This is a genomic window from Gordonia metallireducens (assembly GCF_021245825.1).
GTDB classification, from domain to species: Bacteria; Actinomycetota; Actinomycetes; order Mycobacteriales; family Mycobacteriaceae; genus Gordonia; species Gordonia namibiensis.
In genome coordinates this window covers 230686-288356 of sequence record NZ_JAJQJP010000002.1, presented here as the reverse complement: position 1 = coordinate 288356, position 57671 = coordinate 230686, and the positions used below count along the sequence as shown (strand labels likewise).

General features: G+C 66.8%; 51 protein-coding genes (2 of these 51 only partly in view). 15 read left to right on the top strand and 36 right to left on the bottom strand.

Annotated elements, in window-relative coordinates:
• Positions 1 to 196: the beginning of a helix-turn-helix transcriptional regulator gene (locus LQD00_RS01275; protein ID WP_232715297.1), read on the bottom strand. The gene continues 656 nt to the left of window position 1, outside the view; the window shows 196 of its 852 coding nt (coding positions 1-196); it begins with the start codon at positions 194 to 196; its stop codon lies off the left edge, out of view.
• A 100-nt stretch (positions 197 to 296) separates the two neighbouring features.
• On the opposite strand from LQD00_RS01275, the gene LQD00_RS01270 reads away from it, so the two are divergent.
• Complete coding sequence (locus tag LQD00_RS01270; RefSeq protein WP_232715296.1) at positions 297 to 1055, top strand: SDR family oxidoreductase; 759 nt, start codon at positions 297 to 299, stop codon at positions 1053 to 1055.
• Between the two features lie 11 nt (positions 1056 to 1066).
• On the opposite strand, the gene LQD00_RS01265 is transcribed toward LQD00_RS01270, so the two are convergent.
• The 4 genes from LQD00_RS01265 to LQD00_RS01250 all read right to left on the bottom strand — a co-directional run bounded on the left by LQD00_RS01265 (position 1067) and on the right by LQD00_RS01250 (position 9772).
• Complete coding sequence (locus LQD00_RS01265) at positions 1067 to 4531, bottom strand: serine/threonine-protein kinase (protein WP_232715295.1); 3465 nt, start codon at positions 4529 to 4531, stop codon at positions 1067 to 1069.
• A gap of 165 nt (positions 4532 to 4696) precedes the next feature.
• On the bottom strand, positions 4697 to 5710 hold the full coding sequence (locus LQD00_RS01260) for a nitronate monooxygenase (RefSeq protein ID WP_232715294.1): 1014 nt from the start codon (positions 5708 to 5710) through the stop codon (positions 4697 to 4699).
• 18 nt (positions 5711 to 5728) lie between these two features.
• Complete coding sequence (locus tag LQD00_RS01255; protein ID WP_232715425.1) at positions 5729 to 7198, bottom strand: sugar porter family MFS transporter; 1470 nt, start codon at positions 7196 to 7198, stop codon at positions 5729 to 5731.
• Positions 7199 to 7375: 177 nt separating this feature from the next.
• Positions 7376 to 9772: a sensor domain-containing protein gene (locus tag LQD00_RS01250; protein WP_232715293.1), complete on the bottom strand. Its 2397-nt coding sequence runs from the start codon at positions 9770 to 9772 to the stop codon at positions 7376 to 7378.
• Between the two features lie 293 nt (positions 9773 to 10065).
• Between LQD00_RS01250 and LQD00_RS01245 the strand changes: the two genes are divergently transcribed.
• From LQD00_RS01245 to LQD00_RS01235, 3 genes are all read left to right on the top strand, one after another.
• Positions 10066 to 11223 (top strand): beta-ketoacyl synthase N-terminal-like domain-containing protein, encoded by a 1158-nt coding sequence (locus LQD00_RS01245; RefSeq protein ID WP_232715292.1) that lies wholly within the window; start codon positions 10066 to 10068, stop codon positions 11221 to 11223.
• A gap of 97 nt (positions 11224 to 11320) precedes the next feature.
• Positions 11321 to 12211: a hypothetical protein gene (locus LQD00_RS01240; RefSeq protein ID WP_232715291.1), complete on the top strand. Its 891-nt coding sequence runs from the start codon at positions 11321 to 11323 to the stop codon at positions 12209 to 12211.
• Between the two features lie 48 nt (positions 12212 to 12259).
• Positions 12260 to 13126, top strand: a complete 867-nt coding sequence (locus tag LQD00_RS01235) for an LLM class F420-dependent oxidoreductase (RefSeq protein ID WP_232715290.1) — start codon at positions 12260 to 12262, stop codon at positions 13124 to 13126.
• A gap of 125 nt (positions 13127 to 13251) precedes the next feature.
• On the opposite strand, the gene LQD00_RS01230 is transcribed toward LQD00_RS01235, so the two are convergent.
• From LQD00_RS01230 to LQD00_RS01215, 4 genes are all read right to left on the bottom strand, one after another.
• A complete protein-coding gene (locus tag LQD00_RS01230; RefSeq protein ID WP_232715289.1) occupies positions 13252 to 14844 on the bottom strand; it encodes an ABC transporter permease in 1593 nt (530 codons plus the stop codon).
• Between the two features lies 1 nt (position 14845).
• Positions 14846 to 15787 (bottom strand): ABC transporter ATP-binding protein, encoded by a 942-nt coding sequence (locus LQD00_RS01225; protein WP_232715288.1) that lies wholly within the window; start codon positions 15785 to 15787, stop codon positions 14846 to 14848.
• An 80-nt stretch (positions 15788 to 15867) separates the two neighbouring features.
• Complete coding sequence (locus LQD00_RS01220) at positions 15868 to 16704, bottom strand: alpha/beta fold hydrolase (RefSeq protein ID WP_232715287.1); 837 nt, start codon at positions 16702 to 16704, stop codon at positions 15868 to 15870.
• A 95-nt stretch (positions 16705 to 16799) separates the two neighbouring features.
• Complete coding sequence (locus LQD00_RS01215) at positions 16800 to 17003, bottom strand: hypervirulence associated TUDOR domain-containing protein (RefSeq protein WP_232715424.1); 204 nt, start codon at positions 17001 to 17003, stop codon at positions 16800 to 16802.
• Positions 17004 to 17084: 81 nt separating this feature from the next.
• On the opposite strand from LQD00_RS01215, the gene LQD00_RS01210 reads away from it, so the two are divergent.
• From LQD00_RS01210 to LQD00_RS01185, 6 genes are all read left to right on the top strand, one after another.
• Positions 17085 to 17681 (top strand): sulfite oxidase-like oxidoreductase, encoded by a 597-nt coding sequence (locus tag LQD00_RS01210; protein WP_232715286.1) that lies wholly within the window; start codon positions 17085 to 17087, stop codon positions 17679 to 17681.
• Positions 17678 to 18394, top strand: a complete 717-nt coding sequence (locus tag LQD00_RS01205; RefSeq protein ID WP_232715285.1) for a ferredoxin reductase — start codon at positions 17678 to 17680, stop codon at positions 18392 to 18394. The genes LQD00_RS01210 and LQD00_RS01205 overlap by 4 nt, the downstream gene beginning before the upstream one ends.
• Positions 18395 to 18460: 66 nt before the next feature.
• The gene (locus LQD00_RS01200; RefSeq protein ID WP_232715284.1) at positions 18461 to 18937 is read left to right on the top strand and encodes a glutathione peroxidase; all 477 of its coding nucleotides are present in this window, start codon (positions 18461 to 18463) and stop codon (positions 18935 to 18937) included.
• A gap of 26 nt (positions 18938 to 18963) precedes the next feature.
• Positions 18964 to 19869, top strand: a complete 906-nt coding sequence (locus LQD00_RS01195) for a DUF1295 domain-containing protein (protein WP_232715283.1) — start codon at positions 18964 to 18966, stop codon at positions 19867 to 19869.
• Positions 19866 to 21023 carry an FAD-dependent oxidoreductase gene (locus LQD00_RS01190; RefSeq protein ID WP_232715282.1) on the top strand — a complete coding sequence of 386 codons (1158 nt, stop codon included), beginning with the start codon at positions 19866 to 19868 and terminating at the stop codon, positions 21021 to 21023. The genes LQD00_RS01195 and LQD00_RS01190 overlap by 4 nt, the downstream gene beginning before the upstream one ends.
• A gap of 31 nt (positions 21024 to 21054) precedes the next feature.
• The gene (locus LQD00_RS01185; RefSeq protein WP_232715281.1) at positions 21055 to 21750 is read left to right on the top strand and encodes a hypothetical protein; all 696 of its coding nucleotides are present in this window, start codon (positions 21055 to 21057) and stop codon (positions 21748 to 21750) included.
• 84 nt (positions 21751 to 21834) lie between these two features.
• Here the strand turns inward: LQD00_RS01185 and fadD5 (LQD00_RS01180) are convergent, their stop codons facing one another.
• The 5 genes from fadD5 (LQD00_RS01180) to LQD00_RS01160 all read right to left on the bottom strand — a co-directional run bounded on the left by fadD5 (LQD00_RS01180) (position 21835) and on the right by LQD00_RS01160 (position 27618).
• Positions 21835 to 23442, bottom strand: coding sequence for a fatty-acid--CoA ligase FadD5 (gene fadD5, locus LQD00_RS01180; protein ID WP_232715280.1), 1608 nt, complete (start codon positions 23440 to 23442; stop codon positions 21835 to 21837).
• 110 nt (positions 23443 to 23552) lie between these two features.
• Positions 23553 to 25157 carry a fatty-acid--CoA ligase FadD5 gene (gene fadD5 / locus LQD00_RS01175; protein ID WP_232715279.1) on the bottom strand — a complete coding sequence of 535 codons (1605 nt, stop codon included), beginning with the start codon at positions 25155 to 25157 and terminating at the stop codon, positions 23553 to 23555.
• 183 nt (positions 25158 to 25340) lie between these two features.
• Positions 25341 to 26603, bottom strand: coding sequence for an RNA polymerase sigma factor (locus tag LQD00_RS01170; protein ID WP_232715278.1), 1263 nt, complete (start codon positions 26601 to 26603; stop codon positions 25341 to 25343).
• 38 nt (positions 26604 to 26641) lie between these two features.
• Positions 26642 to 27019 carry a YciI family protein gene (locus LQD00_RS01165; protein WP_232715277.1) on the bottom strand — a complete coding sequence of 126 codons (378 nt, stop codon included), beginning with the start codon at positions 27017 to 27019 and terminating at the stop codon, positions 26642 to 26644.
• A 92-nt stretch (positions 27020 to 27111) separates the two neighbouring features.
• The gene (locus LQD00_RS01160) at positions 27112 to 27618 is read right to left on the bottom strand and encodes a M15 family metallopeptidase (RefSeq protein ID WP_232715276.1); all 507 of its coding nucleotides are present in this window, start codon (positions 27616 to 27618) and stop codon (positions 27112 to 27114) included.
• An 86-nt stretch (positions 27619 to 27704) separates the two neighbouring features.
• Here LQD00_RS01160 and LQD00_RS01155 point away from each other — a divergent pair, with 86 nt between their 5' ends.
• Complete coding sequence (locus tag LQD00_RS01155; RefSeq protein WP_006864846.1) at positions 27705 to 28055, top strand: VOC family protein; 351 nt, start codon at positions 27705 to 27707, stop codon at positions 28053 to 28055.
• A gap of 13 nt (positions 28056 to 28068) precedes the next feature.
• Here the strand turns inward: LQD00_RS01155 and LQD00_RS01150 are convergent, their stop codons facing one another.
• The 17 genes from LQD00_RS01150 to LQD00_RS01070 form a co-directional block, all read right to left on the bottom strand.
• The gene (locus tag LQD00_RS01150; protein ID WP_232715275.1) at positions 28069 to 28464 is read right to left on the bottom strand and encodes a VOC family protein; all 396 of its coding nucleotides are present in this window, start codon (positions 28462 to 28464) and stop codon (positions 28069 to 28071) included.
• 1 nt (position 28465) lies between these two features.
• Entirely contained in the window at positions 28466 to 28774 is a 309-nt protein-coding gene (locus LQD00_RS01145) for an ArsR/SmtB family transcription factor (protein WP_232715274.1), read from the bottom strand.
• 76 nt (positions 28775 to 28850) lie between these two features.
• Positions 28851 to 29837, bottom strand: coding sequence for an oxygenase MpaB family protein (locus tag LQD00_RS01140; RefSeq protein ID WP_232715273.1), 987 nt, complete (start codon positions 29835 to 29837; stop codon positions 28851 to 28853).
• 252 nt (positions 29838 to 30089) lie between these two features.
• Positions 30090 to 31238 carry an ecdysteroid 22-kinase family protein gene (locus LQD00_RS01135; protein ID WP_232715272.1) on the bottom strand — a complete coding sequence of 383 codons (1149 nt, stop codon included), beginning with the start codon at positions 31236 to 31238 and terminating at the stop codon, positions 30090 to 30092.
• Between the two features lie 99 nt (positions 31239 to 31337).
• Positions 31338 to 32087, bottom strand: a complete 750-nt coding sequence (locus LQD00_RS01130; RefSeq protein ID WP_232715271.1) for a hypothetical protein — start codon at positions 32085 to 32087, stop codon at positions 31338 to 31340.
• A 54-nt stretch (positions 32088 to 32141) separates the two neighbouring features.
• Positions 32142 to 33413 carry an MlaD family protein gene (locus LQD00_RS01125; protein ID WP_232715270.1) on the bottom strand — a complete coding sequence of 424 codons (1272 nt, stop codon included), beginning with the start codon at positions 33411 to 33413 and terminating at the stop codon, positions 32142 to 32144.
• Positions 33413 to 34531 (bottom strand): MlaD family protein, encoded by a 1119-nt coding sequence (locus LQD00_RS01120; RefSeq protein ID WP_232715269.1) that lies wholly within the window; start codon positions 34529 to 34531, stop codon positions 33413 to 33415. The genes LQD00_RS01125 and LQD00_RS01120 overlap by 1 nt, the downstream gene beginning before the upstream one ends.
• The gene (locus LQD00_RS01115) at positions 34528 to 35637 is read right to left on the bottom strand and encodes an MlaD family protein (RefSeq protein WP_232715268.1); all 1110 of its coding nucleotides are present in this window, start codon (positions 35635 to 35637) and stop codon (positions 34528 to 34530) included. The genes LQD00_RS01120 and LQD00_RS01115 overlap by 4 nt, the downstream gene beginning before the upstream one ends.
• Positions 35637 to 36695 carry an MCE family protein gene (locus LQD00_RS01110; RefSeq protein WP_232715267.1) on the bottom strand — a complete coding sequence of 353 codons (1059 nt, stop codon included), beginning with the start codon at positions 36693 to 36695 and terminating at the stop codon, positions 35637 to 35639. The genes LQD00_RS01115 and LQD00_RS01110 overlap by 1 nt, the downstream gene beginning before the upstream one ends.
• Positions 36696 to 36718: 23 nt before the next feature.
• Positions 36719 to 37762: an MCE family protein gene (locus LQD00_RS01105; RefSeq protein ID WP_232715266.1), complete on the bottom strand. Its 1044-nt coding sequence runs from the start codon at positions 37760 to 37762 to the stop codon at positions 36719 to 36721.
• Positions 37759 to 39135, bottom strand: a complete 1377-nt coding sequence (locus tag LQD00_RS01100) for an MlaD family protein (RefSeq protein ID WP_232715265.1) — start codon at positions 39133 to 39135, stop codon at positions 37759 to 37761. The genes LQD00_RS01105 and LQD00_RS01100 overlap by 4 nt, the downstream gene beginning before the upstream one ends.
• 1 nt (position 39136) lies before the next feature.
• Entirely contained in the window at positions 39137 to 39994 is an 858-nt protein-coding gene (locus LQD00_RS01095; protein WP_232715264.1) for an ABC transporter permease, read from the bottom strand.
• A complete protein-coding gene (locus LQD00_RS01090; protein ID WP_006864833.1) occupies positions 39994 to 40890 on the bottom strand; it encodes an MlaE family ABC transporter permease in 897 nt (298 codons plus the stop codon). Before LQD00_RS01090 ends, LQD00_RS01095 begins: the two co-directional genes overlap by 1 nt.
• 125 nt (positions 40891 to 41015) lie before the next feature.
• Positions 41016 to 41576 carry a TetR/AcrR family transcriptional regulator gene (locus tag LQD00_RS01085; RefSeq protein WP_006864832.1) on the bottom strand — a complete coding sequence of 187 codons (561 nt, stop codon included), beginning with the start codon at positions 41574 to 41576 and terminating at the stop codon, positions 41016 to 41018.
• 90 nt (positions 41577 to 41666) lie between these two features.
• Positions 41667 to 42962, bottom strand: coding sequence for an FAS1-like dehydratase domain-containing protein (locus tag LQD00_RS01080; RefSeq protein ID WP_232715263.1), 1296 nt, complete (start codon positions 42960 to 42962; stop codon positions 41667 to 41669).
• Positions 42962 to 43855: a mycofactocin-coupled SDR family oxidoreductase gene (locus tag LQD00_RS01075; protein WP_232715262.1), complete on the bottom strand. Its 894-nt coding sequence runs from the start codon at positions 43853 to 43855 to the stop codon at positions 42962 to 42964. Before LQD00_RS01075 ends, LQD00_RS01080 begins: the two co-directional genes overlap by 1 nt.
• 3 nt (positions 43856 to 43858) lie before the next feature.
• The gene (locus LQD00_RS01070; RefSeq protein WP_232715261.1) at positions 43859 to 45448 is read right to left on the bottom strand and encodes a class I adenylate-forming enzyme family protein; all 1590 of its coding nucleotides are present in this window, start codon (positions 45446 to 45448) and stop codon (positions 43859 to 43861) included.
• Between the two features lie 261 nt (positions 45449 to 45709).
• Here LQD00_RS01070 and LQD00_RS01065 point away from each other — a divergent pair, with 261 nt between their 5' ends.
• The gene (locus LQD00_RS01065) at positions 45710 to 46714 is read left to right on the top strand and encodes an LLM class flavin-dependent oxidoreductase (RefSeq protein WP_232715260.1); all 1005 of its coding nucleotides are present in this window, start codon (positions 45710 to 45712) and stop codon (positions 46712 to 46714) included.
• Positions 46715 to 46834: 120 nt separating this feature from the next.
• The gene (locus tag LQD00_RS01060; RefSeq protein ID WP_006864827.1) at positions 46835 to 47617 is read left to right on the top strand and encodes a FadR/GntR family transcriptional regulator; all 783 of its coding nucleotides are present in this window, start codon (positions 46835 to 46837) and stop codon (positions 47615 to 47617) included.
• A 261-nt stretch (positions 47618 to 47878) separates the two neighbouring features.
• Here LQD00_RS01060 and LQD00_RS01055 read toward each other — a convergent pair whose 3' ends face one another.
• From LQD00_RS01055 to LQD00_RS01040, 4 genes are all read right to left on the bottom strand, one after another.
• Positions 47879 to 48508 carry an HAD family hydrolase gene (locus tag LQD00_RS01055; protein ID WP_232715259.1) on the bottom strand — a complete coding sequence of 210 codons (630 nt, stop codon included), beginning with the start codon at positions 48506 to 48508 and terminating at the stop codon, positions 47879 to 47881.
• Positions 48505 to 51177, bottom strand: a complete 2673-nt coding sequence (locus LQD00_RS01050; RefSeq protein ID WP_232715258.1) for an NAD-dependent epimerase/dehydratase family protein — start codon at positions 51175 to 51177, stop codon at positions 48505 to 48507. The genes LQD00_RS01055 and LQD00_RS01050 overlap by 4 nt, the downstream gene beginning before the upstream one ends.
• 72 nt (positions 51178 to 51249) lie before the next feature.
• Positions 51250 to 53550: an acyl-CoA dehydrogenase family protein gene (locus LQD00_RS01045; protein ID WP_232715257.1), complete on the bottom strand. Its 2301-nt coding sequence runs from the start codon at positions 53548 to 53550 to the stop codon at positions 51250 to 51252.
• Positions 53547 to 53744 carry a ferredoxin gene (locus tag LQD00_RS01040; protein WP_232715256.1) on the bottom strand — a complete coding sequence of 66 codons (198 nt, stop codon included), beginning with the start codon at positions 53742 to 53744 and terminating at the stop codon, positions 53547 to 53549. The genes LQD00_RS01045 and LQD00_RS01040 overlap by 4 nt, the downstream gene beginning before the upstream one ends.
• Before the next feature lie 135 nt (positions 53745 to 53879).
• On the opposite strand from LQD00_RS01040, the gene LQD00_RS01035 reads away from it, so the two are divergent.
• A complete protein-coding gene (locus tag LQD00_RS01035; protein ID WP_232715255.1) occupies positions 53880 to 55106 on the top strand; it encodes a cytochrome P450 in 1227 nt (408 codons plus the stop codon).
• A gap of 206 nt (positions 55107 to 55312) precedes the next feature.
• On the opposite strand, the gene LQD00_RS01030 is transcribed toward LQD00_RS01035, so the two are convergent.
• The gene (locus LQD00_RS01030) at positions 55313 to 56791 is read right to left on the bottom strand and encodes an aldehyde dehydrogenase family protein (protein WP_232715254.1); all 1479 of its coding nucleotides are present in this window, start codon (positions 56789 to 56791) and stop codon (positions 55313 to 55315) included.
• A 135-nt stretch (positions 56792 to 56926) separates the two neighbouring features.
• On the opposite strand from LQD00_RS01030, the gene LQD00_RS01025 reads away from it, so the two are divergent.
• Positions 56927 to 57671 carry the 5' end (the start) of a pyruvate, phosphate dikinase gene (locus LQD00_RS01025; RefSeq protein ID WP_232715253.1) on the top strand. It continues 755 nt past the right edge of the window, so only the first 745 of its 1500 coding nucleotides appear in the window; it begins with the start codon at positions 56927 to 56929; its stop codon lies beyond the right edge, outside the window.

Here is a 57671-nt window from a genome sequence, read left to right as displayed (position 1 = left end):
TCTGCGTACTCGGTTGCGGTCCGCGCTTCTGTTCGAGTCGGGTGTAGTAGTCGGTGGACATCGTCGCGAGCTGTGCAACCTCTTCCCGTCGCAGACCGGCGGTCCGGCGACGCGCGCCGGTCACCAGTCCGACATCCGACGGCTGGAGACTGTTGCGCCGGCTGACGAGGAAGCCGGCGAGCTCATCACGATCCATCTGTGCAGTATCGCGCGCACGCCGACGCTCAGCCAGGGATCACCGATCCCCCGATGACCGCTCTCTGGATGTCTCGCGGCCACGGGCGAACACTGAGTTCATGAACATCACCGGAAACACCATCTTCATCCCAGGCGCCACCAGCGGCATCGGCCTCGCACTGGCCCTCCGCTTCCAGCAGAAGGGCAACACCGTCATCGTCGGTGGTCGGCGCACCGAACTCCTCGAACAGATCCGCACCGAACACCCCGACATCCACACCGTCGCCATCGACACCACCGACCCCGACAGCATCGACGCCGCGGCGGCATCGGTGATCGCCGACCATCCTGATCTGAACGTGCTCGTCACGATGGCCGGCATCATGCGCACCGAGGACTGGTCCTCTCCGGCCGGATTCCTCGCCACCGCCGAGGCGACCGTCACGACCAACCTGCTCGGACCGATCCGCTTGATCGGGGCGTTCATCGAACACCTGCAGACACGTCCGCACGCCACGATCATGACCGTGTCGTCGGGTCTGGCCTTCACCCCGCTGAGGGTGACGCCGACGTACAACGCCACCAAGGCGGCCATCCACATGCTCGGCGAGTCTCTCCGCCTGCAACTCGACGGAACGTCGGTCGAGGTCGTCGAACTGGTACCTCCGGCGGTCCGCACCGACCTGATGCCGGGACAGCGGGACAGCGAATTCGCCATGCCCCTCGACGATTTCGTGACCGAGGTGGTCGAGCTGATCGATTCGCAGCCGGACGCCACCGAGATCCAGGTGGAACGGGTCAAGTTCCTCCGTCATGCCGAGTCCCGAGGGGACTACGCCGAGGTCGTCGCGACGTTGAACCAGCTCGACCGGCACTGACCTCGTCGCCGTCACTCGGCCCGCGGCGCCGAGTGCAACCTGTCCAGGTACGGGACCACCGCCGGATCCACGTCTCCACGACCGGTCGTTCCGAGCCTCCGGACCAGTTGTCGCACAGCGGGCCCCGCGTCGAGTACGGGCTGTACCAGGCCCAGGCGAGCGCAGCGGTCGAGGATCGGGAGCAGCAGTTCCTCCGCCTCGGTGGTCGATCCGTTCGCGGCGACGCATTCGGTCAGCAACAGCCGGGCGTTGAGCGCTGCTCGCGGTCGGGCCTGCCCGTCGATCGATGCGGTGAGGGCGCGTGCGCGACGGCACGCCTCGTGGTGGGCGTCATCGTCGCCGATGGCCAGCAGCGCCCGGATGGCCGCTTCCTCGGTCTTCTCGGCGGTGACCTGGACGATGCCGTCGGATAGGTCGTGTGGCATCGCGGCGGGGAACGACTTCGCGGTCAGGGCCGCCGCGCCGATTCCCGAGCGGAGACGTTCGGCGGTGATGTGCGCCGCCATTCGCGGCAGATGGAGAGCCTGCGCCAGCCGCTCCCCGGTGTCCAGGCGTTCGGCGGCCTGACCATCCTGTCCGAGAGCATGTTTCGCGCGTGCTCCGACGACATGGGTGGCAAGCATGATCTCCACGATGCCGCCCTCCGCGCCCAGGTTGTAGGTGTCGTCGAGGAGCCGCACCGCCTCGGCGACCTGACCCTTTTCGTACAGCAACTCCCCCAGCAACGCGCCACTGAGGCGCGACCCGTAGGACCGGTCCTCGTCAGACGCGCGCGCGAGGGTCATCGCGTGACGGAACGCTGCTTCGGCCGCGTCGAAATCGAGTTGTTCTCGAGATGCCACCCCGCTGAGGATGTACCCGTAGATCACGCTGAACGGCCCGTTCGTCCGCCGATGGTGTGGCCGCGCCCAACGCTGCCAGTCCCGCGCCTCGTCGTAGGCGAACCGCTGCACCTCACGGAACGACGCGATCGCGGCGACACCGGACAGGACCCATGGGCGGAGGTTGTCGGCACGTAGGACACACGCCTCGACCGCCTCGTCGAGGCCGTCGAGCTGGTCGTCGAGAACGGTCATCGCGGCACGGATGAGCGCCGTCTCCGCGCGGATGTCGGCGACATCGCCGTCGGCATCGGACCCGGCCGGGAGTGCGGCGTCGATGTAGGCCAGCGCCGTGTTCGCCGGAGCCCGGTGGTGCAGCAGCGCGTGCGCCCAGGCGATCACCAGCTGCAGGTCGGGCCGTTTCCGGCGCGTCGTGAGCGGGAGCTTGGTGGCGAGGCCGAGCACGGTGGTCATCTTGGACTGCTCGAGCATGTCGTAGCCCTCGCGCTCGACCAGGTCGATTGCGTCGGAGTCGTCGCCTGCGGCGAGGTAGTGGTCGACGGCTGCGCTGAACATGCGCCGGTCGGCGAACCACGTGGCGGCCCGCCGATGGAGCTCGTCGCAACGGTCGGGCTCCTGCCTCTCGAGTCGGCGACGCAGGAAGTCGGCGAACAGATGGTGATAGCGGAACCACTGTCCTTCGGGATCGAGCCGGGTGAGGAACAGGTCGCGTTCCTCGATGTCCTCGAGCATGCTCTGCGCGCGTCGCCGACCGGTCAACGCGGTCGCGAGGGACGCGCAGATCCGCTCCGCCACCGACGTCGACAGCAGGAAGTCGAGCAGATCGGGGTCGAGACTGTCGAGGACGTTCTCGGCCAGGTAGTCGCCGAGTTCCCGGTGGTTCGCCGAGAACCGTCGTATCGCCGACCGCGGATCGGAGTGCTCGCGCAGCGCCAACGACGCCAGCTGCAGGGCGGCCACCCAACCGTCGGTCGTCTCCTCGAGTTCGGCGACATCGGTGTCGTCGATCGACAACCCGGTGCCGCCGACGAGCAGCTCACGCGACTCGTCCATGTCGAAACGCAAAGCGGTGGCGTCGATTTCGATCAGTTCGTTCTTCACGCGGAGGCGACTGAGCGGCAGATTCAGGCGGGTACGGCTGGTGACGACCAGCTGAAGGTGATGGCAGCCGTTGTCGATGAGGAACAGTGCGATCGCCCGGCTCTCGGGGTTGGTGACCCGATGCCAGTCGTCGAGCACGACGCGGATGTGCTCGTCGGTCGTGTGGGCGCGATTGATCAACGTGGTCAACACGTACCGCTCGGCACCCTCGCCGTATTCCTCCAGCGTTCGGGTGAGCTCGGTTCCGAGGCCCGGGAGCGTCACGCTGACGGCGTCGACGAGATGGGACAGGAACCAGGCGGGGGTGTTGTCGTCCTCGTCGATCGCCATCCATGCGGTCTTGCCCCCGGAGGCTTCGGTCGCATGGACGTACTGGATCGCCAGAACGGTCTTGCCGTACCCGGCGGGTCCGTGGATCAGGATCAGACGGGCTCGATTGTCGGTGGCGAGCCGCTCGAGCAACCGGGTGCGCGGAACCGTCGCGTGCGCCATGACCGGTGGCCGGTACTTGGTGGCGACGACCGGTGGACGCCCGGACTCCGACCCGCTGCCCGGGCTGCCGAGGTGGAGGTACCCCGACGTGTCCATGGACGAGTCCGTGTCGATGCGCGTGGGGCCGTCGAGGTCGGTGAGGAGCGGGACGGGCACGTCGGCTACGGGGAGGCCGAGTTCGAGGCCGGCCTGTCGCAGTGCCTCGCCGAACTCGAGTGCGGTCGCACAGCGATCCGCCGGTGTCCGCGCCACCGACCGCGCGATGACCGTCCACACCGGCTCCGGCACACCCTGCGCCCGCAGGTCCGGGAGCTCGTCGGTGGTGATCCGCAGGAGTTGGGCGACCAGGTCCTCGTTCTTGCGGCGTCCGTACGCCGGTCGCCCGGCGAGCGCGGCGTAGAGAGTTGCACCTAGCCCGTACACGTCCGAAGCCACCGACGGAGAGTCGCCGCGCAGGACCTCCGGTGCGGTGTAGGCGGGGGTTCCGAGGACCAGGCCACGGCTGGTGTCGTCCCGATCGGCGAGGCGGGCGATGCCGAAATCCGTCAGCTGTGGCTGCCCGTACTCGGTGAGGAGGATGTTCGACGGTTTGAGATCGCGGTGCAGGACGCTGGCACGATGCGAGGTCTCCAACGCCCCGGCCATCTTGATACCCAGGTCGATGACGTCGGCGACATCGCAGCGTCCTTGTCGCCGGAGACGGGTGTCGAGCGAACCGCGGACGTGAAAAGGCATGACGATGAACGGGAATCCCGACCGCGTCACGCCGGCCTCGAGGATGTGGACGATGTTCGGGTGACCGGACAGGCGCCCCATCGCCTGCTGTTCGCGGAGGAACCGCACCCGGTCGGTCTCATCGCCACCGGTCCGCAGCACCTTGACCGCCACTTCCCGATCGAGCGAAGGCTGGCGGCACCGGTAGACGACGCCGAAACCGCCACGTCCCGTGACCCGGGCGTCGGTGAAACCGGCTGCGCTCAGATCCTCCGCGATCTCCCGGGAGGGGGGATCGGCGGGCTTCGTGACTGTTCGACGGGCCATCGAGCGTCCTAGGGATCGGATCGTGGCGTCGTCGATCGCGGCCGGTCGGATGGACTCACGGTGTCCGGTTCCGCCGACTGCTGCATCTCATGCATGGTCATGGCGTCCCCTCGTGTCGTGCTCCCGAGTCTAGGCGCCGAGACGCGGCGACGGCCGCGACATCAATCAGCCGAGACGACGGATCGTATCCGTCGCGGACTCGACGACCGCCTCGCGGAAACCGGTCCCGGCCCAGAGGTTGATGCCGTCGGGATCGGTGGCGGCGGCGCGTCGGACGCCACCCGTGAGCTTGTTGACCGCCGGATACTCGGCGACCGCGGCCTCGGAGAACTCGTCGGTGAAGCGGTTGTGCAGCGCCCGCGCGGGGCGTCCGCTGAACGCGCGGGTCACCACCGTCTCGGTGCGCGCCGGATCGGCCAGGGCATCCGCATGAGCCGGTTTCGTGCCGGCCTCCCGAGTACGCAACAGAAGGGTGCCCACCTGGACGGCGACCGCCCCGGAAGACCGCAGCCGGTCGGCTCGATCGCGGGTCGCGACGCCCCCGGCCGCCACCAGCGGGAGTGCGACGCGGGCACGCACCGCTTCCAGGAGGTCGTCGAGTGACTGGGTGGGCGGTTCGGTGCGGCGGTCGAAGACAGAGCGATGTCCGCCTGCGTCGGGTCCCTGTACGCAGAGCCAGTCGGCCCCGGCATCCGCGGCGACGACCGCATCGTCCGCGGTGGTGACCGTGACCCCGACGGTGCAACCGTGTCGTCGTAGCTCGGCGACCGCGTCCGCCGGTGGGCAGCCGAAGGCGAAGGAGACGACCGGGATCCGCTCGTCGCACATCAACGCGATCTTGGCGTCGAAGTGGTCGTCGTCATCCCCGAGCTCCGCGACGGCGGGCAACTCCACGCCGAGCGACGTGGCGTAGTCGAGCAGCCGGTCGCGGTAACGGGCCACGGCGTCCCGATCCACCGGCTCGGCCTCGGGGACGAAGATGTTGACACCGAAGGTGTCGACGCCGCCGGCGCGTACGGCAGCGATGTCGGCCGCGACGCGTTCGGGCGACAGGTATCCGGCGGCCAACTGGCCGAGTCCCCCGGCAGCGCCGACGGCGACCACCAACTCGGGCGTCGTCGGGCCGCCGGCCATCGGTGCCCCGACGACCGGCACGGCGAGGTCTCGAAGGTCAACCATGCGCCGATACTCCTCTGGTCATGCCTTGTCGTGCGTTCCGCGGGCGGTGGCCGATCGGGACAACCGCGATTCTGCGACCGAATCCATGTCCTCGAGTTCCAGGCCCTTGGTCTCCTCGACCTTCCTGAAGACGTAGAGGAAGGACGCTGCGGCGCAGAAGGCGAAGAAGCCGTAGATGATTCCCAGTCCGACCGCCTCGGTCATCGGCGGGAACAGCATCGAGATGGTGAAGTTGGCCAGCCAGTTGACCGCGGTACACACGCCGAGTGCGACGCCACGGATGCGGTTCGGGAACATCTCCCCCAGCATCACCCACATCACCGGACCCCAGGTGGCGGCGAAGGCGACGACGAACAGATTGGCGCCGATCAACGCGATCACGCCCCACGGATCGGGCAACGACACGTTCTCGCCCTCGCCGATCTGTTGGGTGAACGCCACACTCGCCATGAGGAGTCCGATGAACATTCCCACCGAACCGGCCAGCAGCAGCTTCCGCCGACCGATGCGGTCGACGAACAGGATCGCCACGAACGTCATGCCCACGTTGATGACCGCGGTGATCACCGACGTCTTGAACGAGTCGCTCTCGGAGAAGCCGACCGACTGCCAGAGCGTCGTCGAGTAGTAGAAGATCGCGTTGATGCCGACGAATTGCTGGAAGACCGCGAGCCAGATGCCGACCCACACCAGTGGATGAAGCCCGAACGACGGGCCGGCGATGTCCTTGATCGAGGTCTTGGACTCGCGCTTGACCGTCAGTTTGATCTCCTTGACGCGGTCGAGCGGGTCGCTCTCTCCGGTCACCGTCTGGAGAATGCGTGCGGCTTCTTCGTCCCGGTTGCGGCCCACCAGGTAGCGCGGCGATTCCGGGATCAACAGCGCGAGAACGCCGTAGACGACGGCGGGGATGACGCCGACGAGGAACATCCAGCGCCAGGCCTCCAAACCCCACCAGAGGTTGTTCGACGCGCTTCCGGCGCTGTTGGCCAGGACGGCATCCGACAGCAGTGCCGCGAAGATGCCCATGGTGATGGCCAGCTGCTGCATCGAGGCGAGTGCGCCGCGATACCGGGCCGGTGCGATCTCGGAGATGTAGGCGGGCGCGATGACCGAAGCGATGCCGATGCCGATACCGCCGAGAACGCGCCAGAGCAACAGATCCGGGATCGTCTGTGTGTAGGCGGTACCGATCGCCGAGATGATGAACAGCGCCGAGCCGAACAGCATCACGCGCTTGCGGCCCCAGACGTCGGCGAGTCGCCCGGCGAACCAGGCGCCGAGCGCGCAACCGAGCAGCGCGATCGCAACAGCGAAGCCCGTCATCAGTTTGCCGAGACCGAAATTCGATTCGATCGAGTCGACGGCGCCGTTGACCACCGAACTGTCGAAGCCGAAGAGGAAACCACCGACGGCTGCGGCGACTGTGACGCCGATGACCTTCGCGGTGTGTTGTTCGGCGATCTCTCGCTGCTGCGGGTCGGCCATCACATGGCCCCGATCGCCGGTGTGGTGCAGCACGAATCCTGGGACATGTCCGTGACCTCGCTGTCCGGTTGCATGGTCGTCGTCTCCGACGTTTTCGCGCTCAATCTACTCGGGCAGCGAGGCCGGGCGGCGCACATCCGAGCACGCGTCGGTATCGATCTGGTCTGGACCGCCAGGTCAGGACTCGTCCGGGGCGCCGGGCGGGGTCGAGATCACCGGTGTCCCGGACAGTATCTCGGCGAGCGGCTTCGGGCGTCCGTAGTGGTATCCCTGCGCGAGGTCGCAGCCGACGGCTGCGGTCGTGGCTGCCTGGTCAGCGGTCTCGATTCCCTCGGCGATCACACGGACCCCCATCGCGTGGGCGACGTCGACGATGCCGGCGAGAATCGTGCGTGCACTCGGATTCTCCCCGAGCGCATCGACGAATGCCTTGGCGGTCTTCAGGATGCCGACCGGCAGCCGGTACAGCTCGCTGAGCGAGGAAGCGCCGGTGCCGAAATCGTCGAGCGAGATGCTGATGCCGAGAGCCCGGATGTCGCGCAGCAGGTTCAGCAGGCCGCTCTCGAGCGGCGCGAGTGCGCTCTCGGTGATCTCGAGGCACAGGGATCGGGGATTCATGCCGGTCTGTGCACACGTCTCACGGAGACGGCGGAGGAAATCCTCGTTGGTTAGTTCACGCCGGGATGCGTTCACGCACAGCATCACCTGTTGCAATTGTGGCGTCCCCGCCACCTCGGCGCAGGCCGTGGCGAGGACATGGGCGCCGACCTTGTCGATGAGTGTGGACTGCTCTGCCAAAGGGATGAACTCGGTGGGCGGGATCGAGCCGAGTTCGGGATGGTTCCACCGCAGGAGGGCCTCGAGTGCGACGAGCTGCCCGCTCTCGGTGGAGACGATCGGTTGGTAGTGGATCTCCAGCTGCGAGGGATCGGAGACCAGCGCGCGACGGAGTTCCTCTCCGATCCGTTGACGGCGCTGGAGCTCCTCCCGGTGATGCGTCCGGAATTGGACATAGGGCTCCCGAGATGCCTTGCGCGCCTGGTACAGAGCGATGTCGGCGTCCCGGAGGAGATCCTCGGGGGTGGAGTTGTCGCCGGCGGCCACGGTGGCGACGCCGATGCTCACGCGCACCGTCAGGGGTTCGCTGCGGTCGGTCACGCTCACCGGCGGTCTGATCGCGGCGCGGATCGACTCGATCTGGTGCTCGATCTCCGCCGGCGTGTTGGTCTTCGGGTGAGTGGTGACCAGAACGAACTCGTCTCCCCCGATCCGCCCCACCGCACCCTCCCGGGGCGTCGCGCCCGCAAGCCGTTGGGCAACGGTGTGCAAGACCTCGTCGCCGACGGCGTGACCGAGTGAGTCGTTGACGAGTTTGAAGTTGTCGAGATCGATGTAATAGATTGCGACGCAATTAGTGTCGTGACCGGCGAGTGCCTCCATGTGCGACTCGAGTTCGTTGAGGATCCCGGCCCGGTTGTACAGCCGGGTCAGCGGATCGTGGACGGCATCCCATGCCAGCCGGGTGCGCTCGCGGTAGCGCTCGGTGATGTCGGCGAAAGACACCAGCACGACCGCCTCCGCGGTGTCGTCGTCGATCGGGCGGCAGCTGCAGGACAACCATCGCTCGCCACCCGGCGTGTTGATCGTCGCCGTGGCATCGGTGATCGCAGTCCGCGTCCGCAGGCAGCGGATGATCGGCGACTCACCGTCGACGAAGTCGAGCGGCAGGTCGTGGACGGACGAACCGGGAACGCCCTGCGGGCCGAGCATGGTCGCGGCCGCGGGATTCGCGAGCTCGATTCCGCCGTCGGCCCGCACCACGATGACCGCCTGGTGCAGGGCGGCGAGGATGGTGCCCAGGCGCTCGATCAGCGGTCTGCGGGTGGGCTCGGCGACGATCAGGAAGCCGTCGTCCATCGACGTGACCGAGATATGGGCGAGGAAGGTCCGGTTGTTGTCCGCGCGGCGGTGGAGCTGGTCGACCGTGCCGCCCAGGGCCACCGCGGCCCGGACGTCGAGGTTGCCGCCCGTGACCGAACCCAGCTCGCGACCCACGGCGTCGTCGGCGGTGATGCCGTACATCTGCTCCGCCGCGGGATTCCACGACCGCACCGTCATGTTCCGGTCGACGGCGATCACAGCGTTGCTGACATGATCGAGCAGCGCCGCCTGACGTCGCAGTGCCGCTTCGATGGCCTTTTGCGCGGTGATGTCGCGCAGTATCACCTGATACGCCGGTTTGTCGTGCCAGACGGTGCGCACCGAGGTGACCTCCATCGGACGCGACACGCCATGGGCGTCGACCATCACGACTTCCTCCGGATACGTCGCCGCGCCGGCTTCGTCGCCCATGCTGACGATCCGCTCGATCATGTGCGGGAGTTCGTCGGGGTGGACGAAGTCGGTGATCGGGCGGCCGAGCATCTCCTCCCGGTCGGCGACCCGGGCGAAGTCGAGCGCCGCGGAGTTCACGTACACGATGACACCGTCCTGGTGTACGGCGATCGCGTCCGGGCTCAGTTCGAGGAGAAGGCGATAGCGTTCGGCCACCGCGGCATCGTTGGATCGGGTCATGGGCTCGGCATGGGGTGCGACGAGATCACTGTGGCCACCGTCCGTAGGCATCGATTCCGGCACTGCGTCAGTCCCTCCCCCCGGCCCTGCTCCAACCCCGCCGTCCATGTTCCCCCAAAAAGGGGGTGTCGGGTGGGCTAAAACGACGCAGAGTCGTGCGAAAGTCGAGTGGAAACCCCGTCCGTCGCGAAATGAGTCGATTGCCGCTCTCTGGGGGATTCTTGAGGTGGCGTTCGGTCAGATGACCTCGCAGAACTGCCGACAATTCAAAAATCCATGAAGAGGGTTCACCAATGACGAATCATCGATCGACCATTTCGGGTGTGGGGGCCGTGACCGGATACGGCTGGGGTAGAGAGGCCTTGTGGAACGGCCTGGTCTCCGGGAAGTCCGCAGCCGCGTTGCACGAGGGCTTCGGTTCCGGGGACGACGGTGGCCCGGGATGGATAGTGCGCGTGCCGGAGGGCGGCGACCAGGCCGACGGGAACACCCGCTTCGCCCGCGCAATGCGAAGTGCGGCGCGGGAAGCCATCGAGGACGCGATCGCACACGGTTGGCGCGCCGGTTCGCGGGTCGGTTTGGTGCACGCCTGCGTGCTCGGCGATCTCGACATGTATCCGATGGTGACCTCCGGTGCAGGGCAGTACACCGGCCGGCAGTATCTGTCGGTGACACCGTCCACGCCGGTGTCGCTGCTCATGCAGGAGTACGGCTTTCACGGTCCGGCAATGAACGTGTCGGCGATGTGCACCTCGGGTTCGGCGGCGATCGTGACGGCAAAGTCATGGCTCGACGCCGATCTCGTCGACGACGTCCTGGTGGTCGCCACAGATCTGTCGGCCAAGCCGGAAGTGGTCGGCATGTTCGTCCAACTCGGCGTCGCCATCACCGATACCGACGCACTCGACGCCTGTCGTCCGTTCCAGGAAGGCAGCCGGGGCTTCACCTTCGGCGAAGCGGCCATCGCTTTCACGATGACCAACCGCGAGACCGAAGGTTACGCAGATGTGTTGGGCGGGGCCATGTCCCACGACGCCTACCACGTCACCTCGATCGATCCGCAGCTCACGAACGTCGTCGGTTGTGTGGAACAGGCGCTGTCGACCGCCGGTCTCTCCGGGGACGAGATCCGGTACCTGAACGCGCATGGTCCCGGAACCCGGCAATGTGACCGCGCCGAGGCGACCATCGCCGAGACGATGCTGCCCAACAGTGAGGTCTTCTCCGTCAAACCCCTTGCCGGGCACTGCCAGGGCGCAGCGGGTGCGGTTGAGCTGGCCGCGTCGCTGCTCGGATACGACCGGGGCGAGATCCCGGCGCCGCCGAGTGTTTCCGACGGAATCCCACAACTTCTCGACGGACTGACGCATCGGGATGCGGGCCCCACACTGAAGACCTCCCTGGGCATGGGCGGCCACAACTCGGCGGTGGTGATCGCACCCCAGGTCTGACCCGGGATCGCCGCGATCAGGCGCCTATCGGCACTTTTTTGCGAACGTATTTCGCCAGATCGGTGCGGAACCACCAGGAAAGCCCCACAATTCAGACATGTCGAACGCGCCGGAGAACTCGGCGGCTGACCGACCGGCTTCGGGAACCGGGCCGGAGTCGGGAGCGCGTCGTGTACTGACAGCTTTTCTGAACTCCCCCTTCGCGGGAATGTCGCCGTGGATCGTGATGGCACTGGTGACGGGCCCGGGCCGCTTCGAAGAAGCAGCGGCCTCGGCATTGGCCCTGTCGTTGCTTCTCGTCGTGGGGACTCACCGCCGCGGCAGCAGCTTCAAACTGCTCGAGTTGTTCGACGTCGCCTACTTCGCGGCGATGGCCGGTCTCGCTCTGTTCGCCTCGGCCGGGGTCATCGGCTGGCTGGAGAAATGGGGCGGCGAGATGACCAACATCGCGTTGGTCGCCTTCGCCCTCGGCTCGATCATCGTGCGCCGGCCGTTCACCCTGCAGTACGCCCGAGAAACCACCGAGAAGGAACTCTGGACGAGTCCGCTGTTCCTGCGGATCAACTACGTCATCACGTGGGCGTGGGTCGTCGGGTTCGCGGTCGGAGCGATCTCGGGTGCCGTCGGGGATCTGGTGCTCGACGATTCGAACAACTTCTGGACGGGCTGGATCATCCAGATCGGCGGCATCATCTTCGCGGTGTCGTTCACGGAGTTCTACCCCGATTACGCCACCTATCACGCTGCTCTCCGCGAAGGATGGCTCACGGACGAGACGCCGCAGAGCATGCTCCACCTGTTCGACTGGGTGCCCGGCTATGTGCTTGCCATCGGCATCGCCGGCTTGCTGACCGAGGAGTTGAGCACGGTTGTCGGGATCATCGTGATCGTCGTCGGCGCGGTCGGTATCAAGGTGTTCCGACAGCTGACGACCGCTTTCGACGCCCGCCTGGCCCAGACGGCACCGGGAACATCGACCAACGCCTGAACCGGTGCTCGTACCCCGACGCCGGATGTCGTCGGTAGGGTCGAGAACATGAATCTCGACGGGGTTGGAATCTGGAGTTCGCCACTACGCTATGGAGACGCCGGGGAGGCCGCGGAAGCCGCAGCCGAGCTCGACGAGTTGGGCTTCACCGCCCTGTGGATCCCCGACGTCGGTGGCCCTGTTCTCGACTCGGTGCGCAACCTCCTCGGTGCCACCAAGAAGGCCGTGATCGCCACCGGCATCCTCAACATGTGGATGCATGAACCACACGATGTCGCTGCGGCGCACGCGAGTTTCGCCGACGAGTTCGGTCCCCGGTTCCTTCTCGGCCTGGGTATCAGCCACGCACCGCTGATCGACGCGAAGGAGGCGGGTCGCTACCAGAAGCCGCTGGCCACCACCCGTGCGTTCCTCGACGGACTCGATTCCGCGCCGACGCCGGTACCGGCGGACAGCCGGGTTCTTGCGGCCCTCGGACCGAAAATGCTCCGACTCGCCGCAGACCGCACGCTCGGTGCACACCCGTACCTGGTGACACCGGACCACACCGCGACCGCACGTGAAACCCTCGGCGCCGGGCCGCTGCTCGCACCCGAGCAGACCGCCATCTTCGCCGCAGACCGCGACGAGGCACGTTCGATCGGCACCAAGTGGCTCACGAGCTACCTCGCCATGCCGAACTACGCCAACAACCTCCGCCGCCTCGGTTTCACCGACGAGGACCTCGACACGGTCAGCGATCGGCTGTTCGACGCCCTGATCGTCTGGGGTGACGAGTCGGCGATCCTGGGCCGCATCGACGAGCACCGCTCCGCCGGTGCCGACCACGTCTGCGTCCAGGTCCTCCAGGAGGACCACCGCGGATTCCCGCGGGAGCAGTGGCGTCGCCTCGCGGAGGCTCTCGGCCAGAACTGATCACGTTGCGTCTTGTCCCGGTGTCCGGGACAAAACGCAACCTGTCTTCGGGGCCACCGCCCGAAACTCCGTATGACGTCGAGCCCGGAACCCGGGCTCGACGTCATACGCATCTTTCGGGCCTCTCACGGGATGTCGCGTCGTCGGAACCCGGCGAAGCCGATCAGCAGGAACCCGACGGTCACGAGGCCGATCCACAACAGGCCCCACCAGTTCGTATCGATGGCGGCCACGTCCGGGTCGTGGTGGAACGGGCTGAAACCCAGTGCCCAACCGGGCAGTTTGAAGCTCGGTCCCAGGATCGTCATCACGAAGGACACCAGCACGCCGAGCCAGATCACCGGCCGGGCCACGGGGCGGGCACCGATCACCGTGACCGCAAAGGCGATGACCGTCCACGTTGCCGGGACCGTCACGACCGCCTGCAGCAGCGCGTTGCCGAAGCCGATGCCGATGTCGGCGGTCGACGCGAAGACACCGACCACCACCCCCGCGATCAACAAGAACACCGCCGACGCCAGGAACGCCACCAGCACGCTCGCGGCGAAGTAGCGGACGCGGGCAACCGAAGTGGCGAGAACCGCTTCGGTCCGGTCCTCGAGTTCCTCGGTGCGCACACGGTTGACGATCTGTACCCCCGCCACCGCGGCGATGATCCCGACCAGGCTCAGGATCGTCGTGACGAACGCCGCGATCAGATCGGCCGGCGACGCTGCACCGGACGCGAAGACCATCGCCAGTGCCGGATTCGTCTCCAGCAGACTCTTGACCGATCGGGTGAAGTAACCGAATACGACGCCGAGTCCGATGAAGGCCACCGACCAGGATGCGATGGATGCTCTGTTGAGTCGGATGGCGAGGGCCGTCGGCGATCCTGTACGGCCCCTCGGCGGGCCCGGTTTCGAGGGGATCAGTCCCTGCCCGAAGTCGCGCGAGACCTGTAGAGCGAAACCCACTCCGGCCACCACGACCGCGAAGGCGAGCCCGAGCCCCAGCGGCCACCAGTGGTCGCCGGTCGCCGGCCGCGTCTCCTGGATCCAGCCGAGTGGGTTGGCCCAGGTCGCCCAGGTCGGTGCGCTGACCGAGTACAAAAACCCTCGGAGGATGAACAGCACACCGAGCAGTGACACCGAGATCGTCGTCGCCGCACGGGCATCGGCGCCGACTTGCGCACTGACCACGGCGACGGCAGCGAACATCCAACCGGTGACGGTGAATCCGGCACCGAGCAACATCGACGAGCCCCAGGCGCCGCCGCACAGCCCGGTGGTCACGCCGGCCACGACGCCGATCGCCACCGAGCACGTCATCGCCATGACCAGCGCGGCCAGCAGTCGCGACGACCTACCGAGAACACCCGAGGCCAGTAGTTCGGCCTGTCCCGAGTCCTCTTGTCCGCGACTGGCCTTGACGACGATGAAGATCGCACCGAGCGCCGCGATGAACCCGCCGAGGGCGAGGCTGCGCCACGCGGTGAAACCGTCGGTTGTCGCCAGGTCGTAGGCAGGACCGAAGATCAACCCCAGCGCCGGGTTGGCCCCGACCGTCGCCGCGAACGCCTTTCGTTCCAGCGCATCGGGAAACAGCCACGGGTACACGAGGACCGACGACACCGCCAACGCGGTCGGCAGCACGATCCACGGGGCGAAGGTTCTCCCCTCGTGGTGCAGGGACGCCTTCAGCAGCGGTCGTGTACCGGCGATGGAGGCGACGATCATCTCACCGCTCCCCCGGCGCCGCACCTTCGGCTTCATAGAGCCGAAGGAACAGGCTCTCCAGCGACGGCGGCTCGACGGTCAGCGACCGTAGGCCGCACGACGTCAGCATCGCCATCGCATCGCCGATCCGGTCCGAATCGACTGTGGCACCGAGACGGTGCCCGTCCACGGTGACATCGTGAAGTTCCGCGAGCTGTTCATCGGAGGGGATGGTGTCGAGGTCGGCGCGGACCGACGTTCGGGTGTGACCACGGAGGTCGGACAGGCTGCCCGTGGCGACGATCGCGCCGTCGCGGATGATGCTGAGTCGATCGGCGAGGGTCTCGGCCTCGGCGAGGATATGGCTCGACAACAGCACCGTCGTACCACGGGATTTCGCTTCGCCGACCACGTCCTGGAAGACGCTCTCCATCAACGGATCCAGGCCCGAGGTCGGCTCGTCGAGGATCAGCAGCTCGACGTCGGAGGCCAGCGCGGCGACGATCGCCACCTTCTGGCGGTTGCCCTTCGAATACTGGCGACCCCGTTTGGTGGTGTCGAGTTCGAAACGTCGGACGAGGTCGGCACGACGCTCTTCGTCGAGCCCGCCGCGCATCGCGCCGAGGAGATCGATCATCTCGCCGCCGGTCATCGACGGCCACAGGGAGACGTCGCCGGGGACGTAGGCGAGCCGGCGATGAAGCTCGACGACGTCGCGCCACGGATCGCCGCCCAGCAGGCGGACCTCGCCCGCGTCGGCGCGCAACAGACCGAGCAACACCCGGATCGTCGTCGACTTGCCGGCTCCGTTGGGGCCGAGGAAACCGTGGACCTCGCCGCGTCGAACAGTCAGGTCGAGTCCTCGCAGCGCCTCGAACCTGCCGAAGGACTTGCGTAGATCGCGGACGTCGATGGCGAGATCGACAGGTGGCCGCCGGGCGGCGTCGGATACTCCGGTGGGCATGGGGAACCTCCAGGATCGACGATCGCCGTGATCCTTGCACAGCCGCCGACGGAGAGGCCCGAAACGAGACCGAGTTGCCGCTAAGCGGTGGCGGCCTTCTCGATCACCGCGGCCACCACGGCCGGGTGCGACACCATGGACACGTGTGAGGCGTCGATCTCCGAGATGCGGCCAGACGCGGCACGCGCCGCCATGAAGCGCTGGAGTGCAGGCGGAATCACGCGGTCCTGTCGCGACACCAGGTACCAACTCGGCACCCGCGCCCACGATGCCGGACCTGAGGGTTCGAGATTGGCGACGAGCGCCGCGGACTTCTGATGCGCGAACATGTCGGCAGCAGTCGCGACGCTCACGTCCTGGGCGAAGACCTCCCGGAAGTACGGCTTCGCTATGAAACCGTCGACGTTCCGTCCCGCCACGCCCGTGGGGTCGTCGACCACCTTGACCTGCAACGCCGGTGGCAGGAGTCGGCTGCCGGGATACACGATCGGATTGAGCAACCCCTGCACGAACTCGCCCTGCGCCGGCGCGAACGCGGCGATGTACACGTTGGCAACGACATCCGGGTCGTCGACATTCGTGATGACCATGCCTCCGTAAGAATGACCGACGAGCACTATCGGACCGCTGATCGTGGCGAGTTTCTTCTCCAGTAGCGCCGAGTCGTGGGCAGGCCCGCGGAGCGGATTGTCGAACCGCTGGACCGGATAACCCTTTGAGGAGAGCCGTGATGCGACGCCATCCCAGCCGGTCGAGTCCGCGAAGGCGCCGTGCACCAGCACGATCGTCGGGGTCGGCGCGGCGGAGGCGGACGAAATGGACACCGTTGTCGCCAGGAGGGCGGCGAGAACAGAGAGCAACGCCAGTACGTTCCGGCGCAGCGCTTTTCGATCGGGATGGGGTGAGTCGGCGGCCATGGGACAACCCTTCGTGCGCGACGGACTCGGCCCCGACGGTTTCCGACGATACGCGGTTCGCCGTGGTTATTCGAGGTCTCGCGGCCTGGCGGCGCCTACTTCTTGGAGAGCGAGGATTCCTTGTGCGCCGCCTTGGCACCGGTCTTCGACGACTTCACGATCCAATACGGTTCGTCTTCACTGGCTTTGAACTTCTGCCCTTCGAAAGTGAACTCCTTGGTCCGCTTCTCCTCCGCGGTCCCCTCGGTCTCACCCTGCGAGGTGTTCCATCGGACGGTGTCGTTCTTGCTGATCGCCATCATCCGGAATGCCCACATGTGGCGTTTCGCCAAACCTCATCGTTCGGCCGGCGGGTACGCCTGCGCGTAGACTCCGCGACCATGGCGATCGTCAACCGAGGCTTCGTGGGCCGCCGCGACCGCGATGCCCGCCGCCTACCCCCGGGCCAGTACACGACCCTCGACTTCCCGGTGCTGTCGGCCGAGCCCACGCCATCGGTGCCCCTCGAGAAGTGGTCACTCGCCGTCCAGTCCGCCGAGCACCGCGCCTCGACGTTCACCTGGGAGCAGTTCCAGGCGCTGCCCCACGACGAGATCACCACCGACATCCATTGCGTCACACGGTGGTCGAAGTTCGCCACGCGCTGGCGAGGGGTCTCCTTCGACACCCTGCTCGCAGCACTACCGTTCGAACCGGCACCGTACGTCATGGCGCACTGCTACGGCGGGTACACCACCAACGTTCCGCTCGCCGACCTGACCGGCGGACAGGGCTGGATCGCCGACACCTACGACGGCGAGCCACTGGCACCCGAGCACGGCGGACCCGCCCGGCTCCTCGTCCCCCACCTCTATTTCTGGAAGAGCGCCAAATGGGTTCGGCGCCTTCGGTTCATGCCCGAGGACACCCCGGGTTTCTGGGAGGAGCGCGGGTACCACATGTACGGCGACCCCTGGCGTGAGCAGCGGTACTCGTGACCGACTGGCTGCTGACGACGGTCACCTCCGTCGTCGACATCACCCCGTCCGCGCGCACCCTGCGGTTGGCACTCCCCGAACCCGTCCATGTGTTGCCCGGCCAGCATGTCGACATCCGGCTCACCGCCGAGGACGGCTACTCGACTGCCCGCGCCTACTCGGTGTCGGACGCCCGGGAGACCCGATCGATCGAGGTCACCGTGGAACGTCTCGACGACGGGGAGGTGTCGCCATATCTGGTCGACGTGGTGGAGGTCGGCGACCCGCTGGAGATCAGCGGACCACACGGTTGGTACTTCACGTGGGCTTCCGGCGACGACCGTCCGGTGCAACTGATCGGCGGCGGGTCCGGGGTCGCGCCGCTCATGTCGATGATCCGGAGCCGCGAGGTCGACGCACCACTGACGCCCTTCTCCCTGATCTACTCGGTGCGCAGCCCCGAACGCGTCTACTACCGCGACGAGATCCGGCAACTCATCGAGCACCACCGCATGGACCTTCACCTGGTCCACACACGCGTCGCACCCGCGGGATCGCCGAGACCGCCGGGGCGCCTCGACTCGGCGGAGCTGGCCGCGCTCACCATGGATCCGTCGCGCTCGCCGACCGTCTACATCTGCGGACCGAACCGATTCGTCGAGGACTGTGCGAAGTGGATGGTCGATGCCGGCCACGAACCGTCCCGGATCCGCACCGAGCGATTCGGCGACTGACACCGACGCAGCGCGGTTTCGGTCCAATGCGTGCTGCTGTGCGCCGACCGGAAGTAGCGTGGCGACATGACTTCCGCGTATGACTTCACCGCGACCGGGATCGACGGCAAGCCGGTCGACCTCTCGACGTTCCAGGGCGACCCACTGCTGATCGTGAACACCGCGTCGAAGTGCGGCTTCACACCGCAATACCAGGGGTTGGAGACGCTGCATCGCGACTACCACAACCAGGGTCTGCGAGTCCTCGGCTTCCCGTGCGATCAGTTCGCACACCAGGAGCCCGGCAATGAGGAAGAGATCAAGAACTTCTGCTCGCTGACCTACGACGTCACCTTCCCGATGTTCGCCAAGGTCGACGTGAACGGACCGGACGCCCACCCCCTCTTCGAATGGCTGCGCACGCAGAAGTCGGGAGTCTTCGGCGGCCGGATCAAGTGGAATTTCACCAAGTTCCTGGTGAATCGCGACGGTGTGGTCGTCGAACGCTTCGCACCGGCAACCAAACCCGAGAAACTGGTCGGGTCCATCGAGAAACAACTCTGACCCGCCGACGGCAGGGACGTGACATCGTGAGCCGGACAACGTCGTTCGTGCATGTGATCATCGCCTACGTGGTCGCCCTCGGGGTCGCCGCCGCGTGGTTGTGGCTGGGGCCCGACACCGGCCACCTGTGGCTCGACACCCTCGTCGCCGATCTCTGGGCGACGCTGGTGATCTTCGGCTTCAGCCGCTGGTATGCGAACTCGAGCATGTACGACGCATATTGGAGCGTCATCCCACCAGTGCTGCTGGTGTACTGGTGGGCTGCAGGCGATGTCGGTGCCGGTGCTGTGCACTGCTGGGTCATCGCCGTCGTCGTCGGGGTCTGGGCGATCCGGCTGACCGCCAACTGGGCGACCGGGTGGCCGGGTCTGGATCACGAGGACTGGCGCTACGGGATGCTCAAGGAGCGTGCCGGGGGTGCCGCGATCGTCGTCGACCTGTTCGCCATCCACGTCATCCCCACCACGCAGGTGTTCCTGGGCATGGTGCCGGTGTACGTCGCGGTGACCCATCAGGGTTCGACGATCGCCTGGCTGACGGTACTGGCTGCGGTCGTGGGCCTCGCCGCGATCGCCCTCGAGTACGTGGCGGACGCGCAGTTGCGTCGTTTCGCGGCGCATCGCACGCAGGGAGCGGTCCTGGACACCGGCGTGTGGTCGTGGTCCCGGCACCCGAACTACTTCGGCGAGTTCTCTTTCTGGGTGGCGATGGCGCTGTTCGGGATCGCCGCCTCACCCTCGGACTGGTGGTGGTTGCTCGTGGGTGTCGTGGTGATGCTGGCGATGTTCCTCGGCGCGAGTATCCCGATGATGGAGCAGCGCAGCCTCTCCCGGCGTCCCGGTTACGCCGATGTCGCCGACCGGGTGTCGCTGTTCGTACCCCGGCCGCCGCGCGGTGCCCGACCTCCGCAAACCGAACACGTCCCCGGATGACCCGATCCCGCGTCGTCATCGCCGGCCTCGGTGACACGGGAGTACTGACCGCGATCCATCTGTCCGGGCACGCCGACATCGTCGGGATCTCGTCGAAGCCCGGGCTGGTCAGTGGTCAGGAACTCGGGCTACGTCTCAGCCGGCCCGAGGCCTGGGCCCGCGACTACCGGATCGCGTTCGATCGGTTCCGCAAGCTGGACGGTGTCCGCACGGTCCACGGATCGTTGACCGCGGCCGACCTCCACGGACGAAAGGTGACGGTCACCGGTACCGACGGAACCGAACACGTCGAACCGTTCGACGCCCTGGTCATCGCAACCGGTGTCCGCAACGGCTTCTGGCGGCGTCCCGGTCTCCAGTCCCCGACCGACGTCGACCGGGACCTCGCCGCGGCGCATTCCCGGCTGGCGGAGGCGGATTCGATCGCGGTGATCGGGGGTGGTGCCGCGGCGGTGAGTGCGGTCGCGAACCTGGCCGCGACGTGGCCGGACAAGCACATCGACCTCTACCACCCCGGCGACCGCGCGCTCCCTCGTCACCACCATCGGACCTGGCAGAACGTGTCGGCGCGCCTGCGCAGCCTCGGCGTCGGAGTGCATGGCGGCCACCGCGCGCGGGTGCCCGACGACTTCGCCTGCGACGAGATCACCACCGGACCCGTGCAATGGTCCACCGGGCAACAACCCGTGCACGCCGACGCGGTGCTCTGGGCGATCGGCCGGGTCACCCCGAACTCCGACTGGCTGCCCGCGGATATCCTCGATGATCACGGGTTCGTCCGTGTGACACCGGAACTGCGGGTCCCCGGCCACGAGCTCGTCTACGCCGTCGGGGACATCGCCGCGACCGATGCTCTTCGAAGCTCGGCACGCAACCGCGCCGACCGGTTGCTCGCCCACAACATCCGCGCGGACCTGTCGGGTCGGCCCGGCCGCGCACGAAGCTATGTGCCACCCCGACGACGATGGGGGTCGGTCCTCGGCGCGCAGCACGACGGCCTGCAGGTGTTCGCACCGAACGGCCGGTCATTCCGTTTCCCCGCATGGTCGGTGGACGCGGTACTGCAGCCGTGGATCGTGCGGCGGGGAATCTACGGCGGGATTCGAGATGACGATTCTCTGCCGTCTGCAGATGGTCGGCGGCGTCGCACCTGAAAGCTCATCTTCCGCGCTTACACTCGGCCTCATGAGTAACGAGCAGTTCTCGGGCCATTCGCCAGACCCGGTCGATCCGCCGCCCGGGTCGCACACCACGCCGCTCCCGCCCACGTCGGCACCGGCGGGCGACATGCCGCCGGGCACCGCCGGCTCGACACCACCGACAGCGCCGACGACGACCGAGGCGCCGCTGAAGCCGACGGCCGCCGAACGTGCGAACACGATCGTCAAGAAGGTCGTCATCGGCCTGATCATCGCGGCCCTCCTGGTGATCACGTACTTCATCCTCGAGGCGTTCCTACCCCGCTGGTGGGCCGGGCAGATCGGTCGCCGGGTCGACGGGTCGATGGCCAGCGGAGTCTGGACCGGCCTCGTGCTGGGTGTCGTCTGCACGTTCGTCCCGCTGTTGCTCTTCGTGTTCGCGTTCCTGAGCCGCAGCCGGATGAGAAACGTCCCTGCGATCGGCTTCGCGGTGCTCGGCGTCATCGTGGCGATCCCGAACCTGCTGACGCTGGCGGTCGTCGCGGGCGGCGGTAACGGGGCGCACGCGGGTGAACGCATCTTCGACGTCGACGCACCCGGATTCCGCGCCGCAACATTGTGGGGCGTGATCATCGGCATCGTCCTGGCGATCGCCGTCGGCTGGTTCATCTGGCGCTACCGCCGGCGTGGCCGGGAACTCGCGGCCACCCGCCCGGCGAAGGACAAGAAGAAAAAGAAGTGACGGTCGGACAGACCCACCACTGAGAAGATCAACCCGCCACCTCGATGAGGTGGCGGGTTGATTCGTTCGTGCTCGCGGGAGCGGTCAGTCGGCCAGCCCGGCATCCTTGCTGCCGTAGGTCTCGCGCAGCTTCGGCTTGACGACCTTGCCGCCCGCGTTGCGCGGCAGCTCGTCGATGATGACCAGGTCCTTGGGATGCTTGAAACGGGCCAGGTTCTCGTTGAGGTGGGGTTCCAGTTCGGCCAGCGTCAGGTCGGTGACACCCTCGGCGAGGACGACGACAGCGACCGGCACCTCGCCCCATTTCTCGTGGGCGCGACCGATGATGGCTGCTTCCATGATCGCCGGGTGGCTGTAGAGGACGTTCTCGACCTCGGCGCAGTAGATGTTCTCGCCGCCGGAGATGATCATGTCCTTGGCGCGGTCGACGACGAAGAGGAAACCGTCCTCGTCCTCACGGACGAGGTCGCCGGAGTGGAACCACCCGCCGCGGAAAGCTTCTGCGGTCGCTTCGGGCTTGTTCCAATAGCCCTTCATCAGATTGGGTCCGCGATAGACGATCTCCCCCACCTCGCCGGGCTTCACGTCGTTCATCAGCGGGTCGACGATGCGCGCGGTCACGGCCGGCACCACCTTGCCGATCGAACCCTTCTTACGCAGTGCGTCTTTTCCCTCGAGGATCGTCGTCACCGGGGACATCTCGGTCTGCCCGAACGCGGTCATGTTGAGCGCCTCGGGGAAGGCCTCCCCCATGGCGTTGAGCACGGTGTCCGACGCCGGGGCGGCACCCCAGCTGATGTTGCGCAGACGAAGCTTTCGCGGACGGGCCTTCTGGGCCGCACACACCGCCTGCCACTGCGCGGGCACCATGAACACCGACGTGGTGCCTTCTCTTTCGAGGGTGTCGAGCATGGCGTCGGGGTCGAAGGCGCCCAGCGGGTGGATGACGGCGCGGACGCCACGGTAGAAGACCGGGGCAAAGGCGGCCAGGCCTGCGATGTGGAACATCGGCGGCACCACCGACGCCACGTCGTCGGCGTCCGCGTTGGCGGTGGTGGCCATCGTGGTCACCGCCTGGGCGTGGAAGTTCTGGTGGGTCAGCATGGCGCCCTTGGGCTTTCCGGTGGTGCCCGAGGTGTACATGATCGCCGCGACGGTGTCTTCGGGAACGTCGACGGCCGGCAGGTCCGCGTCGCCCTGGGCGAGAAGGCCTTCGTACTCGAGGTGCTGCGGGTTCTCGCTGCCGTCGACGACGATCAGGGTGTCGATCCCGCCGGTGGACGTAGACACGGCGTCGGCCAGGGGTGCGAGGAGTTTCTCGGTCACGATGACCTTGGCCCCGCTGTCCGAGACAAGGTAGGCGACCTCGGCCGGGCTCATCCGGATGTTCACCGGAACCGGGATCGCGCCGATGAGCGTCGCACCGAGGACGGCCTCGACGTACTCGGTGCGGTTGAGCAGCACCATCAGGATGCGATCACCGAACTGCACACCGAGCCGGCTCAGCGCAGCGCCGAAAGCCCTCGACCGGTCGTCGAGTTGCTTCCACGTCGTGGACTTGTCCAGGTACGTGATCGCCACCTTGTCCGGCGTCATGAGCGCATGCCGGTGAACCTGATTGTTCCAGTGGTTGCGACGCGAGCGGTACGGCTCGGTGGTCAGATCGGCGGTGGCTTCGTACGTTGCGGTCATTCACTGGCTCCCGTGTCGATCGTGCGATGCTCGACATTGTTGCCTGCATCACAGTTGTCTGCGTCACACCCTACGCAGACTCGACGGGTTGCTCGTGAGCTTTCGCCGGGTCAATCGGACAAACCGGCGTCCTTGCTGCCGAAGCGCTGTCGCAGCACGGGTTTCGTGACCTTGCCGCCGGCGTTGCGCGGCAGTTCGTCGACGATCACGAGGTCCTTGGGGTGCTTGAAACGGGCCAGGTTCTCGTTCAGGTGAGGCTCCAACCCGGCCAGGGTCAGGTCGTCGACACCGTCGGCGAGGACGACGACGGCGACGGGCACCTCGCCCCATTTCGGGTCCGCCCGGCCGATGACCGCTGCCTCGGCGACACTCGGGTGGCCGTAGAGGACGTTCTCGACCTCGGCGCAGTAGATGTTCTCGCCGCCGGAGATCACCATGTCCTTGGCGCGGTCGACCACGAACAGGAAACCGTCCTCGTCCTGGCGGACCAGGTCACCCGAGTGGAACCACCCGCCGCGGAAGGCATCGGCGGTCTCCTCGGGCTTGTTCCAGTAGCCCTTCATCAGGGTCGGTCCGCGATAGACGATCTCCCCCACCTCGCCCGGCTCGACATCGTTCATGATCGGATCGACGACCCGCGCGGTCACCGCGGGCACCACCTTGCCGATCGACCCGATCTTCCGCAGGGCGTCCTTGCCGTCGAGGATGCAGGTCACCGGCGACATCTCGGTCTGCCCGAACGACGTCATGTTCAGCACGCCGGGAAACGTCTCGTTGATGGCGTTGAGCACGGTGTCCGACGCCGGCGCGCCGCCCCAGCTGAGGTGCCGCAGTCGCAGGGCCCGGGGGCGGGCCTGCTGCGCGGCGCACACGGCCTGCCACTGTGCGGGCACCATGAACACCGACGTCGATCCCTCCCGCTCGAGGGTGTCGAGCATGATGTCGGGATCGAAGGATCCGAGCGGGTGGATCACCGCGCGGATGCCGCGGTAGAAGACCATCGCGAAGGTGGCGAGACCGGCGATGTGAAACATCGGTGGGACGATCGACGCGACGTCGCCGACCTGCGGGTTCGTCGTGGAGGTCGACGTGACGGCCTGCGACTGGAAGTTCTGATGGGTCAGCATCGCGCCCTTGGGTCGACCGGTGGTGCCCGAGGTGTACATGATGATCGCGACGGCATCTTCGGGGACGTCGACCAGCGGAAGGTCGGACGCGTCCTCGGCGATGAGGTCCTCGAACCGGAGATGGCCGGGTGTGTCGCTCTCGCCGACGACGATCACGGTGTCCGCGACCCCACCGAGCTCGCGTGCGGCGTCGACGACGCCGGTCAGCGCAGTCTCGGTGACGACGACCTCCGCGCCGCTGTCGGTCATGAGGTAGGCCATCTCACCTGGACTGTTACGGATGTTCACCGGTACTGCGATCGCGCCGATGAGGGTCGCTCCCAGGATCGCCTCGGCGTACTCGGTCCGATTGAGCAGCGCCATCATGACCCGGTCGCCGAATCCCACGCCGCGTCGGCTCAACGCTGCGGCAAAGGCACGGGACCGCTCCTCGATCTGCTTCCACGTGCGGGTCTCGCCGAGGAAGGTGAGCGCGGGCTCATCGGGGGTCATCCGCGCGTGCCGGCGGACCTGGTTGTTCCAGTGGTTGCGGCGTGAGCGGTGGGGCTCGGAGGTCAGGTCGGTGACGGCCTCGGCGATTGCGGTCATTTCGGCCTCCCAATGGCGGCGGACACCCGTTGTCCGACTTGTCGTACCGAGTCATCACCCTAGGCCGTGAACCGTGCGGAAAGCGCTGTGCAGCCGATGATTTGCTCCTATGGAAGAGTTAGCCCACTCCTATGGCACCGGGTCTCGTCCGCCGCGACTCGAACGTCGCCGACCGAATAGGGATCAGTACACGCCACCCGATCGGTGCTGTAGCCACTCGCGGACATGAGGGTCACGTGTCAGCGTTGCCGCACGCTCGAAGTGGTGCCGTGCGGCGGCCGTCGCGCCGTTGCGGAACAGCAGATCCGCCCGAGTGGCATGGAACGGCTGGAAGTCGTCGAGATCGTGCTCCGACTCGAGTTGGTCGAGCAAGGCCAGACCTTCGGCCGGTGACACCGCGCGCCCCACGATCGCGGCGTGCGCCACCCGTGCACCCAGGGTCGGGGTGACGACGACGAGCGCGGACGACAGTGACCGGAGGGCGTCCCAGGCAACGACACCGGTGCGTGCACGATCGGTGTGCACCGACTGCATCGCGGCCTCGAGCTGAAACCGTCCCATCGGCGCGTCGAGGGATGCGGCACGATGCAGCATCGCCTCGCCGTCGCGGATCAGGTCTCTGTTCCACCGGTCGGTGTCCTGTTCCTCCAGAGGGACGAACGGTCCGGTACGGGCGGGCGCCCGCGACAAAGAGAGGGCGATGAGCGCGGCCAGACCCCATGCCTCGGGTTCGTCGTCGAGGAGATCGGCGAGCGTCACCGCCAGATACAGCGCCTCCCCGGCCATCGAGTCGACAGCGCCGGTGGCGGAACCGTTCGTCTCGTTCCAGGCGATGGCGAAGCACCCGTAGACCGCCTCGAGGACCGCCGACAGGCGTGCCGGCATCGCGGCGCGGTCGGGCACGACGAACGGGATGCGGGCGTCCCGGATGCGTCGCTTCGCGCGTACGAGGCGCTGTGCCATCGTCGCGGGCGCCACCGCGAACGCCGCGGCGACATCGGCTGCCTCGAACCCGAGCACCGCCTGCAACATCAGCGGTGTCCGGATGGCGGGGTCGATCGCCGGGTGCGCACAGGTGAACAGCAGCTCGAGACGCTTGTCGCCGATGGCATCGGGGTCGAGTTCGTCGAAGGGTGTCACGCTCACCTCCCCCACTGCGTCGGCCCGGTCGTCGATTTCGGTCGACTTCCGATGTACCGCTGATTTCCAGACGTCTCGCTGGTGGTTACGGGCAACGGTGAGGAGCCACGCGGCGGGATTCTCGGGTGTGCCGTTCACCGGCCACGTGCTCAGCGCGCGTTCGAAGGCGGTCGCCAACGCGTCCTCGGCGAGTGCGAGGTCGCCGGAAGCCGCGGCGAGAAATCCGACCAGCCGCGAATACGATTCGCGTGCGGCATGATCGGCGGCGGCGTGCGCCCCGTCCCGGGTGGTGCGTTCCCCGGTCATCCGCTCGGTGTCACTCGTTGGGGGTCATTCGTTGGGGGTCATTCGTTGGGGGTCCAGACCCCGTTCACGGTGTACGTCGCACCGGGACGGATCTCGATGACGCCCCACTCGATCGGAGGCGCCTGACGAGCCCACTCGATGGCCGCGTCCAGGTCGGCGACATCGATGATGATCGTTCCGCCGAGCTGCTCCTTCGTGTCTGCGAAGGGTCCGTCCTGAACGACGAGCTCGCCGTCGACCTTCCGGATCGTCGTGGAGGCGGTCGAGTGCCGCAGCACTTCGGCACTCACGAGGACGCCGGCATCCTGCAGCGCACGGGTGTAGGCCGAGAATGCGGCCTGACCGGCCTGGATGGCTTCGTCGCCGAGCGTCGAGGCGTCGTGCTCGGGGTAGTGCAGCAAGAGTGAGTAGTGCATGGTCGACCTCCTGATCACGAGGACCGGCTCTCGGTCCGTGTGAGGAGATGACGAGCGTGCGACCCGTCGATCGACAGCCTACGACCGATGGGTCAATTCCCGCGCCGATCCGCCCGGACTGCGGCATCGGGCCACATCGGCGGACACGGAGTTCCCGGGGTGGTCGCCAACTCGAAATGCCACCACTCGTTGACGAAGGTCCGGCACAGCCCCCACCGGTGACCGTTCCGTTCGAGCCACGCCGCGCCGTCCCACGGGCCGACGTCAACGGCCTTACCCCGAACGTGTGGCGACTCCTCGGCGGGCAGGACCCAGCGTCGGGCGGCGTCAGGGCTGCCGTAGGTGGCGATCGCGTTCCGCCAGAGCTGTCGTTGCTCGGCTTCGGACCGCTTCCCCGAGGTGACCCAGATCGAAACCCCCTGCGCCCGAGCCTCATTCGAGGCGAGCGTGTACGACGCGGCGAGACCGGGAACCAGGCCTTCCGTCCCAGGGGCCAGGACCGTGGGCGCTGCCGCCGCCGACCCGACTCCGACCATGGCAGCCGCAACGGCGGCCACTGCGAGTGCGGCACAGGTGAACCGAGACGCGACGTTGCTCATCGGACCAGTAAACCGCACGAAGGCCTCCGAGCGGGTCATGCGTCATTCTCTTCCACCGATCGGCGCCGGTCTGCATTCGTGGAGCCATGGCCATCTCGGGTGCGCACGTCATCATCTACAGCAACGACGCCGACGCGGACCGGGCGTTCTTCCAGAACGTCCTCGAGTATCCGCATGTCGACGCGGGGCACGGCTGGCTGATCTTCAGGTTGCCGCCCGCCGAGCTCGCGGTGCATCCCACCGACGGCGAGACCCGCCACGAGCTGTACCTGATGGCCGACGACCTGCAGGAGACGATGGCGAAGCTGGCCGAATCCGGCGTCGAGTTCGACGAGGTCACCGATGAAGGATGGGGCGTTCTCACCGGATTCCGGTTGCCGGGAGGCGCGTCGATCGGACTTTACGAGCCGCGTCATCCGCGCGCGACCGAACTCTGAGAGGACCCGCTCGTCAGTCTTCTTTGATCGCGGCGATCTGGATCAGATTCCCGCAGGTGTCGTCGAAGACTGCCACGACCGCGGTACCGACGTCGGTCGGTTCCTGGGTGAAGACGACACCGTGTCCCCGGAGGCGCCGGTACTCCGCCTCGACATCGTCGACGGTGAACTGCGCCAACGGGATACCGTCTTCGACGAGCGCGTCCCGGTAGGGCTTCACCGCCGGATGCCCGGCCGGCTCCAGCAAGAGTTCGGCGCTGTCCGGCGCCTCCGGCGACTTGACGGTGAGCCACCAGGTGTTCTCTCCCATGGGGATGTCGTGGTGTTTGGTGAAGCCGAGTACATCGGTGTAGATACTCAGCGCCTTGCGCTGGTCGTCGACGAAGATCGAGGTCAGGGTGATTCGCATGTCATGCCTTTCGTGTCAGCGGCCACCGTTTGGTGATCTCTGCCAGCGGCGCCGGATCGAAGTAATGGAACTTGGCGCGCCCGCGTTTCTCGGTGTGGACCAGTCCGGCGGCCTCGAGTACCCCGAGATGCTGCGAGATGGCCTGGCGGGTCAGGCTCAAGCCCCGCTTCGTGGTGAGCCGTCCGCAGATCTCGAACAGCGTCTGACCGTCGCGGTCGGCGAGTTCGTCGAGAATCGCACGCCGCGTCGGATCGTCGAGAGCATGGAACACGTCGGCCACACCTGACGATAGGCAAGTATTTGCTTGCATGTCAACGCCGCTGCGCGGATACGCGGGGCGGGCCCGCAGACATGATGTCTGCGGGCCCGCGCCGAGAACAGATCGGTCAGTTCCGGGGGTATGGCACGCCCACGCGTTCGTAGGACTCGTAGACCTCTTTCATCTTGCCGTCGCGGAACGAACCCAGTAGCGCCTTCACTGCACGTCGACGGGCGGCGGCAACCGGCCTCGGATACTGCTTGGTGTTCATGAGCTTCTGCGCCCACTCCGGGTGCAGGTCCTGGATCGCCCAGTCGACGAGGGTCATCAGCGGGCGCTGCCACGCCGGGTAGCGCCACGGTGCGGTCGGGTTGAGGAGCTCGACGGTCGGCATCGTCACGGCCAGGAACGGCAGCGAATCGGCGAGGTACTTGTCGACGCCGTCCTTGGTGGTCGGCACGTTCGCTCCCCCGAGCTCCCGACCCATCCGCGCGTAGTCGTGGAAGAACTCCTCGAGACGGTCATCGCTCAGCGGGTCAGGATGGAACGCCTGGTGCGACGCCGCGAGCGCCCACGCCTGGGTGCAGTAGTTCCACGTCAGCAGATCAGGGTCGCTGGCCTTGTAGGGGTGACCGTCGGGACGGACACCCTCGATGCGGTTGTGCATCCCGCGAACTGTCTTCGACACCCGTTCGGCCACCGGGGTCGACGCCATCGCGACGCCGAAGAAGAACGAGAGGGTGTGGCCGGAGCGGGACGACATCGCCTTCTCGTCGAACTGTCCGGTCGGGACGCCGTTGATCCGTTCGATGGCGCGCGTGTGCTCGTACGCCATCCACGCCATGTCGGGGTGAAGGGTCTCCATCATCGCGGCGGCACCCATCGCGATCTGCACCGTCGGGAGATGCTCGTGGATGTACCAGACCGCACTGCCGGGACCGAACCACCCGGGATCGCCCTTGGGTTCGGTGAACTGGACGTTGCGGAAGAACTCGTCGCGGATCCCTTGGAAGGACTTGTCCACCGCCCAGTCGAACACCGTGCGCTTGTGCGGCACGGGCGCGGCCGACGGGGTCGACTCAACAGCGGGTCGTGCTGTGTCTTGGATCACCATGGAACCGAGAATAACGCGACAAGTCAGTCGTATTCTATTCGCTTTCCGGCGCGCTCACAGCAACCATTGTTGTCTCCAAAATGGTTGTACGGCACGGTGATTCACCGACCACGAGGACGCTGATCATTGTTCCCGTGCGAAGTGCTCGCATTCCGGTCGTCAACCGGCGGACTCGTGAGCAGCAGGTCTCCTAACGACGAGCGCGCCGTCCCACTGTGGGACGGCGCGCTCGGTCGGATCCGGTGCCGGTACTCAGGCGAGGGCCGCCTTGATGGCCTTGTCGACCTCGAGGTCCTCGACCATGGAGTTCGCGGCCGCGAAGGCGAGTTCGACACGGTCGGGCGGCTGCAATCCGGGCCACACCTTGCAGATGGCGATGGAGTCCCAGGCGTCGAAGGCGAAGAAGCGGAGCGCTTCCCACGCCTGATCGAAAGTGGGCGCGTCGTCGACACCTTCGTCCTCGAGGGTGTCGAGGTAGGCCCGGAGGAGCTTCTCCTCGTTTCCACGGCGGATGTCGGCGGGGGTCGAGTGGGTCATCATGTAGCTGACCTCGCGCAGACCCGGGCCGCGGTGGATGACCTGCCAGTCCAGGAGGCCGGCAGTACCGTCGGGCTTGAGGTAGGTGTTACCGATGTGGGAGTCGCCGTGCAGCATGGTCTGCGGCCCTTGCTCCCATTTCGCATGCAGCGCTTTGTCGTTCTGGTTCGCGAACTCCGCCATCCGCCGGGCGGCCGGCGGGATCTCGACGCTCTCGTCGTTCAGGATCGTCTTGCGCACCTTGCGGAACTGCCACAGCAGCAACGGGAATCCCGGGCGCGCCGATTCAGGGGCGATCCACGGCAGATCTGACGCGAGCCGAGGGCTGTTCCAGAACTGTGCGTGCACCTTTGCCAGCGTTCGCATGATCGCCTCGACCCCCGGAAGGGTGATCTCTTCGATGCTGAACGGGAAAGTGGCACCGGCGGCTTCGAGGTCCTCGAGGACGAGCAGATGCCGGGCTCCGTGGCCGGCATGCGCGAAGTACGACTTCGGGGCGATCGAGTCGTCGAGCTGCGGACGGATCTGCTCGTAGAACTTCACCTCGTTGACCGCCATGTCGAGCGCCGCCACCATGGTCCGGTTCTTCGCATTCAGGGGCGTCGACTTGATGAAGACACTGGCGGGCAGCCCGGCGTCGAGGCCGACGCGGTTCCACTGGATACCGAGGCGGTTGCGGTCGGTGGTTCCCGACGTGCCGTCGAGCCGGGTCACGCTCTCGGCCACCGCCCCCGGCGTGGTGGCGGCGAGGACCTTGGTCAAGAAGGCAGCGTCCACCTCGCCGACATTCGAGGGTTTGGGGGCCGGGGCCCAGGGAGAGATCGCGAACGACGTCTCGGCCAGGGCCTTCAAGGTCTGCTGCATGGTGTGGTCTCCCGCCGTGTGCAGGCGCCAACATCGGACGCCGGGTGCGACATAGTTTACTTCGTCACCTATGTGCGGGGATCGGATTCGCCGGAACGGTCAGGGCAGTTCGACCTTCGATGCGAGCCAGCGCCCGTCGACCTTCTCCATCGTCATCAGGATGCGGCTGCGATCCAGGCGAGGATCCGGGCTGGCCGTGTTCGTCACCGTCTGATCGACGAACAGCATCACCTCGACCTTGTTCTCGGACTGGGACTTGATCCCCGCGTCGATCACGGTGCCCTTGCCAGTGGCCTGATTGTCGACGAGCAACTGCCGGAGCTGAGAGCTCGAGCTCGAGTACATGTCCTTGAACTCGCCGGTCGCACCTTCGAGTACGCGCGCGAAGTCCCGGTCGAGGTTGCGGGTGTCGATGCTGGTGAGTGCGACGGCATAGTTCTCCGCGGTCCGCAGGGCCTCCTGACCGGCGTTCTCGATGTCGATGCGGTTCTTGAGCTGGAGGCCGAAGACGATCGCCAGCGCGGAGGCTGCGATCGTGATGACCGCGAGCAACCCGACGCCTGCGGCGCCCCAACCGAATCGGGCGGGCGTGCGTCCCACCGGACGTCCGCCATCTCCGGTGGAGGGCTCGGTCTCGGCGCTGTCGTCGTCTGTGGTGGCCTCGGCGCCCTTCGCCGACTTCTTGCCCGTCGATGTTGTCGTCGACTTCGGTGACTCCTTCCCGGCCTTCGTCTCGGACTCCGTCTCGGTCGACTTGTCGTCGACGGTGGTCGACGTCGTGTCGTCCTGGTCGGCGACGATGGCATCAGTTGCGTCGGTGTCGGTCTCGACTGCCATATCGGTCTTCATGGTGATTCCTTTCTCGAGGTGGAGGTTCCGCCGGGCGTGTGGACACGCCGCGGGTCACTGCGGTGGCGGTGGCAGCGGAACCTTCGGTCCTCCATAGGGCGTGGGAATGGTCAGCGGGCCGCGCGGAGGCGGATCTGCGGTCGCCCGCGGGTCGACGTTCGGCGGCGGGCCGGAGAGGTATTCCTCCCCCGCCGGATGCGGAGCGTTGCGCGCACCGCGGACGAGGATCGCCGGGTCGGGGTCGTTGCAGTAGGTGTACAGGTACGGCATCGGATAGTCCGGGATCGCCGGCGGCTTTCGGGGCAGGTCGTAGTCGCAGACGTAGCGTTCGTAGACGTCGACGATGCCCCAGGTCCCGCCGTCACGGAACGTCGAACCGATGGCCTCGAGCACTGAACCGCGATGATCGGGCCAGATCGCTTCCAGCGCGGGCACTCTCAGGTACGACAGCTTCGAGATCGTGACCAGATTGCCGAGCAGCTGCACCATCGTGGGCGAGTTGTCGGCGAACATCGTGTCCACCGCGGCCATGGTCGCCGGCCCCTGGTCGACGAGGCGCCGGAACCCGCCGTCCATCTTCTCCACACCGGTGAACACATTGCGGAGGTCGGCGGACATCGTCCGGATCTTCGGTGCGGTCTCCCCCAGCGTCCCGAGCATCACCTTGCTGGACTTGAGCAACGACGTGGTGTTCGGCAGCGCGGTGTGCAACGTCGACAGCATGAAGATCCCGCCGTTGACGATGTTGTCGAGCTTTTCCACGCCCTGGGGCGAGACCCCGAGTTCCTTGACCACGACCTCCAACTCTTCGGGGTTGATCTGGTCGAGCGTCCCTTGCAGGCCTTCGAGGACCTCGGCGATGGGAGTGGGCGTCGTGGTGCGTTTGGCATCGATGACGGCGTTGTCGGTCAGATAAGGGCCGTCGCCGTTCGCCGGACGGAAGTCCAGGTACTGCTCGCCGGCCGGGGAGAGTCCCGACACCCGAACGGCGGTGTCGGCGGGGATCTTGGTGTCGGTGGACACGCGCACCACCGCGACGACACCGGACTCGCTGAGGTCGACCGCGGAGACCCGACCGATGGAGACACCGCGCATCGTGACGTCCTGGCCGGCCAGCAGCCCACCGGAGTTGAGCAGGTTGACCCGGATGGTCATCTGCGACGCGCCGGGGTTGATGCGGAGCGCACCGAAGAGTAGGTAGGCGACACCGAGGACCAGGGTGAGTGCCAGCGCGACGCCGGACAGGATCAGGCGTCGGGCGCGACCCCACCGGACGGCTCCGACGAGTCCGGCCGCGACCGGCTCTGCAGCCCTGCGGATCCCCATCATCGGCCTCCCGTCGACTGCTTGTACAGCTTGTCGAGCAGGTAGGAGATGCTGCCGATCACGTTGATCACGTCCGTCGCGTCCGGCACGCGCATCCCGGGGTCGGCCTTGTGGTTGGGGTCGCCGACGACTCCCAGGGCGATTGCCTCGATGTCGATGTTCGCGTGTGCGGAGGTCGAGCTCGAGGCCTTGACCAGCGGCGCCAGAATCGAATTCACCGCGTTCATGTTGGCGTTCGGGTTCAGCGACGCCGCGTTGAACCAGTAGGACAGCTTGTTTATGTCGGCGATGGTGCTGCGGCTGTCGGTGCCCTTGACGGAGGGGAACTGTCCGATGAGTTCGGTGAGCCGGTCGACGTTGGCGACCATGTCGAGTACCTGCCCGGTGTTGGCCGACAGCGCTCCGACCGCCGGGGCGGCGGCACTGATCGCCGCGGTCAGATCCTTCTGTCGAGCACCGAGAGTGGTCGCGAGGTCACTGGTGTTGCGCATGGCACGGTTGATCTCGCCCGTACGGTTGGACAGGGTCGAGATCAGATCGGTCGACTCATCTACCAGATTCGCGACCGACTCACCGTCCGGACCGACCGCTTCACCGAGGCCGTTGACGACCTTCACGAGATTGCGAACCGCACCACCGTTCACCAGCAGCGCACTGGTGACGAGGACTTCTTCGACGGTGGCCGCCGACGACGTGTCGTCCACCGACAGCTGGTCACCGTTCTGTAGTTCACCCCTGGTGTCCTGGCCTTCGGGTGGCGGCTCGAGCGCGACGAAGACGTCGCCGAGCGGTGTGGCCGAACGCAGTTCGGCGGTCGTGCCCACCGGCAGCGAGGTGGACGACTGGATCCGGAGGTCGACGATCGCGGTGAAATTCTCCGCCTTCATCGTGGCAACCGAACCCACATCTGCACCCAGCACGCGCACCTTCGCCCCCTGAGGAAGATTGAGGGCGTTCGTGAAGCGAGCGGTCAGCGTGTACGTGGCATCGGCGGCCCCGGGAGCCGGCAGCGGGAGCTGTTCGAGCCCCACCCCGCAGCCGCTCACGCCCAGCACCGCGGCCAAGCCGACGGCGACAGCTGTCGCCGGTCTACCGACCCGACCTGTCCTGGCGCTCATTTCGAGTTCTCCACGAGGGCGGCGAGGATCGACGTGGCCCCGAAGTCGGGCCCGAAGTCCTGCAGTGTGCCGGTGGAGCAACCGAGTTGGCGTAGGTCGAGGAGGTTGCACACCTCCTTGACCGCTTGGCCGTCGAGGAGGAGTTTGTCGACGAGACCGTGCACGCGCAGTGCTCCGGCTTCCTGGTCGATGGCGTTGTAGACGTTGTCCATGAGCATCGGTGCGACGTCGAAGAACTCGGACAGATTGCGTCGGTAGTCGACCATGGCCGCGGTCACGGTGTTGGTGCTCGACAGCGTGTTCTTCAGTGTCTCTCGATTGGTGATGAGCAGGGCCTGGGTTTCCTTCAGCAGGTCGTTGAGTTGCTTTCCGGTGGTCCCGGTGCCCAGGTCCTCGGATGCCAGGAACGACGACATCTGCGCGAATCCGGATCCGAGGTCACGGATGACGGCGTCGTTGTTCGCGGCGGCCTCACTGAGGGTGGCGAGGTTCGCCGCGATCGCGGTGATGTCCCGCCGCGAATGTGCGCCGCCGTCCTCACTGAGGCGCAGCGCGCGTTCGAGATCGCCGAGGGCATCCCGCATGGACTGACCGTTGCCCTCGGTCATCGCGACGCTCACCGCCATCAGATCGGCCACCGGGCCTTCGCCCTTGCTGTCGCCGTTGCCGCCGAGTTCGCTCGACAGACGCTCGACCATGTTGAGGATCCGGTCGAACTCGATCGGTGTGCGGGTGCGATCGAGGCCGATCGTGTCGCCGTTCTGCATCGTCGGCCCGTCGCGGTACACAGGGGTGAGTTCGACGTGACGGTCGGTGAGGATCGACGTCGAGACGGTCACGGCCTCGGCGGTTGCGGGGATCTTGATGTCCCCGTCGATCTCCATGGTGACGAGCGCGTAACCACCCTTCGCCTCGATCTCGGTGACCTTCCCGATGGACATCCCGAGCACGTCCACCGAGTTGCCGACGTAGAGGCCGTTGGCGTTGTCGAATTCGGCGGTGACGGTGATCTTGTCCTCGAACGGATTGGATCCGATCGAGCACCCGGTCAGCAGGAGCGCCGCCGCGGCCAGGATCAGCAGCGGGTGTGCGATGACTCTGGACATCACTTGCACTCCTTGAAGTACTCGGCGAGCGACATCATCTTCGCCTGCCCACTGACCGCACACATCCAGGCGTCCACGAGAGCACCTGCGGGAGCGCCGAACTCGAGGTTGTTGCCGTAGCCGGTCGCGTTCGCGAAGTTGCGGATCGGTACGGGCATGATCTGCAGCGTGTTCCGCAGCACGTCTTCCCGGCGGGCCACGGCGCCGAGCAGGGTCTCCATGTTCTGAAGCAACTGGGTGACCTGCGGACCCTGTACGCCGACGATCTGATGGAGGTTGCCGATCAGTCGGGTGGTGGACTTGATCAGCTGCTGCAGCGAGTTGATGCGGGTCACCAGCTCGGTGACGAGTTGCTCACCACGAACGACCATCTGGCCCAACGCGACCTGCTGGTTGCGGATCGCGGTCGTCAGCTCGTTGGTGCTGGCGAGGAGCTGGCCGATCTGGGTCCGCCGGTCGGCGATGATGGTCGAGAGGTTCTCGATGTTCTTCAGCGCCTGCGGCATCACGTACGGCGCACCGTCGAGTTGGTCGGACAGCACCGTCATCGAATCCGCGATGCGTTTGGCGTCGACCTGTTCGAAGGTGGTCGTGGCGTTCGCCAGGGCGGTCTGCAGGTCGTAGGGCACCGACGTGTTGGCCAGCGGGATGACGTCGTCGGGGACTCGGCCCTCACCCGCGGGCTGGATCTCGACGTACCGGGAACCGAGCAGCGTTGTCAGCTTGATGGCCGCCTTGGTGTCGGCACCGAGTTCGACGTCGCCGTCGATCTTCATCGACACGATCACTCGGTCGCCGGCGAGCTTCACTCCGGTGACCGTGCCGATCGGGACGCCGGCCGCGGTGACCTGGTCGCCACCGGAAATCTGTGCAGCCTGGACGAATTCGGCGTCGTAGGTCTTGTCCCCGATGCCCAGCCGGCCGATGCCGACGATGGCCAGCACCACGAGACACAGGATCAGGATTGCGCTGATCCCCAGCTTGAAATTGCTCTGATCCTCGAGCCGCCCCTTGAACGGGTTGGACAACGTCGGTTTCGACAGCGACGGTCGCTTCATCGACCTCATCTTGTTCAGCATGTTCACCTGCAGACCGGGGATTGTTGGATCTTCCCGCCCGGGGTGACCCCGGCGAGGATGCCGGGGATCATGTGCGACAGGCCGGGGATGATCGTGACGTTGACGTTGCAGATGTAGGCGTTCGCCGCCGTGCTCTCCTGTGAGAAGCGGGCGAGGCCCTGCATCGCCAGGGGCACGTTGTAGAACAGGTACGCGAACTTCTCGGCGTTGCTGACGATGTGACCGGTGAACCCGGGCTCCCTCGCCACCAGATCCGAGAGGCTGGGCTCGATGTTGTTGAACACCACTGCTGTTCGCCCGATCGTCTGCGTGATCTGATCGATCGAGCTGACGAGCTCACCCTGCCGGGAATTGAGTGTCGTGAACACATCGCGCATGTTCGAGATGAGGCTCTCGACGCTCCCCGACTGACCGGCCAGCGACGCGGTCACCTGGTCGAGGCTGACGATGAGGTCCCCGAGAACGTTGTCGGGTCCGGCGAAGGATTCGGCCAGCGTCGACGTCTGGGCGATCAGGGAGGTCAACGATCCCTTGTCACCCTGCAGGGCCGTGATGATCGTCTGGGTGATGTTCTGTACCTGGTCGGGGTCGAGAACGCTGAAGAGCGGTTCGAAGCCGTTGAGCAGACCGGCGATGTCGAAGGACGGCTCGGTCTGGTCGAGCGGGATCTCGCCCCCGTCGCGGAGTGGTTCCGCCGAGGAGTCGGTGTCACCGGCGAGGAGGCCGAGATAGCGCTGGCCGATGATGTTCTGGTAGGTAACCGACGCCCGCGTGCTGGTGTAGAGCGTCTGGTCGTCCTGGACCTCGAAGGTCACCCGGGCAACGGTCTTCTCGAGTTCGATCTTGTCGACCCGACCGACCCGTACGCTGGCGACCCGGACGTCGTCGCCGGGACGCAGACCGCTGACGTCGGTGAAGACCGCGCTGTACTCGCGGGTGGCCCCGTTGACGTTGCGCTGCAACGTGACATAGACGAACCACGACAACACGAGTGAGATGACGAGGAACAACGACAGCGTGATGAGGGACTTCCGGAATGTGCTCATCGAGGACCTCCCTCCCCTGCTCGAGGTGCGGCGGGCTTCTTGTCACCGGTGTCCGGGCTGATCTCGACCCTGTTGCCGCGTAGCAACGGTGCGAGCAGCATCATCGCCGCGGGCGTCGCGTCCTTTCCCAGGATCTTGCGCAGTTGCTCGACCTCGGCTTTGCTGCCGACGGGTCCGACGTTCCCGCCCATCAGCCCGGCCGGGAGCTTGTACCCCGGCGGGAGCTTGTAGCCGGCGGGCAGCTCGTACTTCTTGGGATCGAGCTGCTTGGGAAATCCGTAGGGACGCGCGGAGACCGGGGCCGTCTTGCAGCTCGCCCCTTCGAGATTCCCGTAGCGCGGGCAGTCGGCGCGGACGTAGGTCCGGTTCGGCGACAGCGACAGGATCATCTTCGAGGTGGCCAAACCGGTGTCGGCGTCGTAGACGTGCTCGTTGAACTTGTCGGCGACCACCGCGAGCCGGGTCGTGATCGGGACGAACGACGGTGCGTTGTCGGCGAGTACACCGATGACCGGGGTCAGGTTGGTCGAGATGGTGATCATCCGCGCGGTGTTGTTGTCCATGGCCGTGGTCGCGGTGCCGAGCGTTGTGGCGCCTGCGGCCAGGAAGTTGGTGAGCGCCATCTCCTTTTCGGCGACCGTGCGCATCGGTACCACCGAACTGTGGACCGCGTCGAGCAGGTCGGGCGCGGAACGGTCGAGTCCGCGAACGGCGTCGTTGAACGAGCGGATCGTCGACGGGCCGTCGCCGGGTTCCATGAGCGCGTTGGTCTCCGTGACGATCTGTTCGAGCTGTCGGCCGGCCGCGACCAGGTCATCGCCTCGCCGGTCGGTTGCCTCGGCAAGCGCGGTGATGACACCGATCGTCGAATCCGACCGCGAGCGGCTCATGGCACCGACGATGTCCCGCAACTTGGTGAGCGCGGTCTGGAACTGGATCGTTGCCTCGCTGTCGTCCTGGAAGATCTCCGCGCCGTCGGTGATGTGTGGGGCGGGGCCGTTGTCGATCAGCTGGATCGACGACACCGCGAAGACGTTGCCGGGCACCACGCGGGCCGTGACAGTCGACGGGATCCCGTCGGCGTACTGCGGTTTCAGATCGATGTCGACGACGTTGGTGCCGCCGTCGATGGCGGGGGTGACCTTGTCGACCGCACCCACGAGAACGCCGCGGTACTTGACGTCGGAGCGGGTGGGCAGGCCGTCGCCCACCTCCCCGAGCATGGCCTTCACCTCGACGTGTTCGTCGAGATCGCCGTTGGACTTGGCGATCAGCACGCCGACGACGATCGCCGCGACGATGATCGTCGCCAGTCCGCGCAGGAACAGGTGCTCGTTGCCGAGCCGACGTTCGGATTCGAAGGGGAACTGCACGTCAGCCTCCGAACCGCGCGCCGGCGTTGACGCCCCAGAGCGCCATGGTCAGCAGCATGTTGACGATGATCATGACCGTGATCGCAGTACGCATCGCCCGGCCCGCGGCGACGCCGACGCCCTGGGGGCCGCCCGAGGCGTAGAAACCGTAGTAGCACTGGATGGTCGTCGTGATCGACACGAAGACAACCGCTTTGAGGATCGAGTAGGCGATGTCGGTTCCACTGAGGACGAGGGTGAAGTAGTGCAGATAGGTGCCCGACGACCCGGCGCCCGACATGCTCACGACCAGTTGGCAGACGAGGTAGTTCACTCCGAGACACACGATGTAGAGCGGGATGACGGCGACGACGGAGGCCATCAGGCGCGTCGTCACCAGGTACGGGATCGGCCGCAATGCGATGGCCTCCATCGCGTCGATCTCCTCCGAGATCCGCATGGCCCCGAGCTGAGCGGTGAAACGGCAACCGGCCTGGGCGGCGAAGGCGAGAGCCGCCATGATCGGGGCGAGTTCGCGGGTCGAGGCGAAGGACGAGATGAATCCGGTGGCCGGGCCCATGCCCAGCAGTTCCAGGGCGCTGTAGCCCTCGATACCGACGATCGCACCGGCGGTCGCGCCGAGCACGATGATGACGCCGGCGGTGCCGCCGCCGACCACGATCGACCCGTTGCCCCAGGTGACATCCGAGAGCACACGCGCGAACTCGCGCTTGTAGTGCAGCAGCATCGTCGGGACGTTGAGGACCGCCCGCAGGAAGAAGGTGATCATGTGGCCGACCTGGGTGATCGGGCCACCGATCCTGCGCAGGCCCGTCAGCAGCGGCCCGACTCCGGGCGGGTAGTACCGCGCGACGGTCATCAGAACCCCTGCCGCGGGAAGGCCAGCTCGTAGACCTGGGTGAAGACGACGTTGACGATCATCAGCAGCAGGATCGAGGCGACCACCGAGGCGTTGACCGCGTTGGCCACCCCGGCCGGACCGCCCTTGGCGGACAGGCCTTTCTGACATCCGACGATGGTGACGATCGCGCCGAAGACCACCGCCTTGATCATCGTGAGGATGAAGTCCCCGACGGTTGCGAACGACGCGAAGGTCGAGACGAAACTGCCGGGGGTGCCGTCCTGCACGAAGGTGTTGTAGAGGTAGCCGGCGAAGAAGCCGACGAAGCAGGTGAGACCCGTGAGTGCGAGAGACACCACGACCCCGGCGGCCAGCCGAGGCGACACGAGACGCCGCACCACCTGGACGCCCATCACCTCCATGGCGTCGATCTCCTCGCGGATCTGGCGCGAGCCGAGATCGGCGCAGATGGCCGAGCCGACCGCTGCGGCCATCAGGATCGCGGCGACGAGAGGTGCCCCCTGGCGGATCACGGTGAGTCCGCTCGCTGCGCCGGCGAGCGAGGTCGCGCCGACCTGCCCTGCGAGCAGCGCGAACTGGATGGAGAGCGTCACGCCGATGGGGATCGCGACGAGCAGCGTCGGGAGCACGGCGGTCCGTGCCATGAACGCGGCCTGCTCGACGAATTCCCGGTACGGGAACTTCCGGGTGACGATGTCGGTGAACAACCATTGGATCGAGCGCAGACCGAGAACGAACTGTTCGCCGACCGTCTCGAGCGAGGCCTTGGGGTGGCGCTTGACGTAGCCGCTGCCCCACTCCCCGATCTCGCCGACGGCGTCGCCCTCCCCGGCGGGCCCGACCTTTCCGACAGCGGGCTCGGCGCCGCGCTGGGGATCGGACGCTACGGCCATTCGAACTCCCTACCCCCGATGTAGCCTGCATCACACCACGTGTGCACGAGCGAGCTTACCTAGTTAGATAACTCTTGCATATACGATTCGGCGAAATTCGCCGATCGTTCGGTCAGCAGGCGCCTCTAAGGAGTGGGAGCGACCAGTGTGACCAGCAGGCGAGACAGTTCGGTCACGAACTCCTCGCGGGGTATGTCAGGTTGGTCCAGAACGTACCGGACGCTGAGCTGTTGAACGGCCTGAAATGCCATCCAGACCAAAGTGGGTGGCCGGTCCGGATTCTCGGCGGCCGGGCTGGTGAGGAGGTACTGCGCGATCATCTCCCGTGCACGTTCCTCGACCCGGCGGATCTCGGTGGAGCCGCCCAGCCTCGGCATCTGCTCGACCAGCACCCGGACGAGTTCGCGATTCTGTTCGGCGGCAGTCAGTGCCGCGTCGACGACGGTTGCGATCTGCTCCTGAGGCGGGGCGTCGGTGCCGACCTCGAGTGCGGATAGCAACTCGGTCGCGATCTTCTGGATCATCCGCTCCACCGTCATCGCGACGATGGCGTCCTTGTTCGCGAAATACTGATACAGACTGCCGGGACTGATCTCGGCTTCCTGGGCGATCCGGTGCGTGGACACACCGTCGTACCCGCGCTCGATGAGCAGAGTCGCGCAGGCGTCGAGGATCCCGGCGACCATGCGTTGAGATCGCTCCTGCCGCGGCACTTTCCGCGGCACCTGTTTCGCCAACGTGCCGACCTCCCGTGGCCCGGTGTTGTCGAACGACCGTCAGGCCAGACCGTTGCGGCGCAACGTCTCCCCGACCTTGCCGCCGAGCCGGCTGACCACTTGTGCGCCACGCACCCGGAGATCCTCGTCCGGTTCGGGCAGGATCACCGCCCCGATCGTCTGAGAAGGCAAGAGCACTCTCGCGGTTCCCTGCGTGGTGGCCTCTCCGCGCTGGCTGGTCGCGGCGACCTCGATGGTGATCGGTTCCCGGGGGGTCGCGCCCTTCTCGATGACGCGACCGGTGCACAGATGTGTGTCCCCGTGATAGTTGAAGCCCCGCAACGTGAGATCCATGTCGACGATCCAACCGTCGTCGCCGATCCAGTTGGTCAGGAGGTGACTGACCCAGGCCGCGCGCATCTGCCCGTAGTCGTACGCCGCCGGGATGCCCAGTTCCTGGGCGCGTGCCGAATCCCAGTGCAGCCGTTGGACGACTTCGGGCATCCCGTACTCGTCGGGTTCGTAGAACGCCGGCATGCGCTTGCGTGCCTGGTGTGCGTATTTGAGGGGGCCGATGCCGTATCCGCCCCACCCCCAGCCCATGTGCATGCTGATGATGTCGACGACACCGAGCGGTCCCTTCATGACCGCGGGGAGTTCGGCACCGACCTCGACGCCCTCCCACCAGTTCGGATCGGCGCCCTGACGGACCTCTGCCTCGTAGGCGGCCTCGACCTCCTCGAGTTCCTCCGGCGTCCACCGTTTGCGCTCGACGTCGCGGAGCTTCCCGGCCTTCTTCGAGCCACTGCGTTCGGCATTGATGTACGACTCGTCGCGGGTGGCGACCGGACGCCCCGCGGCATCGACGTAGAGGTGCCGGTAGGTCTCCTTCACCGACCGGCCGCCGGAGAACGAGCTCTGTTTGACCTGGACGTCGAGGGTGTACACCTCGGAGTAGATCGGATTGCCCGCGTAGATGGGTTGATACCACGTCCATTTCACGCCGGAGTAGTACTTGCCGGTGCCGCGAAACAGTCCCCGGAACAGCTTCTTGCGTTCCTCGTCGGCGAACGCCGGGGTCTGGTCGAGACCGGTGGTGATCGGGTAGGTCGGCGGCGCGATCTGTCCGTGCCAGCGGGTGGTGCGTCCGTACTCGGGATCGTGGAACAGCGGGTTGTCGTCGCCGCAGCCGAATGCGAAGTGGCTGATCGAATCGGCCTGCGGCAGTGTGTTCCACGGGATGTCCCGCTGTTTGACCGGGATCCCGATCTGCGCCTTCGCCCGTTCGATGTCCTCGTCGGTGATCTTGCCCGTGGTGCCGGACTTCTCTGTCCCGGACTTCTCGGTTGTTGTCATCAGCGGCCTCCTCGGCCCAGGGTTGCGCCGGCATCGATGGTCAGGTCGAGGCCCGTGATGTAGCGGGATTCCGACGAGGCCAGGTAGACGACGGCGTCGCTGACGTCGGCGGGTTCTATCCACGGGACGTCGGGCATGGATTGCAACGACGCGAACGCCGCGGTGACGTTGTCGGGTCCCGGATCGGTGAGATCGGGACGGAACTGCCGGAACATCGGCCCGCTCTGCAGCATCGGGGTGTTGACGTTGGTCGGGTGGATGATGTTGGCGCGGATGGACTTCGGTGCCAGTACCTTCGCGAGCCGGTGGATGTAGGTGGTCAGCATCTCCTTGGCGAGCACGTACCCCGCACCGCCGGCACCCGACGGCCCGCCCTGGGATCCGGCGGCGAGCAGCGCGGCGACCGAGCCGGTCGCGATGATCGATGCGCCTGCGATCAGATGCGGGAGGCTCGCGTGGATCGTGTTGGTCGCCCCGACGAGGTCGACGTCGAACGCGTCGGCGAAGGCCTCGACGGGTCCGTCGCCGAGCGGGCAGATTCCGGCGTTGGCGACGACCACGTCGAGGCGCCCGAACTCGGCGACTGCCGCAGTGATCGCGGTGTCGAGCGCTCCCCGGTCCCGGACGTCGACCTCGGCGGCGATGGCACGGCGGCCGGTCTTCTCGACCTCGAGGGCCGCCTCCTCCAGATCGCGTGGGGTGGCCAGCGGGTAGCCGTTGGTCTCGATATCGCGGCACAGGTCGAAGAGGATGATGTCGGCACCCTCTTCGGCGAGCCGGATCGCGTGGCTCTTGCCCTGGCCGCGGGCGGCTCCGGTCACCAGTGCGACCTTCCCGGCCACCCGGCCGGTGCCTGGGAGGTGGGCGGTACCGGTCTCCGTTGCGTCAGTCATCGTCTAGTCCTTTCCCACCGAAGACTGTAGGTCTCGGGCAGTCGGGTCGGGTGCGAATTCGCCGTTGCCCGCGATGGATTCGGGAACAGCGGACTCGAACAACTCGAGGAGTCTGCGACGGTCGACCTTGAGAGACGCCGACCGCGGCAGCTCGTCGAGGACGTGGACCGCGACCGGAACCTCGTACGGCGTGAGCTGGGTGCGACAGTGGTCGCGGAGTTCGGAACCGCTGGGCCGGCGCTCGCCGCGCCGGACCTCGACCCCGGCGACCGGGACCGCACCGAGACGAGGGTCGGGAACACCGGCGACCGCGGCGTCGGCGACGCTGTCGTGGGTCCTCAGTGCGCGTGCAACCACGTCCGGGGACACTTTGAAGCCGCCGCGGATGATCACGTCGTCGGCCCGGCCATCGATGTAGAGGAAACCGTCGTCGTCGATGTGGGCGAGGTCGCTGGTAGTCAACCACTCGGAAGCCCGGCCGGACTGATGCGAACGCACGCGGAGACGTCCGGTGTTCCCGGCGGGCACGGGCGAACCGGCCTCGTCGACGATGCTGAGCTCGACACCAGGGAACGGTCGTCCGACGCTCCCCTTCTTGGCCTCCCACGACTTCCGGAAGTCCTTGATCGTCCAACCGGCGACCGCACCGGAGAACTCGGTGGCGCCGTAGACGATCAGGATCGGAATGCCGTACTTCTCGATGAACCTGTCCACCAGTGCGGGATCGACGGGGCTCGTGCCCGCGTTCAGCGCACGCAGGCTCGACAGGTCCTCCGCCGGGACGTCGGCGTCGAGAACGGTACCTATTGCCGCACCGGGGAGACCGGCCACGATGGGGCGATGGTCGCGGATGGCGGCGCGCCAACCGTCGATGGTGAAGCGTTCGAGAATTGCGAGGGGCCGGGCCTGCACGAGCCCTTGAAGCAGGGCGAACATGCCGCCGATGTGCACGATGGGCAGCGTGATCAGGGCGGGCTGCCCGCTGAACGGCGGCGCCTCTGCGATCGTCACGCCGGCGTGTGCGACCGCTGAGTAGAGAGACGCGTTGATCTGCTTGTAGGTCAGCGGGATCCGCTTCGGGTCTCCGGTGGTTCCCGACGTGCGCATCTCGATCGCCACACCGCGGTGTTGGGACTCCGCCCCCGAAGGGATTCCGGTGAGTCGCGTGGTCACCGGCACATCGATCTCGATGCTGAAGCCCCACGCCCCGGAATCGACTGCTGCGGCCGCGAACTCGGGATCTTCCCAATACCCGGGAGGTGCCAGGACGGCGACCGGATCGCTCTGCCGGAGGTCGGCGGCGAGGCGGGTCGGTGGCTGGAGCGGGCTCAGCGTGACCAGCGTGCGTTCGGCACGGATCACCGCGATCAACGCGGCGATCGACTCGAGTCGGTTGCCGAGAACGGTGGCGATCCGTGCGTCCGGGCCGAGGCCGGCGTCGTAGAGCGCTCGTTCGATGCCTTCGACAAGCGCCCGCATCTGCCCCCAGCGGAACCATTCGCCGTCGCTGTGAACCATCCGGGCGTCGTCCGGGGCATCCCACAATCGGTGCAGCGAGTGCGGAATCCCGGCCGCCGGGTTCTTCGATGTCATCGAGCGATTCCTGTCTGGGCCTGCTTCTCGGTGTGGTCTGCCTCCGGGTGCCCGCTGGTTCGGTGCCCGAGTGGATTGCCTACAAAGATCTGCGGGTCCACACAGGTAGGTTACATAGTTCACTAGGTGATCGTAGAAGGTTTCGTCGCAGGTCGGGCAAATGCATCTGCCAACCCAGATGTATCACTAAGTTATCCTGCTTACACTTGCCGAGGGGGTCGGTCGTCGACCGACCCCACCCAGCGACGTGCGGAGGATGCGATGCAGTGGGGCCTGCCCTGGCCGGGTGCCGAACAGGCACGGGCCGCCGAAGCTGCGGGCGCGATCGCGTTCTGCACCGGCGAGTTCGCCGACATCGACGCCTATGTCACATCGACGGAAATGGCGCTCGGCTCATCGTCGGCCGCTGTCGGTCCGGGCATCGCGTACGCGTTCGCACGGTCGCCGTTCGTGCATGCCTCGGCGTTGCGACATCTTCATCGGCTCGCCCCTGAACGCGTATTCCTCGGGCTGGGAGCCGGAAGCTTCCGCATGAATCGGGACTGGTTCGACGTCGACTCCAGTCACGCCGCGCCGCGGATGTCAGAGCTGATCCGGGTGATCCGCGCCTTCCTCACCGCCGAGAACGGTGAACCCATCACGTTCGATGGTCGCTTCTACTCGATCGATGCCGATGTGCGCGCCCCGGTGTTCGGGGCACTCGACATACCCATCCTCATCGGCGCGTTCAACAAGTACATGGTGCGGACGGTCGGCCGGGACGCCGACGGCATCCTCGGCCACGGCATCTTCACCGACCGCTGGTGGTCGGAGGCGGTTGCACCCGAACTCGCCTTCGGGGCAGCGGATTCCGGACGATCGGTCGACGACATCACCCGTTGGGGATGGGTCATCACCGCCGTCGACGACGACGATCCCGAGGCCGCGATCGCCGCCGCACGCCGCCAGATCGCCTTCTACCTCACGGTCAAGACCTACGACCCGCTGGTCGAACTGCATGGCTGGCAGGACGAGGTCGCAGCCATCCGCCGGGCCTTCCGTGAGGCGCCGACGACGATCGGCGACCACGTTTCCGACGACATGCTGTGGTCGATCGCGATCTGCGGGGACACCGCGCAGGCGAGCGAGATGCTCGGCAAACGCACCGATCTCCCCGACGTCGGATTCCTGTCGTGCCCCAGCTTTCTCGTCGGGCGCAGGGCACGTGCACGATTCAACGACGCCGCGATCGGTTTTGCCGGCGACCGACTCGCCGCGATTGGGTAGACTCGACTTGTATTACTGGGTTTGACAACTGGGTGTATCAGATCGGCCAGGGGCTCAGATCCGGTTCGGCCATCGCGCTCACTTCGGGTGCGTCGGTGGTTACGCAAGAGGAAGGCGCCCATGACCAAGCCCGTCAACCTGGCTCCCATGATGGTCCCCGCGACCACGACCGGTGCGATCCGGTCCCCCAAAACCGCTGAGCTGGTGGCACGCACCCTGCGCCGGATGATCGTCGACGGTCAGCTCAAGGAGGGTGACTTCCTTCCCCACGAAGCGGATCTCATGGCGCACTTCCAGGTGAGCCGCCCGACGCTGCGTGAAGCGGTCCGTGTCCTCGAGTCCGAGCGCCTCGTCGAAGTGCGTCGCGGCTCCCGTACCGGTGCGCGGATCCGTGTCCCTGGCCCCGAGATCGTCGCGCGTCCCGCGGGTCTCCTGCTGGAGCTGTCCGGGACGACGATCGCCGAGGTGATGCGGGCCCGCGAGGTCATCGAACCCGCGGCCGCGGAAATGCTCGCGGAGACCGGCAACACCGAGGCGTTCGACGAACTCCAGTCGATCATCGACAATCAACTCAAGGACGCCTACGAAGACGGCACCATGGCCCAGGCGTCGGTCTGGTTCCACCGCCGCATGATCGAGCTGTCCGGCAATTCGGCGATGGCGATGATCTCCGGCATGCTCCACGAGATCGCCGAGCGTCACATCGCCAGCACCATCCACGACGGCCCGATGCCGCGCTCGCAGTACACCAAGCTCATCCGCTCCTACCAGAAGCTCGTCGACCTCGTCCGCGCCGGCGACGGCACCGAGGCCGCAGCCCACTGGCAGCGTCACATGAAGAACTCCAACAAGGCCCTTCTCGCCGGACACGAGAACACTCGCGTCCGGGATGTCATGGACTGACCCCCGCTGGTTGAGCAGGCGACTGAGCGCACACTTCGCTGGTTGAGCAGGCGACGAGGGCCCCACTCCGCTGGTTGAGCAGGCGACGAGCGCAGCGCGGGCCACACTCCGCTGGTTGAGCAGGCGACGAGCGCAGCGCGGGCCGCACTCCGCTGGTTGAGCAGGCGCCGAGCGCAGCGAGGAGCCGTGTCGAAACCACTCGGCGAGCTGACCTCGATACGGTCCTCGGGTAGCCCCTCGGACCTACTCGGCCGGCGGGGCTCAGATACCCAACTCGGCCAGGCGGATTCGTAGGTTCTCCGGATCGGTGAACTCGATCGTCGACATGCCGAGGTCTGCCGCCGGCGGCAGGTTCTCGGCGAAGTCGTCGATGTACACGACCTCCGAAGCCTCACAGTCCAGGCGACGCAACAACTCCCGGTAGATCAGCGGATCCGGTTTGCGCACCCCGACATCCGCGGAGTTGAGGACGAAGGCGAAGTGGTCGAGCGGCAGCGTCGTCGCCAGGTGTTCCCGGTTCTCGGCGACGTTGTTGGTGAGGACCGCCAGTGTGTAGCGGCCGCTGAGTTCGGCGACGAGGTCGAGCATGGGTTGGCGCAGTGTGCGGGTGTCGACCATCGCGGCGCCGAGGCGTCGAATCTCGATCTCGACGCCGTGCTCCTCACGCACCCGAACGCAGACACCCTTGAGGAAGTCACGAACCGACAGCTCCCCGCGTTCCACCTTCGAGAATTCCTCGTCGCCGCGGATGTAGCGATCGAGAGCGGTCTCGGGAAGCCCGAGTTCAACGCTGTACCGGCGCAGTCCGGACAGCGGCGACTCGGTGAGGACCCCTGACCAGTCGAAGACGACGGCACGGATCGCCGCTGTCATGGTGCTGGGTGTGCTCATCCCGGATTCGACACCAGCGCAGCTTGATCGGCCGATCCGAGTTCGAGAACCGTGATGGTTCCGGCGGATCCGTCGACCTCGACCAGGGCGCCGTTCGGGATGCGCGACGCCGCGACCTGGGTGTCGACGACGCACGCGACGCCGAACTCACGGGCGACGACGGCGGCGTGCGACATGACGCCGCCGATGTCGGTGACGACCGCCGCGACGTGTCCGAAGAGCGCGGTGTATCCGATGTCGGTGACGTGGGCGATCATGACCTCGCCCGGTTCGACGTCGTCGATGGTGTGCGGCTCCACGATTCGCGCACGGCCGACGATCTTGTCACCGCAGATCCCGATACCGTCGAGCTTCTCCCCCGCCTCGAGCGGCTTGAGGACCTCGGCGGCCTCCCACTTCTCGGCGAAGATGGGCGGCATGTGCAGCTGTTCGAGCCTCTCGCGCTCGGCCTTTCGGCGCGCGATGATTTCGCGGGCCCCATCGGGCGGGTCGATGAGGACGCCCAGGGTGAGGTGGAACAGGTCGTCGGGGGCGTCGATGCGGCCCTGCGCGGTGAGGCGGCGCCCCTGTTCACGGACCAGGCGGCGCATGATCCAGGTGAGGCGAACGCACCGGTCCCGGTTCTGTTCACGCTGGCGGAGCAGCTTGGCCGCGATCTTCTGCGGCACCGACAGTTTGCGGGGTGCGCCGCTGTGGTCCGGCGCCGCCTCGGCGGAGGCAGCAGCCCGGCCGACGGTGACCAGGAAACTGTGGACGTCGTCGGAGAAGGACTTGGCGTCGAACTCGGATTCGGCGGGCCCGCGGTGACCGAAACGGTCGAGTGCGATCGACACCTTCTTCCAGAACGCCGGAGCCTTTTCGGCGACGCGCTCGGGTAGGCCGGGCGAGCGGTCGGTCAGGAGGGCGAGGACGTCGGGATCGGCGGCCGCGGCGAGCGCGAGTTCGCGCACACCGCGGAGGGTTGCGCCGCTCTCGAGATCGTCGCCGAGATCGAGGTTCTCCTCGGAGTTCTTCGACGCGACGGTCAGGGCCGCTCCGCCGAGCAGGTTGACCACACCCTGCACGGTCCAGGCGTAGGCGAGCAGATCGCCGGCAAGCAGCAACACCTGCCGGAGTTGGGCGTCGGACATCGTGTCGAGTTCGTCGAGGAAACCCTCAAGTCGTGCGGTCTGTGCGCGGACCTCGTCGACGTCGAGTGCCGACGACCGGACGAGCGACACCACCCGTGCACCGACTGCGGCCGCGGACTTGGCCTTCGACGCCGCGGTCTGGGCGGGACCCTGGTAGGTCCCGGCGATGGCGGACTGTCCGCCGGGCAGTTCGTCGGCGTGGGTTCCGGTGAACTGGGCCGCGAGTTCGTCGGGATTGGTGCCCGGCATCGCGAGCGACACGTGGTAGGTCGCGGAGGCGTTGATGTACATGCGGTGGGCGTGCCCCGCCTGCAGGCGGGCCGACGCCTCGGTGCCCAAAGCGCCTGGCAGTCCGAGCAAATCGGCAACGGCCGACGTGGTGCCGCGCAATGCACGCCCCTGGACGTCGAGCGTGAGCGCCGTCGACGGACCGGGCAGCGCCTCCGCCAGGTTGGTCTGCGAGTAGACCGGGAAACGCCGATCGATCGGGGTGTCGAACTCGCCGCGGAGATCCTCGGGACCCGAATACGCCAGCGGCGCACCGTCCGGCGCAGGTGTATCGGCGGCGGCGATCTGGTGCAAATACGGAATCCGCCCTCGTGCCGCGACGACGCGCCCCTTGCTGGTGGTGCGGCCGACGACGGCGAGGCGGGTGTCGAGAACTGTGTCCGGGCCGTTCCACACTGCAGTGAAGCCCCACTTCTCGTGGAGTTCGGTGAGATCGCCCATCGGCATCCGCAGCGCGGCGGCCACCTCGCCGGCGGTGATGTGCAACATCCCGCCGGCGACCTTGGCGGCGTTGATCATCGCCCCGCGAGGTAGAGCGAGCAGCTTGCGATCGAGCATCTCGGCGATGCGGCGCTGGCTGACCGGCTCGTCAGCGGCGAGATTGACGAAGCCCTCCTGGTCGGAGGTGATGGCCAGCGAGAGGAACGCTGCGACGTCGTCGTGATGGATGACCTGCCAGGGATATTCGGGTCCGCTCGCGCCGATGTGATTGGCGCCGGCCAGGTTCTCCTGCAGGCGGTTGTCGGTGCCGCGCCCGAGGATGATCGCGGCGCGAACAAGCACCGACGACAGCGCGGACTGCTCGAACAACCGCTCGCATTCGGCCTTGTGGACGGCGTAGGGCTGGTCGGGGTGTGGGGTGGCTCCGCTCGACTCGGTACGTGGGGGTTCGTCGTTCGAGCTGCGGGGTCCGTAGACGGTGACCGATGACAGGAAGATCGCGCGGCGGACACCGGCCTTCTCGGCGGCGGCGATCAACTTGCGGGTGCCGCCGACGTTGGTGCGTTCCATCGCGTCCAGGCCCTCGCGGGCGTCCAGCATGAACGCGCAATGAATCACGGCGTCGACGCCCTCGCAGGCCTTGGCGAGCACGGCGTCGTCGGAGATGTCACCACGGATGTGGGTGACCTGCGACGGTAGTTCGAGCGGCGCGCTGCGACTGAGCCCGACCACGTCGTGGCCGGCCCCGACCAGCCGGGCAGCCGTGGTCCGGCCCACCAGACCGCTGACCCCGGTAATCAATACGCGCACAAGCGCCCCTCTCATCGCATCGAAAGACCGTCACAAGGTTTACCAAGTGTACTTCGTCGGGTGAGGCGGTAATCATGTTTTCGTCGACAGGAGATGCGTCGCCGCCCGATCGCGCAAGGTGTCCGCGCCGCCTGCGAGCACCGCGATCGAGCGCGCCCGTCGCAGCAACAGATGAGCCGGGTGTTCCCAGGTGAAGCCGATGCCGCCGAGCACCTGGATGCAGCTCTCGGTGGCGGTGATCGCGGCGTCGAGGGCGGATGCGACGGCCAGGTCGACAGCGCAGTCGAGATCGGCGCCCTGAACCACGCCCTCGTCGACCGTGGCCGCGACACCCAGGACCTGGTTGCGAGCACCCTCGAGTGCGACTGCGGCATCGGCGATCCGGTGGGACACGGCCTGGAACGAACCGATGGCGTGACCGAACTGTTCGCGCTGACCCGCCCAGTCGACGGCCAGTGCGACGGCCCGCGCGGCGACGCCGACCGCGTCCGCGCCGTGCGCGAGCAGCGCAATGGGCCGGACGCGTGCCGCGACGGTCTCGACCGCGTCGCCCTCGGCCAGAACGGTTCCGGGTGCAGCGTCGAATCTGACCGTCCCGACCGTCGAACTACGATCGAACGCCTGCTGGGCGGTGACGGTGACCGTCTCCGGTTCACCGTCGACGAGGATCAGCACCGGTCGGCCGTCCTGCTGGGCAGAAACGATGAACGACGACGCGACAGGGGCACCCTGCACCAGACGCTGCTCGCCCGTCACCGATGTACCGTTCCAGGCCGGTGACGATGCACCCGGACGACCCCACGCGGGGCCGGTGGGCAGTGACGCCGGCACGACGACAGTCCCGGATGCCATGGCGTTCAATGCTTCCGCGGCACCGGTTGCATGCAGGATGGATGCGGCGACAACCGTGGGCAACAGGGGAACCGGCGCGATCACCTTCGCGCATTCCTCGACGGCGGCACACAGCAACCGCACGTCGGCGCCTGCTCCCCCTTCCTCTGCAGGGACATGCAACGCCGGCAGCCCAAACCCGACGAGATCGGACCAGAGCCCTGCGTCGGACGAATCAATCGCGCGCGAACGGTCGAGTAGGTCGGCAGGGTCGACGGCCGACTTCAGCGCTCCGGCGAGCGCAGCGCGCAGTTCACGCTCGTCGTCGTCGGCCACCGCCATCGGTTCGCCGGCCGCGACGACCGATGACCCGTCGATGCGTTCCCCGCGCGACGACGGCAGGCCGAGAACCTTCTCGGCAATCGTGTTGCGCTGGATCTCGGCAGTACCCGCGCCGATCGTCGTCGCGCGACTCATGAGGTATCCGTAGGCCCAGCGGCCGCCGTCGCAGGCGCCGTCCGCGCGTGAATCGAGCACTGCCGCTTCGCCTGTCGCTCGCAGAGCCAGGGCGTGCAGCCGCTGTTCGAACTCCGACTTCACCAGCCGGTTGACCGAAGCGACCGCACCCGGATCCTGCCCGCGGAGTACCGCCGCGAGTGCGCGAGCACCGTTCTGCGCGACCGATTGCACGCCGATCTCGAGGTCGGCGACCTGCTGCCGGACCAGTGGATCGTCGGCGAGTCCCTGGTCGACGACCAGCCTGAACACGCGATCGACGGTGTTGCGGTAGCGGAATTCGTCGGCGAGGAACGCCGTCGCACGTTCGTGGCCGAGGGAGGTGCGCATGATGGACCACCCCTCCCCTTCCGCGCCGATGCGGTTGGCGACCGGGACGCGCACGTCGTCGAAGAAGACCTCCGCGAAATGTGCTGCGCCGCTGATGTCTCGCAACGACCGGACGGTGATGCCCGGACTGGTCATCGGGATGAGTAGATAGCTGATGCCGGAGGTGGATCGCTTGGTCCCCGGTTCGAGTGGCGTGGTGCGCACCAGCGCGAAAATCCAGTCCGCGCGATCGGCCTGACTGGTCCAGATCTTCTGCCCGGTCACCACGTACTCGTCGCCGTCGCGTACCGCGCGGGTGGTGAGCGACGCGAGGTCGCTGCCGGCCGCGGGCTCCGAGAACCCCTGACACCACAGCTCATCGGCACGCAGCAACGGCTTGAGGAAGCGTTCCTTCTGCGCGTCGGTCCCGTGGGCGATCAGGGTCGGCGCCAGGATCATCGACAGCGGACAGGGATGCGACGGCACCTTCGCTGCGGAGGTGATGCGGTAGTAGTCGAGCAGGTCGTCGAGAGCGAGGTCGAGGCCCCCGACCTCGCGCGGCCACGCCGGTGCGGCCAACCCGTGGTCGTCGAGTTCGGCCTGCCAGTCCCGGGCGCGCTGGTAGCGGTCCTTCGACTCATCCGGCGTTCGGGAGCGGTAGTCGGCGATGAGATCGGTGAGGCGTGTCCGCCAGTCCCCCGTCGCCGTGGCGGTCACGCGTCCCCCTCGAGTCGGAGCGCGCGTTCCGGACAGGCATTGACGCCGGCCCGTGCGACAGCGACCTGGTCCTCCGGTACCTCCTGATCCTCGACCAGACTGAAGCCGTCGTCGTCGATCGGGAAGAGGTTGGGATCGGTGGCAAAGCACTGTGCGTGACCGACACAGAGGTCTCGGTCGAGTCGCAGTCTCACGTCGGGGCTCCCTCGGGCGCGGGTCGGGCTGGGGTGCGGACAGGCCAGTTCCGAGAAGGGTAACTAAGTTAGCGAGGCCGGTGGTAGCTTTGGGCTTGCGAACCCCGTGCCGACGAGACTGCGAGGCAACCACCGATGTCCGAGATCGCGCCCAGCGGCAGCGCTTACGACACCACCTTCGACCATCGCACCGACGAGGCCGCCCGGGCCGACCAGTTCGGCCGGTGGGACGAGCTCCGGAACGCGTGCCCGGTGCAGGTGAACCGCACCTCGGCGCCGCGTCCGGTCTGGTACGTCCTCGGTTACGACGAGGTCCTCACAGCATTCCAGGACTGGGAGACGTTTTCGAGCGATTCGGTCGAGGCCTTCGAGCCGGACGAGGCGTACGAGAAGAAGAAGCGCTGGATTCCGGTCGAGATCGACCCGCCGATGCACACCGAGTACCGCGCCCTGATCTCGTCGCACTTCGGACCGAAGGCGATCGCGGAACGTGCCGACGACATCCGGCAACTCGCGTGCGATCTCATCGATGCCCTGGCATCGAAGGGCCGTATCGAGTTCGTGGCCGAGTTCGCCAAGGATCTCCCGACGCGCGTCTTCCTCGACATCATGGGCATGCCCGTCGACGACGCCCCGATGCTGCTCGCGTGGATCGACTCGCTGATGCACACCAAGCCCGAGGACGATCCTGATTTCGCCATCCGGCTCGGCGTGCGCAAGAAGGTGATGGGCTACCTCGCCGGAATGCTCGCCGAACGTCGCGCCGACCCGCGCGACGATCTCATGAGCGTCATCGTCACCGAGCCCCTCAAGAGCGGCCGGCCGATGACCGACGAAGAAGCACTGTCGATGACCTTCCAACTCTGGATGGCCGGCCTCGACACCGTCGCCAACGCGCTGGGCTACACGTTCCGCTACCTGGCCGCGCACCCTGAGCAGCGCGCCCTCATCGTCGACGGAACCGTCACCCCGCGTGAGGTTTCCGAGGAGATGTTGCGCGCGCGGTCGGTGGTGAACACCAGCCGGGTGGTCAAGAGCGACACCGAACTAGGCGGATGCCCGATCAAGGCCGGCGACCGCGTCGTCCTGTCCACCGCGGCCGCCAACCGTGATCGCGACGAGTTCGAGGACGCCGAGGACATCGTCTTCGGCCGAAGCCCGAACCGGCACATCGCCTTCGGCGCCGGACGACACCGCTGCCTCGGCTCCCACCTGGCACGCCTCGAACTCGAGATCGTGATCGAGGAGTGGCACAAGCACATTCCCGACTACCGGGTCCCCGGCGACGCCACGATCGAGGACCACGTCGGTTCGGTGTCGGGCCTCACCGCCCTCCCGTTGGAGTGGGACGTCACCGACTGACCCCCTTGCTGCCTGAGGTGCGAGGAGCGCAAGCGACGAGCCACGAAGGCCTGGTGAGGTGACGTCGCCAGCCCTTCGTGGCTCGCTTCGCTCGCACCTCAGGGAGCAGTGGTCTGACCCTCCGCGTGCACCTGGTCTCCCAGGGAGCGGGACTCCCTCGCTGGTTGAGTAGCCGAGGAGCCTGCGACGAGGCGTATCGAAACCACTCACCCCGCATGGAAACTGATGGCCTTCGTCTCGAGGAACGCTTCGAGGCCTTCGTCTCCGTACTCGCGTCCGAGTCCGCTACGTTTGAATCCGCCGAACGGAGCGGCCGGATGCATGGCACCGGCTCCGCCGTTGATGGCCAGGTAACCGGATCGGATCTGGCGGCACATCGCGAAAGCCGTTGCGGTGTCGGCGCTGTAGATGTGGCCGCCGAGCCCGTACGGGCTGTCGTTGGCGATCCGAACCGCCTCGGCGTCGTCGTCGAACGGCAGGACGACGGCGACGGGACCGAAGATCTCCTCGCGGACGGTCGTCGCGGAGTTGTCGAGGCCGGTGATGACGGTCGGGTCGTAGAAGAAACCGCGGTCGAGTCCGGCGGTGCGCGCTCCCCCGGTCTCGATGACGCCACCGGCCTGGCGGGCGAGGTCGACGTAGTGTTCGACTCTCGCCACCTGGTGTTCACGGATGAGCGGACCCATACCGACGCCGTCCTCACGCGGCAATCCCGTCTTCACGCGTGATGCCGCGGCGACGAGCATGTCGACGTATCGGCGGTAGACGTCACGGTGGACCAGATGACGAGTCGACAACGCGCAACCCTGGCCGGCCTGGGTGACGATCTGACGGATGCCGTAGCCGACCGCGTCGGCGAGATCGGCGTCGGAACGGACGATGAGCGCGGACTTCCCACCGAGTTCGAGGTGAACCCGCGTGATGTTCGGGGCGGCCTGAGCACTGACGAGGGCACCGACACGCTCGGATCCGGTGAAGGTGAGGACATCGACGCGCGGGTCTGTGGTGAGCGCCTGACTGACCTCGACGTCGCCCGACACGATGTTGAGTACACCCGGCGGCAGGTCGGCGTCGTGCGCGGCGTCGACGAGTACGAAGGCTTCCAGCGGGGTCATCGGCGACGGTTTGAGGACGACCGTGTTCCCGGTCGCGAGTGCCCCGCCCAGTTTGGCCATGTTGAGGAAGAACGGGAAGTTGTAGGCGCTGATCGCTCCGACGACGCCGCACGGTTCCTTCACCACGACGCCGGCCCCCAGGGTGTGCCCGGGCAGAGGCGGCAGCGGGCGCGTCCGGTCGCGGTCGGCTTGTTCGACCGCCCAAGCGAAGTGGTCGAGGGCGACGCCCACGTGCAGGCGCTCGGCGATCGCCGGGATCGCGCCGGTTTCCGCGATCACCAAGTCGGCGATGGCGGCGCGCCGCTTGTCGAGGGCCTCGGCGAATCTGATCAGAATCCGACGCCGGTCCCCACCCGACATGCGTCCCCAGGGCCCGTCGTCGAATGCCGTCCGCGCCGCGGTGATGGCGGCCTCGACGTCCCGGACCGTACCGTCGTGCCCCTGAGCGATGACCTCTTCGGTGGCGGGGTCGAGAACCTCGTTGACGGGTCCGTCGGAGTCGATCCACCGGCCGTCGATGTAGGGCCTGAATCCCGCCGCAGGCTGCCATGACGTGCCGTTTCGGTTCATCTCCAAGCTCCTCGCTCACAAGTCACCGTCTTCGTGACACCGGCCACACCTGTATGACATAGTTATACAGGTACTGAGGAGGCGAGGACGATAGCTACCGCGACGCTGGACCGCCACGGCAGCGGGTTGGCACACGTGATCCGGCTGGACGGATCGGTGCAACTCGATCGAATGCTCGTGGGTAACAAAGGGTACGGCCTCGACGCCATGCGTCGACACGGATTGCCGGTTCCGCCCGCCTTCGCCATCACCACCGCCGCCTGCCGGGCGTGGCAGCGCGACCCCGCGGCGGTCATTAACAGCATCTGGCCCCACGTACGTCAGGCACTGAAGTGGCTGGAGTCCGAGACCGGGCGGACGTTCGGAGGCGGCGCACATCCCCTGCTCGTCAGCGTCCGCAGCGGCGCCGCCCAGTCGATGCCCGGAATGATGGACACCGTCCTCGATCTCGGCATCGATGACCAGGTTCACGCAGCCCTCGCCGCCGAGTGCGGTGACGCCTTCGCGGCCGACACCCGGTCCAGGTTCCGGCAAATGTATTCGAAGATCGTCCTCGACGGATCCGATGCTGTCCCGACGGAACCCTGGGCCCAGTTGCGCGGCGCGATCGAGGCGGTCTTCGAGTCGTGGAACACCGACCGGGCCAAGGCCTATCGCGCCCACCACGGTCTCGATGACGACGCTGGCACCGCAGTGGTCGTGCAGGCCATGGTCTTCGGCAATCTGGGCGACCATTCCGGGAGCGGCGTGCTGTTCAGTCGCAACCCGGTGACCGGTGCGCCGGAGCCGTTCGGCGAGTGGCTCGCCTGCAGCCAGGGCGAGGACGTGGTGGCCGGCACGCACGACTGCGATCCGATCGACGCTCTCGCCGACACTCAGC

Coding starts and splice junctions, on each gene's coding strand:
- LQD00_RS01270 (WP_232715296.1), top strand. CDS start 297: ATGAACATCACCGGAAACACCATCTTCATCCCAGGCGCCACCAGCGGC.
- LQD00_RS01265 (WP_232715295.1), bottom strand. CDS start 4,531: ATGGCCCGTCGAACAGTCACGAAGCCCGCCGATCCCCCCTCCCGGGAG.
- LQD00_RS01260 (WP_232715294.1), bottom strand. CDS start 5,710: ATGGTTGACCTTCGAGACCTCGCCGTGCCGGTCGTCGGGGCACCGATG.
- LQD00_RS01255 (WP_232715425.1), bottom strand. CDS start 7,198: ATGGCCGACCCGCAGCAGCGAGAGATCGCCGAACAACACACCGCGAAG.
- LQD00_RS01250 (WP_232715293.1), bottom strand. CDS start 9,772: ATGACCCGATCCAACGATGCCGCGGTGGCCGAACGCTATCGCCTTCTC.
- LQD00_RS01245 (WP_232715292.1), top strand. CDS start 10,066: ATGACGAATCATCGATCGACCATTTCGGGTGTGGGGGCCGTGACCGGA.
- LQD00_RS01240 (WP_232715291.1), top strand. CDS start 11,321: ATGTCGAACGCGCCGGAGAACTCGGCGGCTGACCGACCGGCTTCGGGA.
- LQD00_RS01235 (WP_232715290.1), top strand. CDS start 12,260: ATGAATCTCGACGGGGTTGGAATCTGGAGTTCGCCACTACGCTATGGA.
- LQD00_RS01230 (WP_232715289.1), bottom strand. CDS start 14,844: ATGATCGTCGCCTCCATCGCCGGTACACGACCGCTGCTGAAGGCGTCC.
- LQD00_RS01225 (WP_232715288.1), bottom strand. CDS start 15,787: ATGCCCACCGGAGTATCCGACGCCGCCCGGCGGCCACCTGTCGATCTC.
- LQD00_RS01220 (WP_232715287.1), bottom strand. CDS start 16,704: ATGGCCGCCGACTCACCCCATCCCGATCGAAAAGCGCTGCGCCGGAAC.
- LQD00_RS01215 (WP_232715424.1), bottom strand. CDS start 17,003: ATGGCGATCAGCAAGAACGACACCGTCCGATGGAACACCTCGCAGGGT.
- LQD00_RS01210 (WP_232715286.1), top strand. CDS start 17,085: ATGGCGATCGTCAACCGAGGCTTCGTGGGCCGCCGCGACCGCGATGCC.
- LQD00_RS01200 (WP_232715284.1), top strand. CDS start 18,461: ATGACTTCCGCGTATGACTTCACCGCGACCGGGATCGACGGCAAGCCG.
- LQD00_RS01190 (WP_232715282.1), top strand. CDS start 19,866: ATGACCCGATCCCGCGTCGTCATCGCCGGCCTCGGTGACACGGGAGTA.
- LQD00_RS01185 (WP_232715281.1), top strand. CDS start 21,055: ATGAGTAACGAGCAGTTCTCGGGCCATTCGCCAGACCCGGTCGATCCG.
- fadD5 (WP_232715280.1), bottom strand. CDS start 23,442: ATGACCGCAACGTACGAAGCCACCGCCGATCTGACCACCGAGCCGTAC.
- fadD5 (WP_232715279.1), bottom strand. CDS start 25,157: ATGACCGCAATCGCCGAGGCCGTCACCGACCTGACCTCCGAGCCCCAC.
- LQD00_RS01170 (WP_232715278.1), bottom strand. CDS start 26,603: ATGACCGGGGAACGCACCACCCGGGACGGGGCGCACGCCGCCGCCGAT.
- LQD00_RS01165 (WP_232715277.1), bottom strand. CDS start 27,019: ATGCACTACTCACTCTTGCTGCACTACCCCGAGCACGACGCCTCGACG.
- LQD00_RS01160 (WP_232715276.1), bottom strand. CDS start 27,618: ATGAGCAACGTCGCGTCTCGGTTCACCTGTGCCGCACTCGCAGTGGCC.
- LQD00_RS01155 (WP_006864846.1), top strand. CDS start 27,705: ATGGCCATCTCGGGTGCGCACGTCATCATCTACAGCAACGACGCCGAC.
- LQD00_RS01150 (WP_232715275.1), bottom strand. CDS start 28,464: ATGCGAATCACCCTGACCTCGATCTTCGTCGACGACCAGCGCAAGGCG.
- LQD00_RS01145 (WP_232715274.1), bottom strand. CDS start 28,774: ATGCAAGCAAATACTTGCCTATCGTCAGGTGTGGCCGACGTGTTCCAT.
- LQD00_RS01140 (WP_232715273.1), bottom strand. CDS start 29,837: ATGGTGATCCAAGACACAGCACGACCCGCTGTTGAGTCGACCCCGTCG.
- LQD00_RS01135 (WP_232715272.1), bottom strand. CDS start 31,238: ATGCAGCAGACCTTGAAGGCCCTGGCCGAGACGTCGTTCGCGATCTCT.
- LQD00_RS01130 (WP_232715271.1), bottom strand. CDS start 32,087: ATGAAGACCGATATGGCAGTCGAGACCGACACCGACGCAACTGATGCC.
- LQD00_RS01125 (WP_232715270.1), bottom strand. CDS start 33,413: ATGGGGATCCGCAGGGCTGCAGAGCCGGTCGCGGCCGGACTCGTCGGA.
- LQD00_RS01120 (WP_232715269.1), bottom strand. CDS start 34,531: ATGAGCGCCAGGACAGGTCGGGTCGGTAGACCGGCGACAGCTGTCGCC.
- LQD00_RS01115 (WP_232715268.1), bottom strand. CDS start 35,637: ATGTCCAGAGTCATCGCACACCCGCTGCTGATCCTGGCCGCGGCGGCG.
- LQD00_RS01110 (WP_232715267.1), bottom strand. CDS start 36,695: ATGAAGCGACCGTCGCTGTCGAAACCGACGTTGTCCAACCCGTTCAAG.
- LQD00_RS01105 (WP_232715266.1), bottom strand. CDS start 37,762: ATGAGCACATTCCGGAAGTCCCTCATCACGCTGTCGTTGTTCCTCGTC.
- LQD00_RS01095 (WP_232715264.1), bottom strand. CDS start 39,994: ATGACCGTCGCGCGGTACTACCCGCCCGGAGTCGGGCCGCTGCTGACG.
- LQD00_RS01090 (WP_006864833.1), bottom strand. CDS start 40,890: ATGGCCGTAGCGTCCGATCCCCAGCGCGGCGCCGAGCCCGCTGTCGGA.
- LQD00_RS01085 (WP_006864832.1), bottom strand. CDS start 41,576: ATGGTCGCCGGGATCCTCGACGCCTGCGCGACTCTGCTCATCGAGCGC.
- LQD00_RS01080 (WP_232715263.1), bottom strand. CDS start 42,962: ATGACAACAACCGAGAAGTCCGGGACAGAGAAGTCCGGCACCACGGGC.
- LQD00_RS01075 (WP_232715262.1), bottom strand. CDS start 43,855: ATGACTGACGCAACGGAGACCGGTACCGCCCACCTCCCAGGCACCGGC.
- LQD00_RS01070 (WP_232715261.1), bottom strand. CDS start 45,448: ATGACATCGAAGAACCCGGCGGCCGGGATTCCGCACTCGCTGCACCGA.
- LQD00_RS01065 (WP_232715260.1), top strand. CDS start 45,710: ATGCAGTGGGGCCTGCCCTGGCCGGGTGCCGAACAGGCACGGGCCGCC.
- LQD00_RS01060 (WP_006864827.1), top strand. CDS start 46,835: ATGACCAAGCCCGTCAACCTGGCTCCCATGATGGTCCCCGCGACCACG.
- LQD00_RS01055 (WP_232715259.1), bottom strand. CDS start 48,508: ATGAGCACACCCAGCACCATGACAGCGGCGATCCGTGCCGTCGTCTTC.
- LQD00_RS01035 (WP_232715255.1), top strand. CDS start 53,880: ATGTCCGAGATCGCGCCCAGCGGCAGCGCTTACGACACCACCTTCGAC.
- LQD00_RS01030 (WP_232715254.1), bottom strand. CDS start 56,791: ATGAACCGAAACGGCACGTCATGGCAGCCTGCGGCGGGATTCAGGCCC.